This window comes from Amycolatopsis sp. NPDC049688, assembly GCF_040674975.1.
Lineage (GTDB): Bacteria > Actinomycetota > Actinomycetes > Mycobacteriales > Pseudonocardiaceae > Amycolatopsis.
The window spans coordinates 609,562-665,977 of the sequence record NZ_JBFANY010000002.1 but is presented as its reverse complement, the minus strand read 5'-3'; the positions used below and the strand labels follow the sequence as shown (position 1 = coordinate 665,977).

General features: G+C 71.8%; 54 protein-coding genes and 2 pseudogenes. 22 read left to right on the top strand and 34 right to left on the bottom strand.

Annotation, left to right across the window (positions count from 1 at the left end):
- The first annotated feature begins 43 nt into the window (after positions 1-43).
- Both AB0J55_RS09125 and AB0J55_RS09120 read left to right on the top strand, forming a co-directional pair.
- On the top strand, positions 44-1,303 hold the full coding sequence (locus AB0J55_RS09125) for an MFS transporter (RefSeq protein ID WP_364244960.1): 1,260 nt from the start codon (positions 44-46) through the stop codon (positions 1,301-1,303).
- A gap of 39 nt (positions 1,304-1,342) precedes the next feature.
- Positions 1,343-1,813: a hypothetical protein gene (locus AB0J55_RS09120; protein WP_364244957.1), complete on the top strand. Its 471-nt coding sequence runs from the start codon at positions 1,343-1,345 to the stop codon at positions 1,811-1,813.
- A gap of 51 nt (positions 1,814-1,864) precedes the next feature.
- Here AB0J55_RS09120 and AB0J55_RS09115 read toward each other — a convergent pair whose 3' ends face one another.
- From AB0J55_RS09115 to pheA, 3 genes are all read right to left on the bottom strand, one after another.
- Positions 1,865-2,512, bottom strand: a complete 648-nt coding sequence (locus AB0J55_RS09115) for a DUF4232 domain-containing protein (RefSeq protein WP_364245985.1) — start codon at positions 2,510-2,512, stop codon at positions 1,865-1,867.
- A 117-nt stretch (positions 2,513-2,629) separates the two neighbouring features.
- Positions 2,630-3,247 (bottom strand): histidine phosphatase family protein, encoded by a 618-nt coding sequence (locus AB0J55_RS09110; RefSeq protein WP_364244955.1) that lies wholly within the window; start codon positions 3,245-3,247, stop codon positions 2,630-2,632.
- Positions 3,244-4,155, bottom strand: coding sequence for a prephenate dehydratase (gene pheA / locus AB0J55_RS09105; protein WP_364244952.1), 912 nt, complete (start codon positions 4,153-4,155; stop codon positions 3,244-3,246). Before pheA ends, AB0J55_RS09110 begins: the two co-directional genes overlap by 4 nt.
- 98 nt (positions 4,156-4,253) lie before the next feature.
- On the opposite strand from pheA, the gene AB0J55_RS09100 reads away from it, so the two are divergent.
- The 3 genes from AB0J55_RS09100 to AB0J55_RS09090 all read left to right on the top strand — a co-directional run bounded on the left by AB0J55_RS09100 (position 4,254) and on the right by AB0J55_RS09090 (position 6,297).
- Complete coding sequence (locus tag AB0J55_RS09100) at positions 4,254-4,874, top strand: macro domain-containing protein (RefSeq protein ID WP_364244949.1); 621 nt, start codon at positions 4,254-4,256, stop codon at positions 4,872-4,874.
- 114 nt (positions 4,875-4,988) lie between these two features.
- The gene (gene coaA / locus AB0J55_RS09095; protein WP_206784074.1) at positions 4,989-5,921 is read left to right on the top strand and encodes a type I pantothenate kinase; all 933 of its coding nucleotides are present in this window, start codon (positions 4,989-4,991) and stop codon (positions 5,919-5,921) included.
- 220 nt (positions 5,922-6,141) lie between these two features.
- Positions 6,142-6,297, top strand: coding sequence for a hypothetical protein (locus AB0J55_RS09090; protein ID WP_285987652.1), 156 nt, complete (start codon positions 6,142-6,144; stop codon positions 6,295-6,297).
- 3 nt (positions 6,298-6,300) lie between these two features.
- Here the strand turns inward: AB0J55_RS09090 and AB0J55_RS09085 are convergent, their stop codons facing one another.
- The 3 genes from AB0J55_RS09085 to AB0J55_RS09075 form a co-directional block, all read right to left on the bottom strand.
- Positions 6,301-7,809 carry a hypothetical protein gene (locus AB0J55_RS09085; protein ID WP_364244945.1) on the bottom strand — a complete coding sequence of 503 codons (1,509 nt, stop codon included), beginning with the start codon at positions 7,807-7,809 and terminating at the stop codon, positions 6,301-6,303.
- Positions 7,810-7,974: 165 nt separating this feature from the next.
- On the bottom strand, positions 7,975-9,357 hold the full coding sequence (locus AB0J55_RS09080) for a hypothetical protein (RefSeq protein ID WP_364244942.1): 1,383 nt from the start codon (positions 9,355-9,357) through the stop codon (positions 7,975-7,977).
- An 88-nt stretch (positions 9,358-9,445) separates the two neighbouring features.
- Positions 9,446-10,366, bottom strand: coding sequence for a nitrate- and nitrite sensing domain-containing protein (locus AB0J55_RS09075; RefSeq protein ID WP_364244939.1), 921 nt, complete (start codon positions 10,364-10,366; stop codon positions 9,446-9,448).
- A 134-nt stretch (positions 10,367-10,500) separates the two neighbouring features.
- Here AB0J55_RS09075 and AB0J55_RS09070 point away from each other — a divergent pair, with 134 nt between their 5' ends.
- A complete protein-coding gene (locus AB0J55_RS09070; RefSeq protein ID WP_364244937.1) occupies positions 10,501-10,818 on the top strand; it encodes a nucleotide pyrophosphohydrolase in 318 nt (105 codons plus the stop codon).
- Here AB0J55_RS09070 and AB0J55_RS09065 read toward each other — a convergent pair.
- Entirely contained in the window at positions 10,815-11,150 is a 336-nt protein-coding gene (locus tag AB0J55_RS09065) for a DUF3024 domain-containing protein (protein ID WP_364244934.1), read from the bottom strand. The genes AB0J55_RS09070 and AB0J55_RS09065 overlap by 4 nt on opposite strands.
- Before the next feature lie 95 nt (positions 11,151-11,245).
- Positions 11,246-12,610, bottom strand: a complete 1,365-nt coding sequence (locus AB0J55_RS09060) for a 3'-5' exonuclease (RefSeq protein WP_364244931.1) — start codon at positions 12,608-12,610, stop codon at positions 11,246-11,248.
- A 194-nt stretch (positions 12,611-12,804) separates the two neighbouring features.
- Between AB0J55_RS09060 and AB0J55_RS09055 the strand changes: the two genes are divergently transcribed.
- Entirely contained in the window at positions 12,805-13,632 is an 828-nt protein-coding gene (locus AB0J55_RS09055; protein WP_364244929.1) for an excalibur calcium-binding domain-containing protein, read from the top strand.
- 14 nt (positions 13,633-13,646) lie between these two features.
- A complete protein-coding gene (locus tag AB0J55_RS09050) occupies positions 13,647-15,923 on the top strand; it encodes a helicase-associated domain-containing protein (RefSeq protein WP_364244926.1) in 2,277 nt (758 codons plus the stop codon).
- On the opposite strand, the gene AB0J55_RS09045 is transcribed toward AB0J55_RS09050, so the two are convergent.
- Positions 15,893-16,543: a class F sortase gene (locus tag AB0J55_RS09045; protein WP_364244924.1), complete on the bottom strand. Its 651-nt coding sequence runs from the start codon at positions 16,541-16,543 to the stop codon at positions 15,893-15,895. The genes AB0J55_RS09050 and AB0J55_RS09045 overlap by 31 nt on opposite strands.
- Positions 16,540-17,007 (bottom strand): excalibur calcium-binding domain-containing protein, encoded by a 468-nt coding sequence (locus tag AB0J55_RS09040; RefSeq protein ID WP_364244921.1) that lies wholly within the window; start codon positions 17,005-17,007, stop codon positions 16,540-16,542. Before AB0J55_RS09040 ends, AB0J55_RS09045 begins: the two co-directional genes overlap by 4 nt.
- 285 nt (positions 17,008-17,292) lie before the next feature.
- On the opposite strand from AB0J55_RS09040, the gene AB0J55_RS09035 reads away from it, so the two are divergent.
- Entirely contained in the window at positions 17,293-17,919 is a 627-nt protein-coding gene (locus AB0J55_RS09035; protein WP_364244919.1) for a response regulator transcription factor, read from the top strand.
- Positions 17,920-18,121: 202 nt separating this feature from the next.
- Here AB0J55_RS09035 and AB0J55_RS09030 read toward each other — a convergent pair whose 3' ends face one another.
- The 3 genes from AB0J55_RS09030 to cydB are packed head-to-tail and all read right to left on the bottom strand — an operon-like array spanning position 18,122 to position 23,774.
- Positions 18,122-19,426: a histidine kinase gene (locus AB0J55_RS09030; RefSeq protein ID WP_364244916.1), complete on the bottom strand. Its 1,305-nt coding sequence runs from the start codon at positions 19,424-19,426 to the stop codon at positions 18,122-18,124.
- A 59-nt stretch (positions 19,427-19,485) separates the two neighbouring features.
- Complete coding sequence (gene cydD, locus AB0J55_RS09025; RefSeq protein WP_364244913.1) at positions 19,486-22,707, bottom strand: thiol reductant ABC exporter subunit CydD; 3,222 nt, start codon at positions 22,705-22,707, stop codon at positions 19,486-19,488.
- 59 nt (positions 22,708-22,766) lie between these two features.
- On the bottom strand, positions 22,767-23,774 hold the full coding sequence (gene cydB / locus AB0J55_RS09020; protein ID WP_364244910.1) for a cytochrome d ubiquinol oxidase subunit II: 1,008 nt from the start codon (positions 23,772-23,774) through the stop codon (positions 22,767-22,769).
- Positions 23,775-24,046: 272 nt separating this feature from the next.
- On the opposite strand from cydB, the pseudogene AB0J55_RS09015 reads away from it, so the two are divergent.
- Positions 24,047-24,469 (top strand): annotated as a pseudogene (locus AB0J55_RS09015) (transposase); the annotation flags it as partial.
- 32 nt (positions 24,470-24,501) lie between these two features.
- Here the strand turns inward: AB0J55_RS09015 and AB0J55_RS09010 are convergent.
- Both AB0J55_RS09010 and AB0J55_RS09005 read right to left on the bottom strand, forming a co-directional pair.
- Complete coding sequence (locus tag AB0J55_RS09010; protein WP_364244907.1) at positions 24,502-25,977, bottom strand: cytochrome ubiquinol oxidase subunit I; 1,476 nt, start codon at positions 25,975-25,977, stop codon at positions 24,502-24,504.
- Positions 25,978-26,057: 80 nt separating this feature from the next.
- Positions 26,058-27,017, bottom strand: a complete 960-nt coding sequence (locus AB0J55_RS09005; protein ID WP_364244904.1) for a S41 family peptidase — start codon at positions 27,015-27,017, stop codon at positions 26,058-26,060.
- Positions 27,018-27,204: 187 nt separating this feature from the next.
- Between AB0J55_RS09005 and AB0J55_RS09000 the strand changes: the two genes are divergently transcribed.
- Positions 27,205-27,792 (top strand): TMEM165/GDT1 family protein, encoded by a 588-nt coding sequence (locus tag AB0J55_RS09000; protein ID WP_364245982.1) that lies wholly within the window; start codon positions 27,205-27,207, stop codon positions 27,790-27,792.
- A gap of 56 nt (positions 27,793-27,848) precedes the next feature.
- Positions 27,849-28,478, top strand: coding sequence for a DUF998 domain-containing protein (locus tag AB0J55_RS08995; RefSeq protein ID WP_364244902.1), 630 nt, complete (start codon positions 27,849-27,851; stop codon positions 28,476-28,478).
- On the opposite strand, the gene AB0J55_RS08990 is transcribed toward AB0J55_RS08995, so the two are convergent.
- Both AB0J55_RS08990 and AB0J55_RS08985 read right to left on the bottom strand, forming a co-directional pair.
- Positions 28,475-29,116: a helix-turn-helix domain-containing protein gene (locus AB0J55_RS08990; RefSeq protein WP_364244899.1), complete on the bottom strand. Its 642-nt coding sequence runs from the start codon at positions 29,114-29,116 to the stop codon at positions 28,475-28,477. The genes AB0J55_RS08995 and AB0J55_RS08990 overlap by 4 nt on opposite strands.
- The gene (locus AB0J55_RS08985) at positions 29,113-29,967 is read right to left on the bottom strand and encodes a hypothetical protein (protein ID WP_364245979.1); all 855 of its coding nucleotides are present in this window, start codon (positions 29,965-29,967) and stop codon (positions 29,113-29,115) included. Before AB0J55_RS08985 ends, AB0J55_RS08990 begins: the two co-directional genes overlap by 4 nt.
- 85 nt (positions 29,968-30,052) lie before the next feature.
- Between AB0J55_RS08985 and AB0J55_RS08980 the strand changes: the two genes are divergently transcribed.
- The 3 genes from AB0J55_RS08980 to AB0J55_RS08970 all read left to right on the top strand — a co-directional run bounded on the left by AB0J55_RS08980 (position 30,053) and on the right by AB0J55_RS08970 (position 33,853).
- Positions 30,053-31,225, top strand: a complete 1,173-nt coding sequence (locus AB0J55_RS08980) for a homogentisate 1,2-dioxygenase domain-containing protein (RefSeq protein WP_364244897.1) — start codon at positions 30,053-30,055, stop codon at positions 31,223-31,225.
- An 80-nt stretch (positions 31,226-31,305) separates the two neighbouring features.
- On the top strand, positions 31,306-33,114 hold the full coding sequence (locus AB0J55_RS08975; protein ID WP_364244895.1) for a substrate-binding and VWA domain-containing protein: 1,809 nt from the start codon (positions 31,306-31,308) through the stop codon (positions 33,112-33,114).
- Position 33,115: 1 nt separating this feature from the next.
- Positions 33,116-33,853: a hypothetical protein gene (locus AB0J55_RS08970; protein ID WP_364244892.1), complete on the top strand. Its 738-nt coding sequence runs from the start codon at positions 33,116-33,118 to the stop codon at positions 33,851-33,853.
- Here AB0J55_RS08970 and AB0J55_RS08965 read toward each other — a convergent pair.
- On the bottom strand, positions 33,850-34,746 hold the full coding sequence (locus AB0J55_RS08965) for a LysR family transcriptional regulator (protein ID WP_364244890.1): 897 nt from the start codon (positions 34,744-34,746) through the stop codon (positions 33,850-33,852). The two genes, AB0J55_RS08970 and AB0J55_RS08965, sit on opposite strands and share 4 nt — an antisense overlap.
- A gap of 92 nt (positions 34,747-34,838) precedes the next feature.
- On the opposite strand from AB0J55_RS08965, the pseudogene AB0J55_RS08960 reads away from it, so the two are divergent.
- A pseudogene (locus AB0J55_RS08960) lies at positions 34,839-36,078 on the top strand (MFS transporter).
- Here AB0J55_RS08960 and AB0J55_RS08955 read toward each other — a convergent pair.
- Positions 36,045-37,070 (bottom strand): hypothetical protein, encoded by a 1,026-nt coding sequence (locus tag AB0J55_RS08955; RefSeq protein ID WP_364244887.1) that lies wholly within the window; start codon positions 37,068-37,070, stop codon positions 36,045-36,047. The pseudogene AB0J55_RS08960 and the gene AB0J55_RS08955 sit on opposite strands and share 34 nt — an antisense overlap.
- A 151-nt stretch (positions 37,071-37,221) precedes the next feature.
- Between AB0J55_RS08955 and AB0J55_RS08950 the strand changes: the two genes are divergently transcribed.
- A complete protein-coding gene (locus tag AB0J55_RS08950; protein WP_364244884.1) occupies positions 37,222-38,016 on the top strand; it encodes a DUF2470 domain-containing protein in 795 nt (264 codons plus the stop codon).
- On the opposite strand, the gene AB0J55_RS08945 is transcribed toward AB0J55_RS08950, so the two are convergent.
- A complete protein-coding gene (locus AB0J55_RS08945; RefSeq protein ID WP_003076947.1) occupies positions 38,008-38,469 on the bottom strand; it encodes a PPOX class F420-dependent oxidoreductase in 462 nt (153 codons plus the stop codon). The genes AB0J55_RS08950 and AB0J55_RS08945 overlap by 9 nt on opposite strands.
- Positions 38,470-38,491: 22 nt before the next feature.
- On the opposite strand from AB0J55_RS08945, the gene AB0J55_RS08940 reads away from it, so the two are divergent.
- From AB0J55_RS08940 to AB0J55_RS08930, 3 genes are all read left to right on the top strand, one after another.
- Positions 38,492-39,304 (top strand): CPBP family intramembrane glutamic endopeptidase, encoded by an 813-nt coding sequence (locus AB0J55_RS08940; protein ID WP_364244881.1) that lies wholly within the window; start codon positions 38,492-38,494, stop codon positions 39,302-39,304.
- A gap of 96 nt (positions 39,305-39,400) precedes the next feature.
- The gene (locus AB0J55_RS08935) at positions 39,401-40,588 is read left to right on the top strand and encodes an arginine deiminase (protein ID WP_364245976.1); all 1,188 of its coding nucleotides are present in this window, start codon (positions 39,401-39,403) and stop codon (positions 40,586-40,588) included.
- Between the two features lie 145 nt (positions 40,589-40,733).
- Complete coding sequence (locus tag AB0J55_RS08930) at positions 40,734-41,288, top strand: ferritin (protein WP_364244879.1); 555 nt, start codon at positions 40,734-40,736, stop codon at positions 41,286-41,288.
- Between the two features lie 78 nt (positions 41,289-41,366).
- Here the strand turns inward: AB0J55_RS08930 and AB0J55_RS08925 are convergent, their stop codons facing one another.
- The 4 genes from AB0J55_RS08925 to AB0J55_RS08910 all read right to left on the bottom strand — a co-directional run bounded on the left by AB0J55_RS08925 (position 41,367) and on the right by AB0J55_RS08910 (position 44,372).
- On the bottom strand, positions 41,367-42,185 hold the full coding sequence (locus tag AB0J55_RS08925; RefSeq protein ID WP_364244876.1) for a hypothetical protein: 819 nt from the start codon (positions 42,183-42,185) through the stop codon (positions 41,367-41,369).
- A complete protein-coding gene (locus tag AB0J55_RS08920; RefSeq protein ID WP_364244873.1) occupies positions 42,182-42,694 on the bottom strand; it encodes a SigE family RNA polymerase sigma factor in 513 nt (170 codons plus the stop codon). Before AB0J55_RS08920 ends, AB0J55_RS08925 begins: the two co-directional genes overlap by 4 nt.
- A gap of 312 nt (positions 42,695-43,006) precedes the next feature.
- Positions 43,007-43,360: a DUF952 domain-containing protein gene (locus AB0J55_RS08915; RefSeq protein WP_364244870.1), complete on the bottom strand. Its 354-nt coding sequence runs from the start codon at positions 43,358-43,360 to the stop codon at positions 43,007-43,009.
- A 130-nt stretch (positions 43,361-43,490) separates the two neighbouring features.
- The gene (locus AB0J55_RS08910) at positions 43,491-44,372 is read right to left on the bottom strand and encodes a DUF5926 family protein (RefSeq protein ID WP_364244867.1); all 882 of its coding nucleotides are present in this window, start codon (positions 44,370-44,372) and stop codon (positions 43,491-43,493) included.
- Positions 44,373-44,425: 53 nt separating this feature from the next.
- Here AB0J55_RS08910 and AB0J55_RS08905 point away from each other — a divergent pair, with 53 nt between their 5' ends.
- Positions 44,426-45,592, top strand: a complete 1,167-nt coding sequence (locus AB0J55_RS08905; protein ID WP_364244864.1) for a cytochrome P450 — start codon at positions 44,426-44,428, stop codon at positions 45,590-45,592.
- A gap of 112 nt (positions 45,593-45,704) precedes the next feature.
- On the opposite strand, the gene mca is transcribed toward AB0J55_RS08905, so the two are convergent.
- Positions 45,705-46,547, bottom strand: coding sequence for a mycothiol conjugate amidase Mca (gene mca / locus AB0J55_RS08900; RefSeq protein WP_364244861.1), 843 nt, complete (start codon positions 46,545-46,547; stop codon positions 45,705-45,707).
- A complete protein-coding gene (locus tag AB0J55_RS08895; protein ID WP_364244858.1) occupies positions 46,544-47,893 on the bottom strand; it encodes a DHA2 family efflux MFS transporter permease subunit in 1,350 nt (449 codons plus the stop codon). The genes mca and AB0J55_RS08895 overlap by 4 nt, the downstream gene beginning before the upstream one ends.
- 94 nt (positions 47,894-47,987) lie before the next feature.
- Here AB0J55_RS08895 and AB0J55_RS08890 point away from each other — a divergent pair, with 94 nt between their 5' ends.
- Entirely contained in the window at positions 47,988-48,578 is a 591-nt protein-coding gene (locus AB0J55_RS08890; protein WP_364244856.1) for a TetR/AcrR family transcriptional regulator, read from the top strand.
- Here the strand turns inward: AB0J55_RS08890 and AB0J55_RS08885 are convergent.
- The 8 genes from AB0J55_RS08885 to AB0J55_RS08850 form a co-directional block, all read right to left on the bottom strand.
- On the bottom strand, positions 48,575-49,612 hold the full coding sequence (locus AB0J55_RS08885) for a DUF4328 domain-containing protein (RefSeq protein ID WP_364244854.1): 1,038 nt from the start codon (positions 49,610-49,612) through the stop codon (positions 48,575-48,577). The genes AB0J55_RS08890 and AB0J55_RS08885 overlap by 4 nt on opposite strands.
- A gap of 2 nt (positions 49,613-49,614) precedes the next feature.
- Positions 49,615-49,974, bottom strand: coding sequence for a rhodanese-like domain-containing protein (locus tag AB0J55_RS08880; RefSeq protein ID WP_364244851.1), 360 nt, complete (start codon positions 49,972-49,974; stop codon positions 49,615-49,617).
- A gap of 42 nt (positions 49,975-50,016) precedes the next feature.
- Positions 50,017-51,807 carry a cation acetate symporter gene (locus tag AB0J55_RS08875; protein ID WP_364244849.1) on the bottom strand — a complete coding sequence of 597 codons (1,791 nt, stop codon included), beginning with the start codon at positions 51,805-51,807 and terminating at the stop codon, positions 50,017-50,019.
- A gap of 31 nt (positions 51,808-51,838) precedes the next feature.
- Complete coding sequence (locus AB0J55_RS08870; RefSeq protein WP_364244846.1) at positions 51,839-52,369, bottom strand: hypothetical protein; 531 nt, start codon at positions 52,367-52,369, stop codon at positions 51,839-51,841.
- Positions 52,370-52,382: 13 nt separating this feature from the next.
- Positions 52,383-53,216, bottom strand: coding sequence for a LytTR family DNA-binding domain-containing protein (locus AB0J55_RS08865; protein WP_199199637.1), 834 nt, complete (start codon positions 53,214-53,216; stop codon positions 52,383-52,385).
- Positions 53,217-53,298: 82 nt separating this feature from the next.
- A complete protein-coding gene (locus tag AB0J55_RS08860) occupies positions 53,299-54,687 on the bottom strand; it encodes a glycoside hydrolase family 16 protein (protein ID WP_364244844.1) in 1,389 nt (462 codons plus the stop codon).
- Between the two features lie 157 nt (positions 54,688-54,844).
- Positions 54,845-55,690, bottom strand: a complete 846-nt coding sequence (locus AB0J55_RS08855; RefSeq protein WP_364244841.1) for a S49 family peptidase — start codon at positions 55,688-55,690, stop codon at positions 54,845-54,847.
- 19 nt (positions 55,691-55,709) lie between these two features.
- On the bottom strand, positions 55,710-56,416 hold a 707-nt coding region (locus AB0J55_RS08850; RefSeq protein ID WP_364244839.1), incomplete at its 5' end, for a sensor histidine kinase.

The window sequence follows — 56,416 nt, the reverse complement described above, 5'->3', positions numbered from 1 at the left end:
ATCGCCGGTTATCCTCGTAGCCGAGTCGCGCGGGGAGGCACCCATGGACGAGGCCCGGAACGACGGTGGCGGCCGAAGACTCAGGTGGCTGCTGACGTCGAGCGCGGCGTCCCACCTGGGGGACGGCATCGGCAAGGTGGCCCTGCCCCTGCTGGCGACCACCCTGACCCGCGACCCGGTGCTCATCGCCGGGCTGTCCGCCACCCAGTTCCTGCCCTGGCTGCTGTTCGCCGCCGTCGCCGGCGCGCTGGTCGACCGGATCGACCGGCGGCGCGCGATGATCGTCGCGAACACCGCCCGTGCCGTCGCGGTCGGCGTGCTGGCCGTGCTCGTCGCCGCCGGCGGCATGACGATCTGGCTGGTCTACCTGGTCGCGCTGATCATCGGGACGGCCGAGACCATCGCCGACAGCGCGGCGAACGCCCTGATCCCCGCCGTCGTCGGCGACGGCTCGCTCGACGCGGCCAACAGCAAGCTGCAGGCGTGCGAGATCGTCGGCCAGACGTTCCTCGGCGGCCCGGTCGGCAGCCTGACCTTCGCGCTCTTCGCCGCCTTCCCGTTCGTCCTCAACTCCGCCGGGTTCGCGATCGCGGCCGCGGTGCTCCTCGGCCTGGCGGGCACCTACCGGGGGCAGGCGGAGGCACCGGCCCGGCCGCTGCGCACCGAGCTGGGCGCGGGCCTGCGCTGGCTGCGCGGGCACCCCCTGCTGCTGCGGCTGGTCGTCGTCGCCGGGCTGCTCAGCCTGGTCAGCGAGCTCGCGCAGGCGCAGCTGGTGCTGTACGCGCTGCAGGACCTCCACCTGTCCGACGCGACCTTCGGGTTCTTCGCCTTCGCCGGCGGGATCGGCGGCCTGCTCGGCGCCGGCGTCGCCCCGCGGCTGGTGCGGGCGGCCGGCCGGCTCACCGTCGTCGTCGGCGGGGTCGTCTGCTGCGGCATCGGCTTCGGCGGGATGGGCCTGGTGCGCTCGCCGGTCGTGAGCGCGGCGCTGTTCGCCCTGTTCGCGGCCGCGGTGGTGGCGGTCAACGTCGTGCTCGCGACGGCCCGGCACACACTCGTGCCCGGCGAGCTGCTCGGCCGGGTGCTCGGGGTGTGGCGCACGGTCGTCTGGGGCGCGATCCCGCTGGGCGCGCTGCTCGGCGGCGTGCTGACCGAACGGCTCGGCACGGCCGCGCGGACGTTCGCCGTCTCCGGCGTGGCCATGCTGGCGATCGCCGCGTTCGCGTTCACGGCGCTGCGGCGGTTCTCCCTCGGTGACAAATCGGACTCAGCCGCGGCCTGGGCGCACCACGATCCGGGATTGTGAGCTGAAATATCTCCTCACCCAGGTGGTGAGGAGGCAGCCATGCACACCGTGGACCCGGGGACCGGCACCGACGCCGATCCCGACTTCGACGAGTCTGCCGCCGAGCCCTCGCCCCCGCCCCCGTCCCGCCGGCTGCTCGTGCTGTGCGCGGTGGCCGGGTTCGTGCTCGGCGGCAGCGTGCTCGGCCTGCTCTGGGGCCTGTCCGGCGTGCACGCCGGCGCGCTCGACGACGCCGTCGCGGCGTGCCAGGCGCTCGACCGGGTGGGCGAGCTGCCCGACACGAGCCAGGACCGGCAGCCGGCGCTGACGCCCGGCCTGACCTCGGAGCGGCTGCACCGGATGATGGCCGCGCGCGAGCTGTCCGCGGCCGCCGCCCAGGTCAACGCGAACTACCAGCCGCTGGCCGACCACATCGACGGCGTCAGCCGGATGGTGCTCAGCCTGCACTTCAACGACATCTCCGGCCAGCGGCACCTGGCTCAAGCTCAGGAGATCTGCGCCAGGATCTGAACAGCCGGGCGAAGCCCGTCCGTTGAGGGTGGTGGTGGGGCGGGGTCCGGGCTAGGCGGGGTGGACCGTCTTCACCGCGAGCTGGTTGCCCGGGATCTTCGTGCTGGCGCAGCCCGTGCCCTCGTCCGGCACGAAGTTCGACGCGGTCTCCTGCGGCAGGTAGATCCGCAGGCCCTTCACCGGCGTCGGCTGGCAGGTGCCCGGGTCGAAGTTGCCCACGTTGACGAACTGGATGTCCGCGGCCGCGGTCTGGCCGGGGTTCAGCTTGACGGCGTTGCCCTTGGTGCCTTCGCGGAAGGCGTCCTTGCCGACCTGGTGCCCGTCGGAGCCGGCCACGTAGGACACCCCGGGGAAGCCCTGGATGGTGCAGGGCTTGGAGCTGGAGTTCGTGATGAGCAGCGGCCGGTACACCGACCCGGCGCCGGCGTCGCCCTGGCCGAGCGACAGCTTGACGTCGCCGGCCTTGCAGAGCCCGTCGTCCGCGGGCTGGGCGACCGGCGGCGCGGCGGGGGCCGAGCTCGCCGGGCTCGAGGTGGCGGTGGTGACCGTCGTGGTCGCGGCCGGGGACGTCGAGGACGGCGTCGAGCTGCTCGCCGCGGGCGTGGTGCCGCCGCTGCCGCAGGCGGAGAGCGCGAGAACACCCGCCGAAGCCGCCACGACCGGCAGCAACCGAGTGAGCTTCGTCCGAACCATGTCAATCGCCTCCCTGATGTGGTGCTACGGGGTAGACGTGCGGATCGCGGGGCGGGTTGGTCGTCCTCGTAAATTCCCCACCAAACGTGTTCCAAACGTGACGGGATTACACTTTCGTGACGATCAGAGCGGGGTGTCAACCCAGGTCAGGCAGTGCCACTGGCCGTCGGGCCGGGCGTCCAGCTCCACCAGGCCGGTGTTCGGGATCAGCGCCGCGTTGGCCACGTCCGCGTGCACGTTCGAGGCCAGCCACTCACCGGCCAGCCGGATCGCGCCACCATGGCTGACCAGGGCGATCACTCCGTCCGGGTCGGCCTGCTCGTGCTTGGCGCGCAGCCGGCCGACGGCGTCCAGCATCCGCGTGCGCACGCTGGTGCCGCTCTCGCCGCCGGGCAGCGACGGCGTCAGTTCGCCGAGCGTCCAGCGCCGGACCGTCTCCATGTAGGTGCGGATCGACTCGTGGTCGGTCGCGCCCTCCAGGTCACCGGCGACGACTTCGTGGACGCCGTCGACGACCTGGACCTCCAGCGACAACCGCGCGGCCAGCGGCGACGCGGTCTGCTGCGCCCGGGTCGCCTGCGACGCGTAGACCGCGACGATCGGCTCCCCCGACAGCCGCGCCGCGAGGTCCTCGGCCTGCGCGCGGCCGAGGTCGGTCAGCGGCGGCCCGGGCAGCGCGGTGTCGAGCGCACCGCGGACGTTCCCGTCGGTCTGGCCGTGCCGGATGAGCAGCAGCCTCACGCCAGGTCTCCCTTGCGGACCGCGTCGGCCCACACGGCCGCTTCGACGAAGTCGTCGTTGCCGAAGCCGGGCTCGACCGTGGTGCGGGTCCCGTCGGCGCGCGGGTGCGAGCCGAGGAACCGCAGCTGGCGGCAGTGCCGGCGCAACGCCGTCAGCGCGTCGAGGACCCGCGGCTCGGCCACGTGCCCCTCGAAGTCGATGAAGAAGCGGTACTCGCCGAAGTTGTTGCGGGTCGGCCGGGCGTCGAGCCGGGTCAGGTTGATGCCGCGGCTGGCCAGCGCGGTGAGCAGCTCGGCGAGGGTGCCGGTGCGGTTCGCGGCCGCGGCGACCACGGACGTCCGGTCGGCGCCCGTCGGCTCCGGCAGCTCGCCCGGCGGCCGGACCAGCAGGAACCGCGTCGCCGCGTCGGTGACGTCGGCGACCTCGGTGGCCAGCACCTCGAGGCCGTAGTGCTCGTTCGCGACCGGCGCGCAGACCGCGGCGTCGAAGTCGCCCTCCAGCACGCCGACCGCGGCGGCGGACGTCGACGAAGACGCCACCGGGTGGGCGTCCGGCAGGTTCGCCTCGAGCCACTCGCGGACCTGGGCCAGCGCGTGCGGGTGGCTGGCGACGGTCCGGATCTCCGTCGTCCCGGGCCGGGTCAGCACGCTGAAGTGGATCGGCAGGATGGTCTCGGCCACGGCCACCAGCGGGGTCGACTCGCTGAGCGCGTCGAGCGTGGTGGGCACCACGCCTTCGACCGAGTTCTCGATGGGGACGCACGCCGCATCCGCCTTGCCTTCGCGGACGGCCGTCATCGCGAGCCGGACGGTCTCGACCGGGATCAGTTCCTCGCCGGCGACGGCGAGCACCCGCGCGGCCTGTTCGGTGAAGGTCCCTCGGGGGCCGAAGTATGCGATCCGTGACACAGCCCCCAGGCTACGGGGCCCGGCCGTGGCGACATTCACTCGGACAGCCGGTACGGGAACCGGTTACGCCGGGTGGCATTTTTTGCGATGCTGGGAGCGTGACCGCCGAATCGGGCACGCACACCGGACACGAGGGCGCGCAGCCGCCGATCGCCCCTCGCACCCCGGAACTGGTGCTGTGCGCCGTCGATGCACCGCTCGCCGAGGCCTGGACCGCCGCTGCGGAAAAACTGGCCGGGCGGGTCCGGGTGCACCGCGGCTCGGTGCTCGACGTCGTCGCGCAGGCGGTGGTCAGCCCGGCCAACTCCTACGGCTGGATGCGCGGCGGGATCGACGCTGTCTACGCGCGGGCGTTCCCCGGCGTGGAGCAGAGCGTCCGCAGCGCTGTCCTGGCCTTCCACGGCGGTGAGCTGCCGATCGGCGACGCCGTGGTGGTGCCGACCGGCGAGGCCGAGCCGGCCTGGCTGATCAGCGCGCCGACCATGCGGGAGCCCGGCGAACGGCTGCCGCGCGACACCGTCCACCCGTACCTGGCCGCCCGCGCGGTGTTCCTGACGTGGCGCGACGGCCGGCTCGACCACGGCCCGGTGCGGGAGTCCGTCGACACGATCGCGATGCCGGGCCTCGGCACCGGCGTCGGCGGCGTCGACCCGGCGATCTGCGCCCGGCAGGTCGCGGCGGCGTGGGACGAGGTCTTCGGAAACCGTCACCCTCGGTGATCAACCCCTGGTAGGGGGTGGACTACATCACAGCGCGTTCACCGGCCGTAAGCCCTACCGTTAATCACGCAGGTGAACGTCCGCCAGTGCAGGCGACGGCCGGAGGAGTGTGCGATGACCCGGGTCCGCGAACTCAGCCCGTATGTCGAGCTGCACCGGGAACAATGGAAAGAACTGCGAAGTTCGACGCCGTTGCCGCTGACCGCGGCCGAGCTGCTGCGGCTGCGCGGTCTCGGTGAGCAGGTCGACCTGGCCGAGGTGGCCGACGTCTACCTCCCGCTGTCCCGCCTGATCAACCTGCAGGTCGCCGCGCGCCAGCGGCTCTACGAAGCGACCACGACGTTCCTCGGTGACGACTCCCGCGGCACGAAGGTCCCGTTCGTGATCGGCATCGCCGGGAGCGTGGCGGTCGGCAAGTCGACCACCGCCCGCATCCTGCGCACGCTGCTCGCCCGCTGGCCGGACCACCCCCGCGTCGACCTGGTCACCACCGACGGCTTCCTGTACCCGCGCGCCGAGCTGATGCGCCGCGGGATCATGCACCGCAAGGGCTTCCCGGAGAGCTACGACCGGCGCGCGCTGCTGCGGTTCGTCACGGAGGTCAAGTCGGGCGCCGAGCGCGTGGCCGCGCCGGTGTACTCGCACCTGGCCTACGACATCCTGCCCGGCCAGGAGCAGGTGGTGCAGCAGCCGGACATCCTCATCCTCGAGGGCCTGAACGTGCTGCAGCCGGGGCCGCGGCTGATGGTGTCCGACCTGTTCGACTTCTCGATCTACGTCGACGCGCACACCGACGACATCCAGCGCTGGTACATCGAGCGGTTCCTGGAGCTGCGGCACACGGCGTTCGCGGATCCGGCGTCGCACTTCCACCACTTCGCCGGCCTGCCCGACGACGAGGCCCGCGCCGAGGCACGCCACCTGTGGCACTCGATCAACGAGCCGAACCTGATGGAGAACATCAAGCCGACCAGGCCGCGGGCGACCCTGGTGCTGCGCAAGGACTGCGACCACACCATCAACCGGGTGCGGCTGCGCAAGCTCTGACCCGGTCACCGGGCTTGTCACCCACATGCCGCGCTTTCCCACGCTGAGCGAGTGCGCGGGCACGATTCGTTGCGGCTCGGCGACGCTCCGCGCCGGAATCCGGCCGTTCGGCCGAGGCGGGGCGTTCAGGCGTAACCGGTTGGCCGATACCGGCGCACCGGCGGGAAAGCGACCCTGAAGGAGTCAGGAAAACGGCTCTGAGCTGGGGAGGAGGCCCACGATGTTCACGATGATCCTCACGTGGGTCGGTGCGGTGCTCGGTTTGGCCCTGCTGATCGCGATGGCGGCCGGGACCTTCGTCGTCGACTTCGACGACCGGCTGCAGGAACGCCGCCGCAAGGGGAAGCCCGCCGAACCGGCAGGCCCCCTCCCCTAGGCGTCAGAGTTCGGCCAGCGCCTCGACGTAGGCGTCGGCGTCGTATTCGAGGTTTTCCGCGTCCAGCAGGCTGTTTTCCAGCGCGTCGATCAGCTGCTCGAAGATCTCGTCGCGGTCCAGCTCGCCCTCCCGCAGGCGCTCGGCGGCCTGCCAGACGTCGGCGGGCTCGTTGTCCCACAACTGGTCGACGATGGTGGCGCGCAGGATCAGCCGCTGCTCTTCCTCGTCCTCGTCGGCCTCGGCGATGACCAGCGCCCGGCGCTGCTCCGGGTCGTTGGGGTCGAGGTCGACCTCTTCCTCGTCGATTTCCGTGGTCAGCGACGGCACGGCGAACATCCGCCGCTCCAGCGCGTCGGCCAGCTCGGTCGGCGACAGCTCGCTGGTGTCGGCGAAGTAGCGCTCCAGCGGCGAGTCGTCATCGTCGGCGTACTCGCTCAGGTAGTCCTGGACGGCCTCGTCGAGGGCGGCGATCGCGGTCTCGGTCAGGTGCGCCCGCTCGCCCGTCCACTGCACCCAGGCCAGCACGACCGGCTCGACGGCGTCCTCGTGGTCGGCGTCGAGCTCGTACTCCTCGCCCAGCAGGCCCTCGAGGAACCGCGCGATCTTCTCCGGCCCGACGCGCAGCGGGTTGCCGGGGTCGGTGCGCAGGCCGTGCTCCAGCAGCAGGGCACCGATCGCGCGGGCAGCGTCGGCGTCTTCACCGCTCGCCGTAACGAACTGCTCGACGACAGCGGCGCGCTCGGCGTCGGACCACTCGGCCACCTCGGGCACGAGCGCCGGCTCCGGCAGCGCGCGGCACCAGGTCAGCGCGACGGCGTGGAAGCGCGCGTAGTCCTCGCTGACGTCGGCCTCGTCGAGGTGGTCGGTGGCGGCGAGGCCGTCCGCGATCAGGCGGTGCGCCTCGGCGGGGTCGACGGCCTCGAAGACGACCAGCTCGGGGTCGGCGTCGGACTGCTCCCGCATCTCGGCGAGGACCTCGGCGGGCTGGTCGATCACGACGAGGTCCCGCACCCGGCCGCCCTCGGTGTAGTCGAGCAGCGCGAGCAGGCCGTACGCCTGGTCACCGTGGGAGAAGACGGTGAGCAGGGACGATTCGTCGCCGAAGACGTCCCCGGTGCGCCAGCACTCGCCGGCGGTGACCCGGCCCAGCGCGCCGGCCCAGGCGGGCTCGGGGATGCCGCGGCCGAGGACGACCTGCAGACCGGCGTCGGCGGCCTTGCGTTCGACGTCGGTTTCGGCGACGACCCGCAGCGCGGCCAGCAGCGCGGCGGCACCCGGGGTGATCTTGCGCTGCGCGAAGGCGATGAGTTCGAGGCCGAGCGGCTCTTCGCCGTCCTCGGCGGGCAGGTCGTGGAACTGGCCGAGCACCTCGGAGGCGAGCAGCTCGACGTCGACCGGCTCGGGGTCGGCGCCCAGCGCCGAAAAGTCGTTCAGGATGTCCTTGAACAAGCCGGTCACGCTGTGGGTGACGGGCTGCGGTGCCTTCTTGCGGGCGCGACTCACCGGGCTCATGCGTTCATGCTTTCACTTCACCGCGAGCGGGTCGCGGTGGCCCTGGCGCGGGTCCCGCCGGCTGCTCGACGGGGAGGCGCCGAGCCGGACGGCGGAACTGGGCCACCGCGACGCCTTGGCGCGCTCACGATGTCCCGGTGCACGTGTATCACCGGTTCTCTCGGGTCAACGAGGGGTGCGGGGGGAGGTTACGGGTCTTTCGGGGGTCCGGGTGGCGGAGCCCCCGGCCCGGGGTGAAGCCCCGGTTGTTGCAGCCTTCGGCAGGGCGATCCTGGCGGCCCGGATTTCCGTGATCAGCCGGGTTTTCCGCCGGTGGTTTTCCACCAGCGCGGCCAGGTAAGCGGTGAATTCGTCCGGCGTCTCGGCGCGCTTGTGCAAGGTGCGCAACACCTTCAGCCGGCGGGCGGCTTCCTGGTACGCCTGCGGGTCCTTGCGCTCGATGAGCTCGTCGACGTGTTCGCGGAGCACCGGGATCGCCTCCGCCGGGTGCTCGGCCGCGCGCTGCTCGGCCAGTTCGAGCTTGAGCTCCGCGGACGCCCCGAACCGGACGCAGGCCCGCCAGGCTTCGTCCGGACGGCCGTCGTCGAGCAGGACCCGGACGAGCTCGTCCGCCTGCTCGATACCCTCGGCAGCACGTTCGCGCAGGCAGGTGAGCGCTTCCCGGCGCTGCGCGGTCCACTTCCCCTCGGCCGTCGCGGCGGCGCGCAGGGCCGCGAACGTCTCGCGACTCGGCTGGGCGTCGAATTCCTTGCGACGGCGGGAGGTCTCGCTTTCCGGTTCCGGCAGGGGCTGCTTGTCGTGGGTGAGCGCGCGGGCGGCGTGCGCGATGGCCTCGCTGTGCCGCCCCGCGGCCCGCAGCACCCGGACGATCTTGAGGCTGACGTCCACCCGCGGCGGCTTGGCCGACAGGATCGCCACCAGCTCGTCGACGTCGCCGAGCACCTCGGCCAGCTGTTCCCGGAGCCGTTCGGCCACGTCACGGCGGTGGCCGGGGCTGTTCGCGGCCAGCACGTCGTCCACAGTGGACTTGATCCGCTTGAGGCCGGGCTCGCCCAGCGCCGCCGCGAACTCGGCGAGGTCGATCACCGGGCGGCCGGGGCCGTCGAACTCGACCTCGAGGATCCAGTCGGCGAGCTTCTCCGGGTCCGGCGGCCGGGCGGCGCACGCGCGGGCGTACAGCTCCACGGCCCGGTCCAGCCGGTCGGCGAGGTCGCCGGTGTAGTCGCCGGTCTGCTCCAGCACCTCGCTGATGTCGTCGACCGTGCGCCGGGCCAGCGGGGCCAGGTCGGCGCGGCTGCCGGCGTCGAGCATGCGCTGCAGCGTGTCCAGCACCGCGCCGATCTTCGCGGTGTACTCGGCGTTCCCGTCGGTGACCGCGGTGTCCAGCAGCCGGTGCGCCTCGCTGACGTCCCCGGATTGGGTGGCGGCGCGCAGTTCGAGTGAATGCCGCAGCTCCGGATCGCGCTCGGCTTGGGCGTGCAGCAGGTCCGCCAACGTCTCCGCGTCCAAGGTGCGCAGGTAGGGGCGAAGATCCGGGTGGGGACTCACGCGCACCAGTCTGCCCGACGGCCACGGCCACGCGTGTGGGCCAACCGCGTGCTCTTTTCGGAGTAATCCAGCACGCTGTGTGACCACCTCATGAACGGCGTAAGTCGTCGAGCACGGCTTTCAGCGGCCACGGTTCCGGCAGACCCGGCCGTCGTGACCGTGCGTGGCGGGGTCGCGGGATGGCCGCGCCGGCCGTCGGCACCATGATCGGGACGACCGGCACCGGCACCCGCGCCACCAGCCGCCGCACGACGACCAGCAGGAGGACGGCGAACAGCAGCAGCGCGGTGCCCGCGGCGAGCGCGCCGGCGAGGGTGCGACGGCCGTCGTCGAGAGTCAGCTGGACCGCGTACTGGCTCTGCTGCGCGTACAGCATGCACAGCTGCTCGGACACCGCGTACGCGGCGCTGCGCCACGTGGACTCGGGCACGGGCAGCGGTTCGGCAGCGGTGAAAGCGTTCTCGGCCGCGGCGAGCCTGCTCCAATCGGCGCTACGGGTGAGCGACTCGTACGCCATCCGGCCACTCTCGGTGAGCTGCGGGACGAGGCGGGCCAGTTCGGCCCGGTAGGCGGCGACGGCGGAGGTGAACGACCCGCGCGACACGTTGTCCAGGCCGGCCAGGGCGAGGGAATCGGAGCGGTCCATGCCTTCGGCAACGGAAAGCAGCTCGACGGCGGTCGTCTGCTGGTAGGCGGACTCGGCGTCCGGGGCGTGGCGCGCGTATTCGCGCAGTCCCGCGATGGCGGACTCGATCCGCAACGTGAAACTCGTGTACGCGGCGCTACGCCGTTCGGGCGAAGCCATCGCCGCGCTGCGCTGACCCTGCAGGGCGACCACCGCCCGGGCCGTCCGGTCCGCGGCGGACGCCGTCTCCATCGCCAGATCGCGGGTCCGAACCGCCTGGTGGACCAGGAAAACGGCGATCACGACGGCCACGAGGACGAGCGCGCCGCCGGGGACGAAGGCGATGCCCAGCATGCGGCCGCGGACGGATCGCAGGTACTTCAAGACATTCCTTTCCCGGCCTTGGGCCCCGCAAGCATCCCGACGAAGTTCAACCTATTGAGTGAGAGATTCACCGGTCAACGCCAGTCCGCCATACGGCCGTTAGCGCACGGTGACGACCGAGGACAATCGCGCCCGTGACTTTCGACGACGTGACCCAGCGGCTACGCGCCTTCGCGGCGGCGCGCGCCTGGGAGCCGTACCACACCCCCAAGAACCTCGTGATGGCGCTTTCCGGCGAGGTCGGCGAGCTGACGTCGCTGTTCCAGTGGCTGACCCCGGAGGAGTCCGACGCGTGGCGCGAGGACCCGTCACTGGAGGAGAAGGTGCTGGACGAGATCGCGGACGTGACCCTGTACCTGCTGCAGCTGGCAGACCGCCTCGGCGTCGACCTGCCCGCGGCGGCGCACGCGAAGATCGACCGGAACGAGGTGCGCTTCCCGCCGCCGGCCTAGCCCCAGAAGACGCCGCCGGGGTTCCGGTCGATCTCCTCAAGCAACGCCGGCGGCGTGCTGGCGACCGGCGCGTCCGGGTAGCTCAGCCACCGCCCGTTGCGGTCGGCCCACCACACGGACCAGATCCCGAACTCGTCGAGCCGCAGCTGCGCGATCTTCTGTTCGCTCCACTCGGGCCCGGCTTGCGGCGACCACGGCGCACGGCGTTCGACGATGGTCACCGCGCGACCCCGCGTCCGGCACTCGACGCGGATCCGGTCCTGCAGGTGCTCGGGGACGCGCTGCGTGCACCAGCGTTCGATCTGCCGCAGCGCGAGCTCCGGAATAGCCATGTGGTCCAGTGAACCGGACCGCCTCACCCGGCGCGCAGGTGGGCGAGCACGGCCGCGTAGGTGACGTCGGGGGCACAGCCGTCACCGCACGGACGTCAGCGCGGCGCAGGCTCGGCCAGCCACCACCCGCCGAGCAGCGCACCGACCCCGACGGCGCCCAGGAAGATCCCGGCCGCCAGCGGTGTCCCCCCGAACATCCCCACGACCACGACGAACATCACCAGCAGCCCGAAGCCCATCAAAACCCGCCCGCCGACGCGCTTCGACGCCGGTGCCGCGGGGGACGGCGCAGGCTCGAAGCCAAGGGCCACCGGTGCCGCACGGACGTCCAGCACGACGGCACCCAGCTCGGCGCCCCGGGCCAGTCGCGGCTCGGTCGCCGGCACCGACGCATCGGCCACCAGGTGGGTGACACTCCCGGTCAGCTTCTTCGCCAGCTGGACGCCCTCGGCGAGGACCCGTGCCCGGAGCCGGTCCGCCTCGACGGTCGTGCCCAGCACCAGGACCCGCGTCGCCTTGCCGCCCGCCGTCGGGCGCAGGTCGCCGGCCGGGCCGACGCCGAGGGCCGTGGCCACCTGGCGCAGCTCGCGTGCCTCCGCCGCGGTCACCACGCCGTCCCGTTCCGCGATCTCGCGCAATGCCGTCACGAGCTGCTCGTGCGTCGACCGCACGTGCGCCTCCGACAGCCCGGCCTCGGTCGCCAGCTCGGCCAGCGCCGCCACCTCGTCGTGCGCGAGGTGCTGGTCGGCGAGGGCGTCGGCGAGCAGGTCCAGGTAGGCGTCGTCCGCCGCGATGCGTTCGACGGCCTCGGCCATCCAGCCCGGCTCGGCGGGCCGCGCCTCGGCCCGCGGCAGCAGCCGGCCGTCGGGGAACCGCGGCAGGCCGGGCAGGACCGGCGGGGCCGCGAACGTCAAGCCGTACCGCCCGAACAATCCCGTCACCAGCTGCGCGACCGCCCGCGCGCCGGACAACGCCGACTGCCCCGGCCGGGCCGGCACGCCGAGCGCGTGCGCCACGGTGGCGAGCCGATAGTTCGGCAGCCGCACCACCGACTTCGCGGCCGCCAGCGTCGAGACGCCCGGCAGCGGGGGCAGCCGGACCCCGAGGAGACCGATTTCGCGGTCGAGGAACGCGCTCGCGAACGCCGGGTCGTGCGCCACGAGCACGCTGCCGTCGCACAGGTCGAGCAGCGGCCCGAGCACCTCGCCGAACGACGGCGCGCCGTCGAGCTCGTCGCTCGTGATGCCGTGCACGAGGGCGGGGCCGGGCGGAACGCCGGGACCGGGATTCACCAGCGTCGACAGCTCACCCGCGAACGATCCGTCGGCGTGGACGCGCACCGCGGCGAGCTCGACGACGCGCCCGGGGCGCAGGCCGGTGGTCCGGATGTCCACGGCGGTGAAGTCGAGGCCGTGCGCGGGGTGGCCGCCGGCGCCGAGCAGCGGGAGGGATTCGATCACGTCCGCAGGTCGTTCCCGGCCCGGGAGTTGTGACAGCTTTTCGGCGCGGAACGGTGGTTCGTGACGTGATCGTGACGGCAACAATCCGCCGGATAACGACTGGTGGCCGATCACGGCCCGGCGCGTAACAACGGCGGGAGATTTCCCGAGTACACCGTCGGCACGTCGCCATCGAGGAACGAGGAAAAACCCGCATGCAGCCGAAGAAGCGCTTTCCGAACTGGCTGAAGATCGTCCTGGCCGCCTTCACGGTCCTGTTCGTGCTCGGCGCGATCTTCGGCAAAGCTCCCGAGCCGAAGCTCACCACCGCCGCCGCGCCGGCGTCCTCGGCACCCCCGTCGACCAGCACATCCGCGACCCCGACGCCGACGCCGGTCGTCGTCACCTACACCGTCGCCAGTGTGACGGACGGGGCGACGGTCGTCGTCAACGGGAGCGACGGCAGCAGCAGGACGGTGCACGTCCTCGGCGTCACGGCGCCCGCCGCCGGCACCGGCTGCTACTGGACGGAATCGCTCGGCTGGGCGACCACGACGCTTTCCGGCAAAGCCGTCAAGCTCGGCGCGGAAACGGCGCAGGGCATCGCGCTGACGCTCGCCGACGGTCAGGACTACGCGGCACTCGCCATTCAGCAGGGATATCTCAAGTACGCGGCGAACGCGGCCCTGCCGGCGCTCGCCGCCACCGAAAGCGCGGCCAGGCAGGCCGTCAGCGGACTGTGGGGACCGCCGTGCAACGGGACGATCGACGCCCCGGCGCCCACGGTCGCCCCGGAACCGGCGATCCCCCCGGCACCGAAGCCCACCCAGGCACCGGCACCGGCCACGAAGGCGGCGCCCAAGCCGGCACCGCCCGTGGTGGAGACCACCGAGCCCGCGCCCGCCCCGGAACCGGACCACAACGTCTACTACGCGAACTGCTCCGCCGCGAAGGCCGCCGGTGCCGCACCGCTGTACCGCGGCGAACCGGGCTACCGGTCCGCGCTCGACCGCGACGGCGACGGCGTCGCCTGCGAAAGGTGATCTAACCTGGGCCGGTGACCACCGCCGACGAACTGCTCGGCCGGCTCGCGGGCCTCGACCGGGACGCGCTCGCGAAAATCCTCACCCACCGGCCGGACGTCCTCGAAGAACCGTGGCCGCGGCGGCTCGACGTCGTCGCGGCCCGGCTCGCGTCCGCCGGATCCCTCGATGCGGCGCTGCTCGCGTTGCCGACGCCGCTGATGCAGGTCCTGCGCGCCGTCCAGCTGTGTCACGCGCTCGGGCAGCGGCCGGCGCCGGTCGCCGAGGTCGCCCAGCTGCTCGGCACCGAGTCCGTCGAGTCCTTTGTGGACGAACTGGCCGAGCGCGCACTGCTGTGGCGCGACGACGGCGGCGTCGTCCTGCCGGAACTGCTGCACCGCACCAGCTTCGCGCCCGAGAGGCTCGGCCGGCCGGTCGCGGACCTGCTCGAGGAGGTCGGCGCGGCCCGGCTGGCGAAGCTGTCGCGGAACCTCGGGCTGCCCGGCACCGAGCGGAAAGCACAGCTCCTGCTCGGCCTCGTGCAGTTCTTCCGCGACGGCGACCGCGTCCGCGAGCTGTTCGCCACCGCGCCCGCCGAGAGCCGGAAGCTGCTGCGGGACATGGCCGACGGCGTTCCCGAGATCCAGGGCATGGCCCCGGCGGGCTGGGCGTTCGACCACGGGTTCCTGATCAGCACGTACTACGGCACCATCGCCATGCCGATCGAGGTGTCCCTCGCGCTGCGCGGCCCCGGCCACCAGCTGCCGTTCACCCCCGCCGAACCCGGGTACCCGGTCACCCACATCGGGGCGGACGCGGCGGAATCCGCGGCTTCGGCGGCCGCGCTGCGGCTGCTCGACCGCGTGTCGGCGATCCTCGACCTGGCCGCCGCGGAACCGTTGCCGCTGCTCAAGGACGGCACGATCGGGACCCGGCTGATCAACAAGGTCGCCAAGGACACCGGAGGCACGCCGCCGGAGATCGCGCTGGCCATCGACCTCGCGTCGCAGGCCGGGCTGCTGGTGGCCGACGAGCCGCCGGTGCCGCGCCGCGGGCGGAAGGCGCCGCCGGCCACGCTCGCGCCGGATCCGGACCTCGCCCGGCCCGCCCCCGCGCTGCTGTACCGCCTGCTGCTGGCGACCTGGTGGGACCCGGCGCCGCCGGAGTTCGAGGTCGACGTCGAGGCGCTGCTGCGGCGGCTGGCCGTGCGGGTGCTGGCGCGGCTCGCTCCCGGCGACGCGATCACCGACCTCGACGCGCTGACCGGGCTCGCCCGGTGGCACGCGCCCATGGTGCCGGTCGAGGACTTCGCGGACGACCTGCGGATCGCCGTGCAGCAGGCCGAACTGCTCGGCGTCGTCGCGCACGGCGCGGTGACTTCGGCCGGGCGTGCCCTGCTCGAACCGGAGCGGCTCGTCGAAGTCACCGACGAGCTCGTCTCCCGGGCGCGGACGACGGCGTTGTTCGGCACGGACCTGACCGCGATCGTGCCCGGCTCGCCCGACGCCCGGCTCGCCGCGCTGCTGGACCGCGCCGCCGACCGGGAAGCCCAGGGCACGGCGACCAGCTGGCGGTTCTCCCCGGCGTCCGTGCGGCGGGCGTTCGACCAGGGCGTGACGGCCGGCGAGCTGCTCGAGGACCTGCGTTCGAGCGCCGCGGGCGACCTGCCGCAGCCGCTGGTGTACCTGGTGAACGACGTCGCGCGGCGGCACGGCGAGGCGCAGGTGCTGGACGTCGCGAGCGTCGTCGTCGGCGAACCCGCCGTGCTGGCCGAGCTCGCCGCGCACCGCAAGCTCGCCAAACTCGGCCTGCGCGCGGTGGCCCCGACCGTGTTGACGTCCACTGTGGACGCTTCGGGCACGCTGCAGGCGTTGCGCGGAGCCGGTTACGCGCCGACGCACCACACCGCGGACGGCAGCATCGTGCTGCCCGCCCGCGACCAGGCCGAGCCGACGGCGGCCATCCGCGACCCGGAACCCGGCGACCGGGTGGCCGCCGACCCGGCCGGCCACGCCGAGCGGTTGCTGGCCGCCCCTTCCCACGGTCCGGCCCTGCTGCGCGGCCAGCTCGCCCGCGCGATGAGCGACCGCTACGCCGGCCGGCTCACGCCCAGGCAGCAACAGCTCTGCTGGCAGCTCGAAGCCGGGCTCCCGGTGGAGATCGCCTACGACGGCGAGCACCTCGTCGTCGCCTACCCCGAGCTCGACGGCGACGTCCTGGACGTCTGGTCGCCCGGCGAGCACACCTACCGCCGGCTCGAGCTGGCGAAGGTCGAACTGGCTCAGGTTTCGACGGCGGTCAACCGGGCGTAGACCACGACGTTGTCGAGGTAGTTCCCGCTCGCCCGGTCGAACACGCCGCCGCAGGTGATGAGCCGCAGCTCGGCGTCCGGCGTGTCGCCGTACACCTCGTCCGTCGGGAACGCGGTCTTCGGGTAGCGCTCGACGCGGTAGACGGTGAAGATCGCGATCCGGCCGTCCGCGCGGCCGACCTCGGCCCGTTCGCCCGGGCGCAGCTCCTTGAGGCGGGAGAAGGCGCCCGGCACGTGCCGGTAGTCGACGTGCGCGGCCAGCACGGCCGGCCCGGTCTCCCCCGGCGACGGCGCGCCGGTGAACCAGCCGACCGTCGTGGCGTCGCCCGGGACCTCCAGCGCGCCGTCCGGGGTCAGCCCGAGGTCGGCGATGCCGGTGGCCCGCACGCCGATCGCCGGGATGGTCAGTGACGCCGGTTTCGCCGCGGGGAGGCCGTCGGCGGCCGTTGCCGTGGGGTGCGCGATGCTCGCGGTGCCCGGCGGGTTCGCGGTGGCCGGGCTCGGCGGGGCGATCTCGTCCGGCGCCTTCGGTGCCAGGACGAGGACGAGGGCCACGGCCACGACCACGCCGAGAGCCGCGACGACCGCCGTGACCGCGGGCCACAGGCGCGGGTGCCTCAACTCGGGCGCCGGCGCAGGTAGAGCACCATGCCGCCGGACACCGTCGCGGCGAGCAGCGTGCCGCTGAGCACCAGGATGCCCGGGACGTCGTCGGCCGGCTCACCGCCGCCGGTGGCGACACCGCCGGCCGGCTTGACCTTCACCTGGCCGGTTTTCCTGGTGCCGGCGGGCTTTTTCGCCGGTGTGGTTCGCGTGGACGGTTCCGCCGTCGGCGTGGTCGTGCCCTGCTGCCGGTGCGGCAGCGTTTCGCAGGCGATGCCGTTCTTGTCGCGGTCCAGGCCGTTGGGGTCGCCGGGCGTGGCGTCGAGGACCGCCTGGGCTTCTTCCTGGTACTGGAAGTCCGAGCAGTCCTTGTCGCCGGTGAGCGGCGGCGCGAGCTGGGCGGAGGCGAAGGGAACGGGGCCGAGAAGAGCGAGCCCGGCGACGGCGACGGCCGTCGTCAGGGCACGGCGAAACAGGGACAACGGAATTCCTTCCGGACGGAATCGGGGGCGAATGTGTCGTTACTATCGCCGCATCGGCGAGGTCGTTACGGACGTTTCCGGAATTCCGGGAATGACAGCGGTCCACCAGGATCGACGCGTCCGGTGATTTCCTGCCGGTTCCGCCGCGACCTGCGGATTTGCCGTCCAGGAATGGGTACCTGCCGGAATGTTACGTGATTCGCGGTCACACTTTTGAGGTATTTCACGTGTGACGGCGCCGACCGGCCGCCACCGCGGGGTCCGGGCACCCCGTAACCTCGGGGTATGCCGATCCAGGTACTGCTCGTCGACGACCACGAACTGGTCCGCCGCGGGCTCCGCGACCTCCTCGGCGACGAGCCCGACATCGAGGTCGTCGCCGAGGCGAGCACCGTCGAAGAGGCCTTGGCGATGGCGATGCACGTCGAGCCGGAGGTGGCGGTGGTCGATGTCCGCCTCGGCGACGGCGACGGCATCACGCTCTGCCGCGAACTGCGGTCGAAGCCGAACCCGCCGGCCTGCCTGATGCTGACGGCGTTCGACGACGAGGAGGCGATGGTCGGCGCGATCATGGCCGGCGCGGCGGGCTACCTGCTGAAGCAGGTGCGGGGGCAGGACGTGGTGCACGCGGTCCGCGAGGTCGCGGCCGGCCGGTCGCTGCTGGACCCGGTGAGCACCGCGCGGGTGCTGGACAAGATGCGCCACCCGCCGACGGACGAGCTGGCGACGTTGACCGAACGCGAGCGCGACGTGCTCGAGCTGATCGGACAGGGGTTGTCGAACCGCGAGATCGCCGAGCGGCTGTTCCTGGCGGAGAAGACGGTCAAGAACTACGTGACGTCGGTGCTGGCGAAGCTCGGGATGCAGCGCCGGACGCAGGCGGCCGCCTGGATCGCGCGGCGCGAGAAGTAACCGTCCGCGCCGGGCACGTCCGCAATCCGCCGTTCGCTGCGATCTTTTCTGCGCCTCGTCACGGTCTGCCACGCCGATCGGCGTGTTTTCGGGTAGAGATTCACTCGAACGTGAGTCGAATATATGTTCGAGAACTCGGTAAGATCATTGACGAGGGCGTGGAAGGGAGGCTGGATGACCCGAGAAGGATGAGTCGCGCAGGTCAGTCGAGTGGGAGGTCGAACGCGACGAGGGTGCCGAGGCTGGGTGAGGAGTTCAGGAAGAACTTCCCGCCCGCGGCGTCCGCGCGTTCGGCGAGATGACGCAGACCACGGGTGGCGACGCCTTGGGGGACGCCGGAACCGTTGTCCCGGACGCGGAGTTTGACGCCGCCGGAGTCCCTGGTCAGCGTCACGCGCGTTTCGCTGGCGCCGGAGTGCCGGACGACGTTGGACAGCGCTTCGCGCAGAGCGGCCCGGATGTGGTCGGCGCGCTCCGCGGGGATGTCGGCGAATTCGCCGGACAGCTCCAACGTCGGCGGGTAGCCGAGCAGCTCGCCGGCAATGCGGACCTCGCCGCGCGCCGACTCGGCGAGGTCGGTGGGCGTGCCGGTGTCGTGGCGAGGCTCCGGCGACCGCAGCGCGCGCACGGTCCCGCGGATTTCCTCGATGGTCTGGTCGAGCTGGTCGATGGCATCGGACAGCCGGGCCCCGTCGGCTTGGGCGAACCGCTTGCGCATGTTCCGCCGAACCCGGTCCAGCTGCATCCCGGCACCGTAGAGCCGCTGGACGATGACGTCGTGCAGCTCACGGGCAATGCGCTCCCGCTCTTCGTAGAGAGCGACGCGGTGACGTGCGTTGGCGCCTTCGGCGAGCGCGAGCACAACCCCGGCTTGGGCGGCAAAGGCGACGAGCATTTCGACGGTCCCGGCGGAGAAGGGTTCCCGCCCCCGTTTCCGGTAGACGGTGAGCGACCCGAGTACCCGGCCTCCGGAGCCGAAAGGCGCAGCGGCGAAGGGCCCGTAGCCGTGGAGTTCGGCGGGCACGTAGGGCGCGGTCCGAGGATCGACGGTGAAGTCGTCACTGGCGACGGGTTCGCCGCCGCGAGCCACCCGGCCGGCCGCGGAGTCGGCAGGGAGGGCAAGGCCGCGAAGGGATTCGCCGGCCCCGGTGGTTCCGGCGCCCCCATCCGGGTCCGAACCACCTGATCCGTGGTCGGAGCCACCGAGAGGCTCGTTCGCTTCGCGTGGTTCAGCAAGGAGTCGACCAGCGTCAGCTTTCGCTTCCGAGCTACCCTCGCGCGCCTCGCCGGGCGCCGTCGTCGGGTGGGCCGTGGCGTAGTGGGCTGCCTCCACCACCACCCGGCCGTCCTCTGTGCTCACCATCGCCAGGCCGAGGTCGGCGTCCGCGAGCTCGGCCGCCCGGGCGACGACCGTGTCCAGCACCGCTCCCGGGTCGTCGCCGGACAGGGCGGTGCTCGTGATCTCGGTGGCTGCGGACAATGCCCGCGCGGCAAGCGTCGGATCCATGAGTCCCGTCATTATCGCGCGGCGCGGTGGTGGCGCGGCAAGGACACCGCAGGAATCGATCACTTGACCGGCACCCGCGTGACGACCCGGCCGTCGCGGACCTCGAGGACCACGTCCGCTCCGGCCGCTTCCTCCGCCCGGTGCGTCACGTGCACCACCGTGCGGCCAGCCAGCGCCTCCCGCAGGTGTGCCCCGAGCACCTGGGCCGTCGGCTCGTCGAGGTGCGCCGTGGGCTCGTCCAGCAGCACCAGACCCGCCGACGGCGCCGCGAGCAGCGCCCGCGCCAACGCCACCCGCTGCGCCTGGCCGCCCGACAGACCGCTGCCGCCGCTGCCGAGCAGCGTGGCCGGCGAGACGTCGGTCAAAGCCGCGCTGTCCAACACCGTGCGAAGGTCGTCCTCGGTCGCCGCCGGGTCGGCGAGGCGGAGGTTTTCCGCGACCGTCGTCGCGGCGAGCATCGGTTCCTGCGGCGCCCACGCCACCCGCTCCGGGACCGCGACCACCCCACTCCGAGGCGCGAGGAAGCCCAGCAGCGCGGCAACAAGCGTCGACTTGCCCGCCCCGCTCGGCCCCACCACCGCCGCGTACGTGCCCGGCGCCAGCTCCACGTCGACGTCGTGCAGGACCACCGGCCCGCCCGGCCAGCCGAGGTCCGCTCCCCGCAGCTCCACACCGGAAGCACACCCAGTCGACGGAGGCGGTTCCGGCACGTCGGCGAGACGACGGCGCGCGCGCTGCAGCGTGTCCCAATGCTGGGCCACCGGTGGCAGCAACGCCAGGACCTCCGCCAGCGCGAGCGGCACCAGCGCCAGCAGCGACGCCAGGACCGGGTCGAGCCGTCCGCCCGCGACCGCCTGGGCCGCCAGCGCCGTGCTGACCACCGCCGCCACTCCGCATACCAGCGTGACCAGCGCTTCCGCCGCGCCCGAACCGAAAGCTTGCCGGCGCGCTTGCGCCGAAAGGCGCGTGTCGGCGTCCGCGAGGGCGCGGCGGTGGTCGCCGGCCTTGCCGAACGCCAGCAGCTCGGCCGCCGCCTCGAACAGCACCAGGATCCGCGCCGCCACGTCACGGCGGCCAGCCGCCAGGGCCGACGTCGCCCGGCGTTCCGCGCGCAACGCCACCCACGGCGCGCACAGCCCCAGCGCCACCGCCGCCGCCAGCGTCAGCCCGGCCACGGGTAGCACCGCCGTCTGCACGGCGATCGCTCCGGCCGCGACCAGGCCCACCACCAGCGGCGGCGACACCACGCGCGGCAGCAGGTCGCGCACGGTGTCGACGTCGGCGACGAGCCGCCGTTGCCCCTCGCCCGCGCGCAGGCTCCGCGCCGGCCCGAGCCGGACCAGCGCATTCCACAGCCGCACGCGGACGCGGCCGGCGATGCGGAACGCGGCGTCGTGGGTGACCAGCCGTTCGACGTACCGGAGGCCCGCGCGGCCCAGGCCGAACGCCCGGACACCGACCACCGCGACCGTCAGGGTCAGGATCGGCGGCTGCTGGGACGCCTTGGCGATGAGCCAGCCCGACGTCGCCGTCAGCGCGACGCCGGCCAGCAGCGCGAGCGCGCCCAGCGCGGCGCCGCCGAACAGCCGCCCGTCGAGGAGCGCCCGCCACCCCAGCGGCGCCCCCTGGTCGTCCACCGTGGACACCTCGGTCGCAGCCGGCGCGTCGGTCGACATGTCGACCGCGGCCGTGCGCTCGTGGGCCGCGATGATCGCTGCGGCGCCGTTGCCGACGGCGCGCTGCACCGCGTCGAGGACCAGTCGCGCGCTGGCTTCGTCGAGGTGCGCCGTCGGCTCGTCGAGCAGCAGCAGCCAGGCGCCGCGCTGCACCCGGACCAGCGCCCGGGCGACGGCGACGCGCTGACGCTGCCCCAGCGACAGCCGGGAAACCGGCCGGTCCGCGAGCCCGGCGAGCCCGAGTTCGGCGAGCACCGCACCGGAGGAGCCGACCTCCTCGCGGACCGTCCCGCCGGTGAACACCGGTGCCTGCGGCACCCACGCGACCTGTTCGCGCCAGCGTTCGAGGTCGGTGTCGGCGAGGTTCGCCGAGCCGACGACGATCTCGCCGTCGTGCGCCGGGACGAAGCCGAGCAGCGCCGAAAGCGTCGTCGACTTGCCGCCGCCACTCGGCGCGCGGAGCCAGACGGTCTCGCCGGGCCGGACCGAGAACGACTCGCCGTCGGGCGCGAACCCGTCGCGCCGCGCGACGCGCAGGGATGTCACGCGCAGCTCGCCCCGCGCCGGGACCGCCGTTCCCGCAGCGGGCACGGGCAACGCCAGCAGGTCGGCGACGCGCCGGACCGCTTCGACGCCGTCCTCGCTGGCGTGGAACGCGGCGCCGACCGCACGCAGCGGCTGGTAGCACTCCGGCGCCAGGATCAGCACGCCGAGCCCGATGGCCAGCGGCAGGTGGCCGCCGGCGAGCCGGACGCCGATCACCACCGCGACCAGCGCCACCGACAGCGTCGCGACCAGTTCCAGCACGAACGCCGAGGAGAACGCGACCTTCAACGTCTTCAGCGTGGCGCGGCGGTGGCGTTCGGACAGCCGCCGGACCGTCTCCGCCTGCGCGGTGGCGCGCCGGAAGGCGGTCAGCACCGGCAGCACGCGCACGAGTTCCAGCAGCCGTCCGGACATCCGGTGCGTCGCGTCGGTCGCGCCGGCGACCCGGTCGGCCGTGTACTTGCCGACGAGGATGGCGAACATCGGCAGCAGCGGCACCGTCAGCGCGACGATCACGCCGGACGGCCAGTCGGCGAACAGGATGGCCGCGCCGGCGCCGAGCGGCACGACGGCCGCCGTCACCAGCGCCGGCAGGTACTCGCGGAAGTAGGCGTCCAGCGCGTCGAGCCCGCGGGTGGTGAGCGCGGTCAGCTCGCCGTGGCCGCGCCGGGCGATCCACTCCGGGCCCAGGCGCAGCGCGTGGTCGACGGCTTTCGCGCGCAGCTCGCGTTGGGCGGTCGACGCCGCGCGGGCGGAGACCGTGCGCACCGCCCAGCCGGTCAGCGCGCGCGTCGCGACGAGCGCGAGCAGCGCGGCCAGCTGGGCGGTGCGTCCCCCGGCACCTGCTCCGACGATCGCCGCGAGGACGTCGGCGAGCAGGAACGCCTGTGCGACCAGCGCGGCGGCGTTGAGGAAGGAGAGGAAGCCCACCAGGGCCAGCGCCCGGCGCACGGCCGGCACGAGGGCCGGCAGCGCGCCGAGCGGGCCCTTTCCCGGCCGCGCCGAGTCCACTGTGGACTCCGAGGCGGAAAGGGTTGCGCGCCCGGGAAGCTGTGACATCCGGGGCTCCGCCCCGGGCCGGGGGCTCCGCCACCCGGAACCCCCGAAAAACCGCTTTGTCATGGTGCGTGGACCGCCGGGATGTGCTGGGTGCCGATGCGCTTGCGGAACACCCAGTACGTCCAGCCCTGGTAGACCAGCACCGCGGGCGCGCCGAAGACGGCGACCCAGGTCATCACGGTCAGCGTGTACGGGCTCGACGCGGCGCCTTCGATGGTCAGCGTGTTGGCTGCGTCGAGGGTCGACGGCAGGACGTTCGGGAAGAGCGACCCGAACATGACCACCGCGGCCCCGGCGATGACGACGCCGAGCGCGGCGAACGCCTGCCCGTCGCGATCGGCGCGCAGCCGCAGCCAGGCGACGGCCGCCGCGAGAGCACTGATCCCGAACGCGAGCAGTGTCCACAACGTGCCCGCGCGCCACTGCACGACCGAGAGGAACGCGACCATCGGCACCATGGCGGCCGGCAGCAGCCTGAGCGCCAGAACGCGAGCGCGTTCCCGCAGGTCACCGCTGGTTTTCAGGGCCAGGAACGCGGCGCCGTGGGTGATCGAGAAGGCGGCGATGGCGACCGCGCCGAGCAGGGTGTCCCAGCGGAAGGCGGCGAAGGCCGAGCCGACGCGGTTGCCGTCGGCGTCCAGCGGCAGCCCGAGGACCGTCGTCGCGAGGATGAGCCCGACGCCGAGCGGCGGGATCCACGAGCCGGCCGTGATGACGCGGTCCCAGTTGCGCCGCCAGCGCTCGGAGTCGACCTTGCCGCGGTACTCGAACGCGACCCCGCGGCCGATGAGGGCGAGCAGCACGAGCAGCAGCGGCAGGTACGCGGCCGAAAACAGCCCGGCGTACCAGGCGGGGAAGGCAGCGAACATCGCCCCGCCGGCGACGATGAGCCAGACCTCGTTGCCGTCCCAGACGGGCCCGATGGTGTTGACCATGACGCGCCGCTCGGTGTTGTCCTTCGCGAGGACGGGCAGCAGCATGCCGACGCCGAAGTCGAAGCCCTCGAGGAAGAGGTAGCCGAGCCAGAAGAAGGCGATGACGACGAACCACGCGATTTCGAGAGTCATCGCGTCCCACCTTCCGCACGGTGGCCGTGAGTTATCCACATTGGGTCGAGTTGTCCACAGATTTGCTGTGGGTAACCCTGGAGAGTGACCGAGCCAATACACTGGGTTCGGGGACGCCCCTCACGTTCGCCGCCGCAGCCGTCGTCGCGGGAGCCCAGTCGTTCACCGCGATCGGCGAATAGGCCGCCGAAGCGCCCCCGCCGGTCCTGGCCGCCCTCGGCGCCCGATTCGATGCCCGCCGAGCCCGATATGCAGCACCCGATGAGGCCACCGTGCGGCGCGTGGCCGGCCGGCTCGACGGCGACACCCTCGACGACGTGATCAGCAGCTGGCTCACCGGCCACGACACCGCCACCACCGACCCAGCCGCGATCGCGGTGGACGGCCGTGCCCGCTACCTGCATCGACCCGGCGCGGACTACGTATTCACCGTCAAAGAGAACCAACACCGTCTCCATGGCCTGCTCAACACCCTGCTCTGGCACGAGATCCCCGCCCACATCACCAGCGGCAGCGGGCACGGCCGCAGCGAACGCCGGACACGTTCCGCCCACGCCGCCCTCGGTCTCACCGGCCGCCACGCCCACCCTGCCCAGATCGGCCAGTACGTCCGCAACCACTGGCACGTCGAAAACAAACTCCACTGGGTCCGCGACGTCACCTACAACGAAGACCAATCCCGAGCCCGCACCGGCGGGGGCTGTCTTGGAGTCCATTGCCTGGCTCCTCAGTAGGCGAAGGCGAGGGTGTCCTCGCCTGGTTTGTCGGCGTCCTTCGGCTTCTCGGGCGGCATCACCGCTTCGACGCCGCCGCGGATGTACTTGCGCATCAGGAACAGCTCCACCACGCCGAGGGCGGCATACACCGTGGTCAGGGCGATCAGCGACGTCCACACCTCGCCGGTCGTCACCTTCGAGACCGCCTGGGCCGTGAACATCCACACGCCGTCGACGCCCGTCGGGTTGGGAGCCACCACGAACGGCTGGCGGCCCATCTCCGTGAAGATCCAGCCCGCGCTGTTGCCCAGGAACGGCGTCGCGATGCCGCCCAGGACCAGCCAGGGGAACCAGCGGCTGCCCGGGATGCGGTCGCGACGGGTCAGCCACAGCGCCAGGAGGCCGATGCCCGCTGAGACCGCGCCGAAGCCGATCATCATGCGGAAGCCCCAGTACGTCACCGGCAGGTTCGGCACGTAGTCGATCGGCTTGCCCGCCAGCGAGCCCAGTGCCGGGTCGTCCGGGTAGTTCGTGCCGTACTTGGCCTGGTACTCCGTCACCAGGTTCTCCACGCCCTTGACCTCGGTCGAGAAGTCGTTGTGCGCCAGGAACGACAGCAGCGCGGGCACGTTGAAGGTCTTCACGTCTTCGCAGTTCGCGCCGGACACGTCGCCGATCGCGATGATCGAGAAGCTCGCCGGCTTCTCCGTGTGGCACAGCGCTTCCGCCGACGCCATCTTCATCGGCTGCTGCTCGAACATCAGCTTGCCCTGCGCGTCGCCGGTGATCGCGAGGACCGCGAACGCCGCCACGCCGACCCAGCCGCCGAGCCGCAGCGACGAGCGCCAGACATCCTCATGAGCACGCTTCCGCCAAAGGTGCCAGCCCGCGACACCGACCAGGAACGCCGCCGCCACCGAGAACGCGCCGGCGAGGGTGTGCGGGATCGCGGCCAGCGCCGTGTTGTTCGTCAGCACCGCCCAGATCGAGTTCATGGTCGGCTTGCCGTTCTCGAACGTCACGCCCACCGGGTGCTGCATCCACGAGTTCGCGGCCAGGATGAAGTACGCCGAGGCCATCGTGGCCAGTGAAAACGCCCACGCGCACGCCAGGTGGACCTTCTTCGGCAGCCGGTCCCAGCCGAAGATCCACAGGCCGAGGAACGTCGATTCGACGAAGAACGCGACGAGCCCTTCCATCGCCAGCGGCGCGCCGAAGACGTCGCCGACGAAGCGGGAGTACGCGCTCCAGTTCATCCCGAACTGGAACTCCTGCACGATCCCGGTCACCACGCCCATGGCGAAGTTGACCAGCAGCAGCTTGCCCCAGAACTTGGTCATCTTCAGGTGCCGCAGCTCGCCGGTGCGGACCCAGCGGGTCTGCATCGCCGCGACCAGGATCGACAGCCCGATGGTCAGCGGGACCATCAGGAAGTGGTAGACGGTGGTGATGCCGAACTGCCACCGCGCTAGCTCAAGGACCTCCACGTGGTCCAGCCTGCTCCGGGGCCCCAGCCGCAGCCAGATCAACTGGTCCCGTCCGGCCCGGGACCAACGTCCCGGGTGAACTACAGCTGGTCGAGGGCCTTCCGCGCCTCCTCGGCCACGACCCGCCGCGGACCCGAATCGCCCAGCTCCAGGACGTGCCGGAGGGCCAGCTCGTAGGCGGTGTCGAACGCCTGCTCCGCGGCGACCGCGATGTCCGGCGACACGCCGCAGCCCTCCCAGTTCTCCCCGGACTCCGGGTCGTAGGAGCGGGCGATCGGCACGGTCACGTCCAGGTGGGTGTCCACTTTGTACCGGTCGCAGGGGTGCGCGCCGCCGCGCGTCACCTCGCCGACGGTCTTCGCGCGGCCCTGCCGCTGCAGCGAGAAGGCGAGGTCCTCGCCGCCGGAGAACGTCACCGGGCCGGTGAGCACCCAGATCGGCTTGGTGCCGCCGAACTTCGGCCCCGGCACGTACGGCAGCGTCCACATCTGGGTGACGCGGTCGCCGTCGCGCTCGTAGAAGTCGAGGTAGTGGGTCCGTTCGTCGACGAGGTAGCTCTGCAGGAACGCGCTGGTCTCCGGGTCGCCGCCGCGGTTGCGCCGGACGTCGAGCAGCAGCGCGTCGGCCGGGGCGACCAGGGTCATCGCCGCCGTGAACGACGGCGCCGCGAGGTCGATCGGGTAGAGCATGGTCGTGTCGAGGTAGCCGACGTTGCCCGGCAGCCGCCGCACCGCCGCGATCCCGAAGTTCTCCAGCTCGCCCGCGCGCCGGAAGTCCGCGGAGGCGTGCTCCGCGTCACCGTCCTCGGCCACCGGGTCGGCGTGGTGGCGCAGCCGCAGGTGCTTGTCGTCGTTCACCGACTGGAGGTCGGCTGTGACGGCCGTCGCGAATTCCGCCTCGCCGAGGTCCGCGTACGCACCGTCATCGAGACGCGCGCGAAGCACCTTCGCCAGCTTCGCGGCGATGTCCGGGAAGACGTAGTGGGCTTCCACCCGGCGGATGACCTCTTCGACCTGCGCAGCACGCGCCTGTGACCCCATGCCGGTGAACCTACCGCAGGCCACAACCGAAAATTCGGCGTACCGAAAAAATTTGTGCGACACCCCTTGATGTCAAATTCATGGCCGCCGATCCGGCAATTTCGCGGAAGCCATCAGCTTGCCACTTTCCGACACTTCCCTTTATCGTTGCAGTGAAAGGGGCGAAAGAATACTCATGACTGCCGCTATGGTGGCGCTGATCAGCGCGTTCGGCCTGGTCCTCGCCGTGGAGCTGCCGGACAAGACGCTCGTCGCGACCCTGGTCCTGACCACCCGTTTCCGGGGCTGGCCGGTTTTCGCCGGGGTGTGCGCCGCGTTCGCCGTGCAATGTGTCATAGCGGTCGCATTCGGCAGCGTGTTGACGCTGCTACCGGACGTGGTCCTTTCCCTCGTCGTCGCCGCGATGTTCGGTCTCGGCTCTTTCATGCTCCTTCGCGAGGGATTCAGCGAAGCGGACGAAGCAGGCGAAGACGCTTCGCGCATCGGCCCGTCCCCGCTGTCCTTCACGCGCTCTGCGATGACGTCGTTCGGCGTGCTCTTCGCCGCCGAGTGGGGCGACGCCTCCCAGCTCGCGACGGCGAGCCTCGCCGCCCGCATCGGCAACCCGTTCGCTGTCGGTGTCGGCGCGTTCGCCGCGCTCGTCGTGGTCGCCGGGCTCGCCGTGTTCATCGGCGCGAAGATCCGCAGCCGGATCAAGCCGAAGCTGATCCAGCGCTGCGCCGGGTTCGCCTTCGCCGGGTTCGCCGCGTTCGCCCTGCTCCAGCTGGCCTTCTGACCGCTGCCTCACAGGTTCACCCGGTAACCTTTCGGAAACGAAAGGGAGAGCACCAGGTGAACTCGCACGCCGTCTCGCCGCTGCACGGCCGGGTCGCGCTCGGCGGCATCGGCGTTGCCGTGGCCATCTCGATCGACCTGCACCTGCGCCTGTCCGGCCAGGTCAGCCCCATCTGGCAGACGCTGTCGGAGTACGTCTACGGCAAGCTCGGCACGTCGTCGGCCGCTCCCCTGTTCAGCGTCATGTGCCTGGCCCTCTCGTTCGGCTCGGTCGCGCTCCTGGCCGGCATCGCCAAGGCCCACCGCCCGGGCACCACGGCGGTCTGCGTGCTGCTCGGCGTGTGGTCGGCCGGGCTGCTCGTGTGCGGCCTGGTGCCCGTCGACCCGGACGGCCAAGCGCGGTCGCTCGCCGGGCAGGTCCACAACATCGCCGCGTTGACGGCGTTCATCGCGCTGCCCGTGGCCGCCTTCGTGCTGACGAAGAAGGATCGCGAGCGCTGTCCATGGGAGCCTCGCCGGACGACGATCCGGCGCCTGGCGACGGCGAGCCTCGTGGCCGTCGGCGTGGTGCTCGGCGGGTTCGTCTTCACGCTGACGCTCGGCCTGTTCGAGCGCCTGCTGTTCACCGTCGACGTCGCCCTGCTGCTGACGATGGTCCGGCCGCTGGTGGCGGTCTCGCGGCGTTAGGCGTCCGTCTTCAGGATGTCGGCGAGCCGGGACGCGGCCGCGACGACCTGCGGCCCCACTTCGGCCGCCTTCAACGGCTCCATCGAGACGACCCCGACGCTCGCCCGCAGACCCTGCACCCCCCGGACCGGCGCCGCGACGCCGGACGCGCCCGCCTCGAGCTCGCCCGCCGACGTCACCCAGCCCTCGCGGCCGGGACGCAGCGTCATCGCCTTACCGGCCGCGCCGGCGCTCAGGGGGTGCCTGCTGCCCACCCGGTAGGCGACGTGAAAACTCGTCCACGACGGTTCGACGACGGCCACCGCAAGCGCTTGCGGCCCCTGGGCGACCGACAGGTGCGCGGTCGCGCCGACCTTCTCGGCCAGCTCGCGCAGCACCGGGCCGGCCGCGTCCCGCAGCTGCGGCAGCACCTGCCCGGCCAGCCGCAGCAGCCCGACGCCGAGCCGGACCTTCGTGCCGTCGCGCCAGACCAGGCCGCGCTCGGACAGCGGCACGAGCAGCCGGTAGACGGCCGCGCGGCTGGCCCCGATGGCCACGGCCAGCTCGGAGATGGTCGCCGCGTCACCGCCGGCGTCGGCCACCGCCTGCAGCAGCGCCAAGCCGCGGTCGAGCGTCAGCGACCCCTCCCGGCTGGTCACAGCAAGCCGAGTTCGCCCAGGTCGGCGACCGGCTCCTCGAACGACGCCGCCGCGTAGGACGCGAAGAGCGCCCGCACGGCCTTCGCCGCCGGCTCGGACAGCGCGCGGGCCTCGTCGGCCAGCGCCTGCGCGTCGGTCGACTCCAGCGCCCCGCGGACGTCGCCGCCGGAGAGGCTGCGCGCGGAGGCCACGAGCAGGTTCAGGAAGCCGTGGTGCCGGAACCCGGTGTCCGGGTCGGTGTGCCGGACCGCGCGGTGCAGGCTGTTCGTCGCCTTGAACGACGCCCCGGTGGACCCGCTGACGACGGCGAGGAAGTCCGCCACCTCGTCGACGCTGGGGAAGTTCTCGCCCGCCTGGCCGCCGCAGCGGATCTTCGGCCAGCTGCCGTGCTCGATCACCTTCCGGACGCCGTCGAGCCAGCCGACGCCCCGCCGCGGCTCGACCACCCGGATGACGTCCTCGGGCACGAACTCGGAGACGCGCTCCAGCCAGACCTCGTCGACGTCCGACGGCGCGGGCATCTCGACCATCCGCAGCGCGAGCAGCTCACTGCGCGACTCGACGATCGAGATGGCCTTCGGGACACCGCCCAGGCCGGTGTCGATGATCAGCGAAAGCGGCAGCGGCTGCTTCGGCTTGATCTTGATCAGCTCGGTGATGAGCTCGGGCAGCCGCGACGCCTGGCAGAGGAAAACCCCCAGTACACCGGCGTGTTCGGACTCCCGGCTGGCGAAGTGCGCACGCAGCGCTTCGGGCATGGCCGCACCGACCGGAGGGAACAGCGCCGAGTCGTCGACGAGCCTCGCGAACAGGGGAGGAATTCCACGGGGGCCGGGGGGCGTGAGTTCCACAGCGCTTGACACGACTGACACGCTAGTAGCGTACGACATCAGGACAAAATCGTTCGCACAACGGACACCTGCAGGAGGGACGGAGATGCCTTACTACCGGCGAGTAGGTGAGCTCCCGCACAAGCGGCACACCGCGTTCCGCAAGCCGGAAGGCGGCCTCTACGCCGAGGAGCTGATGGGCGTCGAGGGCTTCTCCGCGGACTCCGCGCTGCTCTACCACCGCGGCCTGCCGACGGCGATCGTCGACGCCGTCGCGGTCGAGGAGGACCGCGGGTCGCTCACCCCGAACCACCCGCTCAAGCCGCGCGCATACCGGACGCAGGACCTCAAGTTCGGCGGCGAGGCCGACGCGGTGACCGACCGGCGGCGGCTGTTCGGCAACAACGACGTCACCATCGGGTTCGTCACGGCGACCGCGCCCAGCCCGCTGTACCGCAACGCGGCCGGCGACGAGCTGTTCTACGTCCACGGCGGCTCGGCGACCTTCGAGACGATCTACGGCCGCCTCGAGGTCGGCGACGGCGACTACGTCGTGATCCCGACGTCGTGCACCTACCGGGTCGTCCCCCACGGCGAGGTCAACCTGTTCACGCTGGAGGCGCGCGGCCACATCGGGCCGCCGAAGCGCTACCTGTCGGCGAAGGGGCAGTTCCTGGAGCACGCGCCGTACTGCGAGCGCGACATCCGCGGGCCGGCTGAGCCGCTGCTGGAAGACGGCGAGGACGTCGAGGTGCTGGTGCGGCACCGGGCCGGCCTGACCCGCTACACGTACGCCACGCACCCGTTCGACGTCGTCGGCTGGGACGGCTGCCTCTACCCGTGGGTGTTCAACATCGACGACTTCGAGCCGATCACCGGCCGCGTGCACCAGCCGCCGCCCGTGCACCAGACGTTCGAGGGCCCGAACTTCGTGGTCTGCTCCTTCTGCCCGCGGAAGGTCGACTACCACGAAGACGCCATCCCCGTGCCGTACAACCACGCGAACGTCGACTCCGACGAGCTGATGTTCTACGTGCGCGGCAACTACGAGGCCCGGAAGGGCTCCGGCATCGGGATCGGCTCGCTGTCGCTGCACCCGTCCGGCTTCACGCACGGCCCGCAGCCGGGCGCGGCGGAGGCGTCGATCGGCGCGGAGTTCTTCGACGAGACCGCGGTCATGGTGGACACGTTCGCGCCGCTGGAGCTCGGCGAAGCCGCCGACGCGTCCGAAGACCCCGGTTACGCGTGGACGTGGTCACGCCGCGGCCCTAAGTCATAGTCAAGATTCGGAATTACCGTCCCCTTCCTTCTCCGCCGCCCGGATAATGAGCATCCGGGTGGCGGAACGGGGAGGCTACGATGATCAATTCCCAACCAACACGGCGCAAGAGAAAAGTTCTCCCGTTCCTGGCCGCGATCGTGGTCGCCATCGCCTTGATCATCGGAATCCGGTACTGGACCAGCGGTTCGGGTGACGACGCCGAAGCACCGAAATGTTCGGGGGCGGACGCGATCGCGCTTACCATCGCTTCTTCCCCGGAAAAGGCCGGCATCGTCCAAGAAGCGGCAAAAGCCTACTCCGGACGGACCGTCGCCGGGCATTGCGTCGACGTCGTCGTGCGGTCGAAATCGTCCGGCGTGGCGATGCAGGCGCTGGCGAACGGCTGGAACGAAGTCACCGACGGGCCGCGCCCGGACGTCTGGACGCCGGCCGCGAGCGGCTGGGTGAACCTGCTGCGCGTCAACGCCAAGGGCGACTCGGCGTCGATCGTCCCGGACGGCGACCCGCAGCCGGTCGCGAACTCGCCGCTGACCGTCGCCATGCCGAAGCCGATGGCCGAGGCGCTGGGCTGGCCGGCCAAGCCGATCGGCTGGCAGGACCTCGCCACGCTCGCGACGGACCCGGCGGGCTGGGCGAAGCACGGCCACCCGGAGTGGGGCCGGTTCCGGCTCGGCAAGACGAACCCGAACATCTCCACCGCGGGGCTGAACGCCACCATCAGCGCGTACTACGCGGCCACCGGGACGTCGTCCGACCTCACCGCCGCGGCCCTCGAGAAGCCCGAAGCCAAACAGTTCGTCTCGAACATCGAGCAGGCGATCGTGCACTACGGCGACAACACGCTGACGTTCCTGACGAACCTGCAGAAGGCCGACGACCGGGGCGCGGCGCTGTCCTACATCTCGGCGGTGACCGTCGAGGAGAGCTCGCTGATCGGCTACAACCAGGGCAACCCGACGAACGACCCGGCGAAGGTCGGGCAGCACGCGCCGCCGAAGGTGCCGATCGTCGCGATCTACCCGGCCGACGGGACGCTGAACTCCGACCACCCGTTCGTCACGCTGGACTGGGCGGACCCGGTGCGCAAGCAGATCGCCGCGGACTTCCTCGGTTACCTGCGCGGCCCGGAGACGCAGCAGAAGTTCGCCGCGCTCGGCTTCCGGTCGTTCGAAGGCAAGCCGGGCCCGCAGGCGACCGCCGCGAACGGCGTCCAGCCGGACGCGAAGATCAACTTCATCCGGCCGCCGTCGCCGACGGTGCTGTCGAAGCTCCTGGCCACCTGGGCCGACCTGCGCAAGAAGGCGAACGTGCTGCTGGTCGTGGACGTCTCGGGCTCGATGGGCGAGGAGGTGAAGGGCACCGGCAAGAGCAAGATCGACCTGGCCAAGCAGGCCGCGATCGACGCGCTCGGCCAGTTCGTGCCGCGCGACCAGGTCGGGCTCTGGCAGTTCTCGACCCACCTCGACGGCGACAAGGACTACCAGGAGCTGGTGCCGGTGCAGGCGCTCGGGAACAGCGGCAAGGAGACGCTGGCGATGCGGCTCAGCGGGCTGACGCCGCAGTCGGGCACGGGGTTGTACGACTCGTCGCTGGCCGCGTACCAGTACCTGAACGCCCACCTGGACCCGTCGGCGATCAACGCGGTGGTCGTGCTCACCGACGGCCGCAACGAGGACTCCGGCGGCGTCGACCTCGACCACCTCCTGCCCCAGCTGCGGCCGGAGGGCAACGCGGAGACGGTCCGGCTGTTCACGATCGCCTACGGTTCGGACGCCGACCAGAGCGTGCTGAAGCAGATCGCCGAAGCGACCGAGGGGTCGGAGTACGACTCGTCCAAACCGGACTCGATCAACCAGGTCTTCACGTCCGTGATCTCCAATTTCTGACATGAAGTTCGTCCGTGAACTCGCCGAACCGTGGGGGCTGCTGCTCGCGGCCACGTCGGCCGGGGTGGCCTGGGCCGTGCAGCTGCCGGTCGTCGCGTCGGCCGGGGTCGGCGTCGCCGTCCTCGCGGTGTGGGCGGGGGTGGCGGTCGCAACCCGCGAGAAGGAGCCTCCACCGCGCGAAGCACGTGTACTCGACGTCGCGCCCGGGACGACGGAGGAGGACTGGCTGCACCGGGCCGAGGGCGCGGCCGAGGGGTTCGTCTCGCTCAGCAGCTCCCTGAGCCCCGGCCCGCTCGCCGACCGCGTCGCGGACATGGAGCCGGTGGTCCAGGAGACGCTGTCGGCGCTGCGCCGCCTGGCCGGCCGGGCGTCGGCGACCGGGCAGGCTCTCGCCCGGGTCGATCCGGACGCCGTCGCGCGCGAACAGCGCCGGCTCCGGCGCGAGCTGCGCACGGCGAGGGCGGAAGTACGCGGCGATCTCGAACAGGCGCTGACGGCGGTCCAGGCCCAGGCGGACGTGCACGCGCGGCTGTCCGGTGCCCGCGACAAGCTGCTGGCTCAGCTGCAGTCGGGCGCGCTCGGCCTGGACAGCTTGGTGGCCCGGGTCGCGGAGCTGACGGCCGCGACGACGGACGTCGTCGTCGACACCGGCGCGGTCCGCGAGCTCAGCGACCAGCTGGAGGGGATCCGCCAGGGCGTGCTCGAGACGGAGCAGGCGACGCGGAAGTCGCTGGGTTAGGCGGCCCAGCCCGGCCGCCACGCATCGGCCGTGCGCTCGCTCTGCGCGAGGTGACGCCGCAGCGCGGCCAGGCCGGGGTGCGCGTTGCCCCGCCGCCACACCAGCGAATGCGGGTACACCGGCACCGGCGCTTCGATGGGCACGCGCCGCAGGTCGTGCCCGGGCGGCCACAGCACCCGGCTGCCCGCGCCGACCAGGGTCGCCACGTCCGGCGACTCCGCGATCGTGTCCAGCACCACCTCGGTGCCGAAGTTCGGCCCGGCCGCGTCGATCGACAGCCCGAACGCGGCCGCGAACTCGGCGTAGTAGGCGCCCCACTCGGTCCCCGGCACCACGCCGGGCATCCAGAGCCGATGCCCCGCCAGCTGCCTGGGCGTGACGGCGGCCGCGCCCGCCAGCGGGTGCGCGGGACCGCAGAGCAGGTGGAGCGGCTCGTCGTGCACCCACTGCGCTTCGAGGTCCTCCGGCAGCGCGACGACCGCGCGGAACGACGCATCGATCGAGCCGTCCCGGATCGCGGCGGCCGCGGTGTCGAAGAGCGTCGCGACCTCGAGGGCGACGTCCGGGTGAGCCTGGTGGAAGCCGCGCAGCAGCGTCGCGGGGCACAGCCGCCGTCCGATGACGTCGACCCGGAGCGGCCCGGTGCGCACCGACGCAAGGGCTCGCGACTCCGCCTGCAGCAGGTCACGAGCGTGCGGCAGGAACGCGTGCCCGTCGCCGGTGAGCACGGCGCCGCGGGCGGTGCGCGTGAACAGCCGCGCCCCGAGCGACTTTTCGAGCGCGGCGATGCGCTTCGAGACGGCCTGCTGCGTGATCCCCAGCTCGGCGGCGGCCTCCTGGAACCGCCCCGTCTCCACCACGGCGACGAAGGTCCGCACGGCATCGAAATCCACGACGGCCGACTCTAGATTCACAACGCCGCGTTGTGGCTCGCCGCCGCGCCGGTTGTTTGCCGCGCGTGGGTGTTCCCGGCTTTGATCTCCCCGTGGTGCGCGGGCGGTCCTTGGGGCCGCGGTTCAGGTGGCTCTGGTCGGCCTACGCCGTGAGTGCGTTCGGGACCTGGCTCGGCTTCGGGGCCTTCCCCCTGCTCGCCATCCTCGTCCTGCACGCCGGGCCGCCGGCCGTCTCCGCGCTCGCCGCTGCCGGGCCGGCCGTCGGGGCGCTCGTGGCCGTTCCGCTCGGGCCGTGGGTCGACCGGCGGCGGAAGCGGCCGGTCATGGTGGGCATGGATCTGGTGCGATTCGCCGCGCTCGTCAGCGTGCCCGCCGCCTACGCCCTCCGGTCTGCTGAGCTTCGCCCAGCTGCTGGTCGTCTCGGTGGTCGTCGCCGCCGCGGACATCACCTTCACCTCGGCCAGCGGTGCCTTCCTCAAAGGACTGGTGCCGCCTGAGGACCTCCTGCCGGCCAACGGCCGGTTCGAGGCGACGAACTGGACCGCCACCGCGCTCGGGCCGCCCCTCGGCGGGGCCGCTTTCGCCGTGCTCGGGCCGGTGACCTCCGTGGTCGCCAACGCCGTCAGCTTCCTGCTCTCCGCCCTCGGCATCCACGCCATCAAGAGCGACGAACCGCGCCCGCGGACGACCGCGCCGCTGCGGGCCCGGGACCTCGCCGACGGGTGGCGCCTCCTGTTGACGCATCCCGGCCTGCGGCCGCTGTTCTTCAACGTCCTGCTGTTCAACGGCCTGATCATGGGCACCGAGCCCCTGCTCGCCGTGCTGATGCTGAAGGACCTCGGGTTCGCGCCGTGGCAGTACGGGCTCGCGTTCGCCGTCCCGTGCCTCGGCGGGCTCGCCGGTTCGCGGCTAACCCCGCGGCTGGTCGGGCGGTTCGGGCGCCACCGCGTCCTGGTGACGGCCGGCGCCGCCAGGGCGTGCTGGCTGCTCGCGCTCGCCTTCCTGCCCGACGGCGCCGGCGGGCTGGGGTACGTCATGGTCGTGGAGCTCGGCATCATCGTCTGCTGCAGTGTGTTCAACCCGGTCCTCGCGACCTACCGGCTCGAACAGCTGCCGGCGGACCGGGTCGCGCGCACGCTGTCCGCGTGGTCGGTCAGCACCAAGGCGGCCATCGCCACGATGACCGCGCTCTGGGGCGTGCTGGCCGGCTTCACCGGGTCGCGCGTCGCGATCGGGATCGCCGGGGTCCTGGTGCTGGCGACGCCGTTCCTGCTGCCCCGCCGCGACCGGACGCCCGCTCAGCCGAGCCAGACCGTGCCGAGCACCGGGTAGCCGGGCACGCCCGCCGTCGCTCCCCCCGGCCTCGGGACGCCCGCGATCCACAGGCGTCCGGTGGCCGCGACGTTCGCCGCCATCGACGGGTCCGCCGTGGGCATGCGGAAGCCGATCACCGTGCCGTCCGCGAGCATGGTCAGGCCACTCAGGCGCGCGCCGCGAGGGCCCATGCGGATCGGGCCGTCCGGTACCGCGCGCAGCTCCGTCCAGTGGTCCGCCGCGAGCGGGCGGCGGTAGGCGACCGATCGGGCCGCCGCGACGAGGGCGGTCAGCAGGGCGCCGCCCGCGAACGTCCACGCGATCCAGCCCGTCGCCGGGAAGTCGAGCCGGACCCAAGCCGCGAAACCGGCCAGGGCCAGCAGGAAAGCTGCCAGCGCGCATTGGTCGCGGGCGATGCGGCGCCGGTGCGCCGTCAGTACCGGATCGAGCCGCGGCGAGTACGCGGCCGCGGCCGGTGGCAAGGTGACCGCGTCCGCCGGGGGCGCGTCGGAGATCCGGGCGCGGCGGACCCGCATCACCCCCGGGAACCCGACGAACACCTTCGGCCCCCGGCCGAGCAGCCACACCCGCCGGTGCGCGGCCAGCAGCAGCCGGTACGGCTCGTCGAGGCGGACGCGCAGCCACCGGCCGTCGGACAGCCGCACCCCGGCCGACCGGCCAGCGGCGACCAGGCCGTCGGCGGCGATGTCCACCTGCCGGAAGGCTTCGCGCTTCAGCCGCGTCTCGGGCACGCGGACGTACGCGCGGTACCGCCACCACGCCTCGACCGAGCCCACCAGCGCGAGGATGCCGATCGGCAGCACGACCCCCGCGCCGGTGAAGAACTGGGCGACCCCGAACGCCAGGAGGAACCAGGACAGCAGCCGCTGGTTCGCGACGTTGCGGCCGAGACGGTCGAGGTACTCGCCGAAGATCGGCAGGGCCCCGGACGGCATGGCGGGGTCGAGTTCGAACGCGCGGACGCGCTCGGGGACCGGGACGATCGGCACGCGGAACCCCCACGGGGTCGGGTAGTTACCCGCTTTTCGACAAACTGGGCACCGGCGTTACCGGATGCGCCGTTCAGCGGAAAGCACGTGATCGCCACGACTACCCAGACCGCTCGATTCAGGTTAGGCTCACCTAAGTAGGAGGTGAGCCGTGACCGAGGCACCCACAAGCGTCCGCCGCCCGCCGGCGCCGAATCCCGCCGAGCGCGCCAAGACGATCGCGACGCGCAACGGCCCCGCGTCGCTGCTGCCGACGTGCGAACGCGCGGACCTGGACGGCGAGCGGGTCCTGCCGCTCCTGCACCACGTGCACCACAGCGGCAGCGTCAGCGTGCTGCTGCCGGACGACCACCAGCTGGTCCGCGCGGCGAAGCAGACCCAGCGCGGCGAGCTGGCCGTGATGGTCGAGCTCGCCGACCAGGCGCCGGTCGACCTGCGCGAACCCATCCGCGGGCTGCTGTGGATCACCGGCTGGCTGCGGCCGCTGTCCCCGGTGTCGGCCCGCGCGCGGGCGGTGGCGATCGCCGAGACGCGGCCGGACGAGCGGCTCCTCGACGTCGGCCACGGCGTGACGCTGCTGCGGCTCACCCCGGCGTCGCTGGTGCTCGCCGACGCCGAAGGCACCCACTCGCTGCGCCCGCACATGTTCAGCGCGGCGCCGCCCGACCCGTTCCACGACTACGAAGCCCAGTGGCTGCGGCACCTGGAAGCCGACCACGCCGACGTCGTCGGGCAGCTGGCCAAGCACCTGCCGGCGGAGCTGCGCGGCGGCCGGATCCGCCCGCTCGGGCTCGACCGGTTCGGGCTGCGGCTGCGCGTCGAGGCCGACACCGGCGACCACGACGTCCGGCTGGCGTTCTCGCGATCGGTCGACAGCCCGGCGCAGCTCGCGTCGGAGCTGCGCCGGCTGGTCGGCTGCCCGTTCCTGCGCGGGCGGTCAGGCTAGCTCGGCGGGGAAGCCGCCCTTCGCGATCGGCCCCCAGCTTTCGATCGTGACGCGGATGATGCTCTTGCCCTGCTTGACCATGGCTTCGCGGTATTCGTCCCAGTCCGGGTGTTCGCCGGAAATGGCGCGGAAGTACTCCACGAGCGGCTCGACCGAGTCCGGGATGTCCAGCACCTCGGCGGTGCCGTTCAGCTGCACCCACTGGTCGTTCCACTCGTCGGACAGGATGCAGGCCGACACCTTCGGGTTGCGCTTGACGTTGACGACCTTCGCGCGCTTCGGGTAGGTCGAGACGACGAGCCGGCCCTCGGCGTCGACGCCGCACGTGACCGGCGAGAGCTGCGGGCCGCCGTCGGCCTTCGTGGTCAGCAGGATCGCGCGGTGGCGGGTGGACAGGAACTCGACCAGGGCGGCGCGGTCGACGGTTTCGTTGGTGGCGATGCTCCTCGGCATGCTCCGAAGGTAGCGTGCGGACATGACGTTCACCGCGCGATCGTGGCTGGCCCCGGCCCGCCCCGAGTTCCCCGGGACGATCGAGGACCCCGCCGAGCGCCGCGCGGTCAAGATCGAGCTGCTGATCGTCTTCGGGATCACGCTGGGCATGTCGGGTGTGCGAAGCTTGCTGTCCCTTGTGGACTCCCTGCTGCAGCCGGTGCCGCTGGCGCAGCAGCAGACCCAGCTGAACGTGCCGCAGGCCGCGGCGAGCCTGATCGACCTGCTCAAGCAGCTGCTGTCGGCGGCGCAGCTGGTCGGCTGGGGCGCGCTCGGGCTGTACCTGCTGTGGCGCGCGGGCGTGAAGATCGCGCAAATCGGGCTGGATCGCCGGTCACCGGGCCGCGACGCGCTGCTGACCGTCCTGCTCGCCGCGCTGATCGGCGTCCCCGGCCTGGCGCTCTACTTCGTCTCGTACCACCTGGGGTTCAGCCTGGCCGTGCAGCCGTCCACTTTGGGCGATACGTGGTGGCGGCCGATCTCGCTGACGCTGTCGGCGTTCGGCAATGCCTTCGCCGAGGAAGTCCTGGTCATCGGCTACCTGCTGACGCGGCTGCGGCAGCTCGGCGTCCGGGAGAACTCCGCCGTGTTCGGCGCCGCGGTGCTGCGCGGGTCGTACCACCTGTACCAGGGGTTCGGCGGCTTCGTCGGGAACTTCGTCATGGGGCTGGTCTTCGGGCGGCTGTGGCAGAAGACGAACCGGCTGTGGCCGCTGGTCGCCGCGCACACACTGTTCGACTTCGTGACGTTCGTCGGATACGCCCTGCTGAAAGGGCACGTTTCCTGGCTGCCGTAGAAAACACAGCGGCGCGAAGCGCCTTCCTTTGAGGGCGGCGGCGGGGGCATGGACGGATACGATCGGGGGGTGATCGACGAAACGGCACCTCCCCGGGTGGACAGCGAAGTCGGACCCCTGCGCGCGGTGCTGCTGCACCGGCCCGGCAACGAGCTCAAAAGGCTGACGCCCCGCAACAACGACCAGCTCCTCTTCGACTCGATCCCGTGGGTCGACCGGGCCCAGGCCGAGCACGACGCCTTCGCCGAGGTGCTGCGCAGCCGCGGCGTCGACGTCCTGCTGCTGGCCGACGCGCTCCGGACCGCCCTGGAGGACGACCGGGCCCACGCGGCGGGCGTGCACGCGGCGGTCGACGACCGGCGGCTCGGCGGCGACCTGGCCGACTCGCTGCGGTCGCACCTGTCCGGGGTCGACGCGGCCGGCCTCGCCGAGGTGCTGATGGCCGGGATGACGTTCGAGGAGCTGCCGTCGGCGGAGGGCGCGTCGCTGGTGCGGATGATGAACCACCCGCACGACTTCGCCGTCGATCCGCTGCCGAACCTGCTGTTCACCCGCGATTCCTCGGCGTGGATCGCCGACCGGGTGGCGATTTCGTCGCTGACCATGCCGGCGCGCCGCCGCGAAACCGCGGTGCTGGACCTGATCTACGCCTATCACCCGTACTTCCGGCACGCGGCCCGCGCGTACGGCGCCCATTCGGCGCCGATCGAAGGCGGCGACGTGATGCTGCTGGCCCCGGGCGTGCTCGCGATCGGCGTCGGCGAGCGGACGACGGCGGCGGGTGCGGAGTCGCTGGCGCGGTCGGTGTTCGCCGACGGCATCGCGCACACCGTGCTCGCGGTGCCGATCGAGCAGTCCCGCGCGACCATGCACCTGGACACGGTGTGCACGATGGTCGACGCCGACGCGGTGGTGATGTACCCGCTGGCGCGCGACTCGCTGACGGCGTTCACGCTGCGCCCGACCGGCGACGGGGGCGTGAAGGTCGCGGGGCCGGCGCCGTTCCTGGTGGCCGCGGCCGAGGCGATGGAAATCGACCGGCTGCGCGTCATCGACACCGGCCTCGACCCGGTGACGGCCGAACGCGAGCAGTGGGACGACGGCAACAACACGCTCGCCCTGGCCCCGGGCGTCGTCGTCGGCTACGAGCGGAACGTCGAAACGAACGAGCGGCTGGAGGCAGCGGGCATCGAGGTGCTGCCGATCGCGGGCTCCGAGCTGGGCTCCGGCCGCGGCGGCCCGCGGTGCATGTCCTGCCCGGTGCGGCGCGATCCGCTGAAGTGAATGAAGCCTTCCCTAAATTGCGGCATGCATTTAGGGAAGGCTTACTTAAATAAGGTTCGTCTTCTTTAGGAATGGTAACCCTAATAGGGGGCGGATCACCAGTGCCGAGTGGCAATTCGGCCAATCTTGATCTATTCTGGTCTGCATGGCCCTCATCACCAGGAAAGAACCGCGCTCCAAGTTCTACGAACTGCTGCAGGCGCAGATCCACAACGAGTTCAACGCGTCCCAGCAGTACATCGCGCTCGCGGTGTGGTTCGACGCCGAGGACCTGCCGCAGCTGGCGAAGCACTTCTACAAGCAGTCCGTCGAAGAGCGCAACCACGCGATGGCGCTGGTGCAGTACATGCTCGACCGCGACCACCACGTCGAGATCCCCGGCACCGGGGAGGTGCGCAACGACTTCTCCGGCGTCACCGAGGTCATCGAGCTGGCGCTCGCGCAGGAGAAGGAGGTCGCCGCCGACATCTCCGCGATGGCGAAGGCCGCGCGTGCCGAAGAGGACTACATCAGCGAGCAGTTCACGCAGTGGTTCCTCAAGGAGCAGGTCGAAGAGATCTCGCAGATGAGCACGCTGCTGAACGTGGTCAAGCGCGCGAACGGCAACCTGTTCGAGGTCGAAAACCACCTGTACCGCGAGTCCGTCGGCGACGGCGGCACCGACTCGCAGATGCCCCCGGTGGCCGGCGGCAAGCTCTGACGCTCCGGTAGCCCCGAAGACCGGAAAACCCGGGCCCTCCCCCTGTGGACGGCCCGGGTTTCCGCATGCGGCCGGCGCTCAGCCGGCGCAGTTCGCGTTGACCACCGAGAGGGTCATGTGCGCGACCACGGAGTCATCGAACGAAAACTGGAATTCGAACGTGGCGGCCGGGGCGACGATGAGACCGGGCTGTTCCTTCGCTCCGGGGTAGGCCGCGAGCACCTGCTCCTTCGTGGCTCCGGTGCCGATGCCCTCGGCTGTGTGCACCGCCTGTTCGGGGGTGATGGCCAGGAGCCCCGCCGACTTGGAGACCACGATGGTCGCGGGTGCGGGCACTCCGCCGCCGCTGGCGTTGTAGACGGTGCAGGCGGCGACGGGATTCGCGTTGCTGAGCGTGACCCCCTGCGCGGCGATCTGCGCGTCGGACATGCCCAGCTTGAGGGTGCCGAAGCCGTCCACGTCGAGCTGGGGCCCGGTCACCACGGGCGGCAGCTTCGACGGCGACGGGGCCGACGGCTGCGGCGTCTTCGACGGCGGCGAGCCGGGGGTCTGCGAAACCTGGATGTCGTGGGTGCTGGTCGGCCCGGGCGTCGACGGCTCCGGTGGCCGGCCCTGCGTGAGGTTTTCGGGCGGTTTGACGCTGCTTTCGGTTCCGTCGGCGGACATCACCGCGGTGCCGTCCTCGGTGTGGAGCCGGATCATGGTCAGCCCACCCGAGACGGCGACCACGGCCACCGCGACTGCGGCCACAGCCTGCACGGTGTGGCGACGGCGCCGACGCCGTCGCGCACCGGCGACGATGACCGTGCCGGCGTCGGGCGGCGGAGGCAGGTCCAGCCGCTCGTCAGCGAACAGGGCGCGCAGGCGCTGCTCCAGTTCGTCCTCGGAGATGTTCAACCCGCACCACTCCCTTCGCCTTCGCCGTCGGCCGCCTTCAGCTTCATCCGAAGGGACGCGATCGCCTTGCTGGCCTGGCTTTTCACGGTGCCCTGGGTGATGCCGAGAGCACCGGCGATCTCCGCTTCCGAGAGACCTTCGTAATAACGCAGCACCATGACGGCCCGTTGTCTCGGCGGCAGCGTTCGTAACGCACGCCACAGCGGCTCGTGCTCGAACGGGTCGTCCGGCACGTGCGGGCTGGTGTCCGGCAGGTCCGCGACGAGGTTCTCGCGGCGCGTGCGGCGCCAGCGGCTCACGTGCGCGTTCGCCATCGACCGGCGGACGTAGGCCAGCGGGTCGCCGGTCTTGTCGTGGACGTACGCCCAGCGTGAACCGATCTTCTCCAGCACGGTCTGCACCAGGTCCGCGGCGTCGTGCGGGTTGCCGGTGAGCGCGTGACCGTACCGCAGCAAGCCGGGCAAGGTGGCCTGCACGAAGTCGCCGAAGTCGGCGAACTCGACAGGCAACGTCGCGGCCCTCCCTCGGCCTGCGCTGGTCATCGAGGTGACGGTCCGGCCGAATGCAGGCGGACACGGCCCGGAGTCGATCAGCTCACCGGCACCGATCCCGCCGTGGTCGCCGGTCGGACCGGTACCGGTCGACAGAACATCTCCCCCGGTGAAGACGGGTGCCGCAGCGGTCACCGTATCGCCTCCCATCGGGGTCGGGTAGCCGGCAGCCGCGCTGCCTTCCTCCCCAACACGCATCACAGCCCCCTCAGGTTGCCCGCGTTCCCGGCCGGATTCGCGCTTCCCCGGCCGGGTCGTGATCTGCCCACGTCAGCGGTGGGCGAGCGAGTCGGGCAGGCGGAAACCGCCGCCTTCGGACTCACGGAATTCGTGCACGCCCACGACGGCCGCGTGCGGGATCGGGCCGTAGACGTGCGGGAACCAGATCCCCTCCGGGTGCGGCGGCACGCCGTCTTCCCAGCGGACCGGCGCATCGACCTTCGCCGGGTCGATTTCGAGCAGCACCAGGTCGGTGCGGCCCCGGTAACGGATGTTGGCCGGCAGGGTCGCCGTGCCGAAGTCGGAACAGTGGATGAACCCGGCTTCCCCCAGCGAAGACGGCCGGTACTCGCCGCCTTCGACCACTTCGGCCCACTCGGCCGCCCCGCAGATGTGAAGTATCACGCCGAGAATCGTCCCACCGGCGCGATCCGGCGGCGGTGTCTCGTGCGCCACATAATGCCTGGTTGAACGCTCATCGAGCGAGTGGAGGACCACCGGTTCGTACCGGCGGTCCGCCACCCGCCGACGAAGATCAGCGCAGGGTGAGCTGACGGCCGATGAGGCCGTCCCGCGCCCGGCGCTCGGTGGCGTTCAGCGGCTCGTCGTCGAGCGACTTCAGGGCCGTCTCGAGCCGGGCGCCGAGGGCGTCCTTGGCCTCGGCCCACTCGCGGGCGTGGGCCTCGGGGTCGAGGTCCCAGACCGGGACGAGCAGGCCGTGCGCCCGGAACGAACCCGCGTACCGCGAGCCCTCGCCGAGGCCGAGCTCGCCGGCCGCCGACAGCCGGGCCAGCGCCTGGAGCAGCAGGTTCTCCGGCTCCGGCCGGACCCAGCGCAGGTGCGCCTTCTCGCCGGCGAGCACCCAGTAGGCGCCCGAGCCGAGCCGCTCGGTGGGCATGATCGCGGCGTTCGCGCGTTCGAGGGAAACCGCGACGTCCCCGGTGGCGTCCGCGTCCTCGGGCAGCCACCAGGCGAAGTCCTGGTGCAGCGTGACGCCGAGTTCGGCACCGGGCGTCAGCAGGTCCTGGAGCCGCGCGTGCTCGTCGGCGGACGGCGGGGTGGTCGTGTCCGGCACGCCGAGGACGTCGCCTTCCTTGGCGTCCAGCAGCCACTTCAGCGACCGGCCGAGGTCACGGCTGATGTCGGAGGAGCGGGTCTGCACCTGGAGGCCGAGGTAGCGCCGGCCGTCGGAGCGGACGAACGCGGCCGCCGCCATCGGCAGCACGGTCCCGAGGGTGACCTCGCCACCGTCGGCGAGGGTGAGATCGGCCGTCGCGGACGGCACGAACTCGCGCAGCGCGATGAGTTCGGGCTCCGCCGCCAGCCCTTCGAACGGCTGGCCGACGAAGACGTCGCGCACCTTCGGCTTGCGGTCCGACGCCTGCTTGGGACCCTTCTTGCGCGCGCCCTTGCCCACTGCTGCCTCCTCTGGCTCGGCTTCAGACGCTATCGAAGGGTTAGTCTCGCGACGTGTTCGACCCCCGCGATCCTGTGTTCCTGGAAGACCCGTACCCGGCGTTCGCCGCGCTGCGTTCCCGCGGCGAAGTCCATTTCCACGAAGGTCTCGGCATCGCCATCGCGGTGTCGCACGCCGCGTCGTCGGCGGTGCTGCGCCATCGTGGTCTGGGCCGCATCTGGCAGGACGCCCAGCCGCTCGAGCGGTTCGCCTCGTTCAACCTGCTGCACCGCAACTCGCTCCTGGAGAACGAGCCACCGGCCCACACGCGCCTCAGGCGCCTGATCGCGGGCGCGTTCGGCCGCGGCCACGTCCAGCGGCTGCGCCCGATGGTCGCGGCCTTGGCGGCCGACATGGTCGACAACCTGGCGGCGGCCATCGCCGCCGACGGCAGCGCCGACCTCCTGGAGCACCTCGCCCAGCCACTGCCGGTGGCGGTGATCGCCGAGCTGCTGGGCGTCCCGGGCACTGACGGCCCGCGCATGGTCGAGCTGTCCAACGCGATCGTGAAGATGTACGAATACGGCCTCCCTCCGGAGGGACGCGACGCGGCCGAGCGAGCCGCGGCCGAGTTCGTCTCGTACATCCGCTCGGTGGCTTCGGCCCGCGCGGACGCGCTGGGCGACGACATCATCAGCGACCTGCTGCGCAGCGAGCTGACCCCGGACGAGCTGGTGGCCACCGCGGTGTTGCTGCTGATGGCCGGCCACGAGGCAACGGTGAACGTGCTCGGCAACGGCATCACGGCGTTGCTCACGCACCGCGACCAGTGGGAGCGGTTGCTGGCCTCACCTGCCCTTCTGGATTCGTGTGTCGAGGAGCTGATCCGGTTCGACGCGCCCCTGCAGCTGTTCGAGCGGACGGCGACCGAGGACGTGTCGATAGGGGGATATGTGGTTTCCCGCGGCCAGAAGATCGGCGCGCTGCTGGGAGCCGCGGCCCGCGACCCGGAGGTGTTCGACGAGCCGGACCGCCTGGACATCGGCCGGACACCCAACGCGCATCTGGGCTTCGGGCTCGGGATTCATTACTGCGTGGGTGCTCCTCTCGCTCGGGTGGAGATCGCTGCTGCGTTGAGTGCGTTGGCGGAGAAGTTGCCGGGGTTGCGCCTGGCGGAGGCTCCGCGGCGACGGCCGGAGTTCGTGATCCGGGGGTTGCGGGAGCTGCGGGTCACCGCCTGACGGGTTCGCCGACCCCGGTTCTCGCGTGATCCGGGGCGGAACTCGCGTGATTGGAGGGCCATCTCGCGTGATTGGGGAGGCATCATGCGTGATTGGGGGGACGACACGGGGGTCATGGGGTTACTCCGGTGAAGAGGTTGTCTTCGATCGCGGGGACGGAGGTCGGGTGGGCCAGGTGGTAGTCCTCGTAGGGCCAGACCTGGCGCTCGATTTCGCGGGAGTGGGCGAAAAACGGGTGGGACGGGTCCACCTGGGTTTTGTGGGCGAGGAGGGCTCGGTCTCGGGTGGCGAAGAACGACTCGCAGCGGATTCGGGTCGTGACCGGGAGCTTGTCCGGGGGTAGCTCGTTCAGGACGTCGGTCATCGCGGACTCCTGGCCCGCCGCCAGGGTTGCTTCGTGCAAGGCTTCGAACCACGCGCGGCTCAGGACTGCCTGGTAGTACAGCTTCTGGGGGCGCCATGGGGAGCCGGTGCCCGGGTAGCGGGCCGGGTCGGCGGCGGCTGAGAAGGCTTCGAGCGTGGCCTCGTGGGTGCGGATGTGGTCCGGGTGGGGGTAGCCGCCCGTTTCGTCGTACGTGATCACCACGTGCGGGCGGAACTCGCGGATCAAGGCCACCAGCGGGGCCGCCGCCTCCGGGAGCGGGAGGGCCGCGAAGCTGCCGTCGGGGAGGGGCTCGCCGTCGGCGGGGAGGCCGGAATCGACCAGGCCGAGGAACCGGTGGCGGACGCCGAGGATCGCCGCCGCCTCGGCCATCTCGCGGCGGCGGATCGCCGGCAGGTTCGCCCACGTCTCTTCGGTGTCGAGGGCCGGGTTCAGGACGTCGCCGCGTTCGCCGCCCGTGCACGTGGCGACCAGGACGTCGACGCCTTCGGCCGCGTAGCGCGCCAGGGTGGCCGCGCCCTTGCTGGACTCGTCGTCCGGGTGGGCGTGGACGCTCAGGAGACGGAGGGTCATCGTGTGCCTTTCGCAGGGAAGAAGAGAGCGGGGACCAACGTCAGCGCCGACAGGGCCAGCGCCCACGTGAACGTCGCGCCGAACGCCGCCGGCGGGGATGCGGCAGCCGTGAGCCGGTCGTGGAGGATGGCAGCCAGCAGGGCCGTGCCCAGCGAGCCGCCGATGCGGTTGACCACGTTGAACGCGCTCGCCGCCCGGGGAATGCGGGACCGCTCCAGCGAGCCGTACAGCGTTGTCATGCCGGGAGCCGTCGCCGCGCCCAGGCCGGCGCCGCGGACCAGGAGGGACAGGGTCAGCAGGACCCCGCCGGGCGCCGAGCCGAGCTGGGTGAAGGCGATCGTGCCCAGCAGGGACAGCCCGATGCCCGCCAGCATCGTCCGGCGGGGGCCGAACCGGGCCAGCAGCGGGCCGCTCGCCAGCAGGACCGCCGCCGAGCCGAGCGCTTGCGGCGCCAGCAGCAGCCCCGCCTGCCACGCGCTCGCGTGCTCCACCTGCTGGTAGTACAGCGGAAGCAGCAGCATCGAGCTGTACAGCGACGCCCCGAGCAGGAACGTGCTCGCGCTCGCGACCGCGAACCCCTTGTTCCGGAACAGCTTCAGGTCGAGCACCGGCGAAGCTGTCCGGGATGCGTGGACGCCGTACGCCAGCAGCAACGCAGCTCCGGCGAACCAGGCGACGGCCACCCCCTCGGCCAAGCCGTAGACGAACACGCCAAGCCCGGGCGAGAGCAACGCGATCCCCCGGACGTCCAAAGCCGTGTGCACGCCGTCCGGCGAAGGCGCCGGGAGCAGCCGGCGGGCGAAGAGGAACGTCGCCACGCCCAGCGGGACGATCCCGAAGAACATCCAGCGCCATCCCAGGTCCGCCACCAGCGCGCCACCGAGCATCGGGCCGAGCACCGGGGCCACCGTCGCCGGCAGGGTGATCACCCCGATCATCCGGCCCAGAGCCGGCCCCGCCGCCTGTGCGAAGACCGCCTGCCCGACCGGCTGCATCAGGCCGCCGCCCAGGCCGTGCAGCACCCGGAACGCGATCAACGCCGGCGCCGACCACGCGAAGCCGCACAGCAGCGTGCCCGCGGTGAAGATCGCCACCGCCGTCAGCCACACCGCGCGGCCGCCGAACCGGTCGGTCAGCCAGCCCGACAGCGGGATGGCCGCCGACGCCGCCAGCAGGTACGCGCTCGCCACCCACTGCACCGTGGTCAGCGGGCTGTCCAGGTCACGGGCGATCGAGTCGATCCCGACGGTCACGATCGTCGCGTCGAGGATCGACAGCACCGCTCCCATGATCAGGACGCCGCCGAGCCGCCACAGCGCCGCATCCGGCCGGACTGCCGTCGTCATGCTCACCCCAAGTGATTAGGTCGAACCTCAGATTAGGTCGGACCCATTCATTGGGTCAAGCCCAATCTTGGGTCCGACCCAGTAGAGTGACGCCATGAGCGAGGGACTCCGGGACCGGAAGAAGCACGAGACCAGGAAGACCATCTCCGACGTGGCCACCCGGCTGTTCATCCGGAACGGCTTCGAGGACGTGACGATCGCGGACATCGCCGCCGAGGCGCGGGTCGCCAAGATGACCGTGACGAACCACTTCCCGCGCAAGGAGGACCTGGTCTTCGACATCCGCGCCGACTTCGCGGCCTGGCCGGCCGCCCTGATCCGCGACAGCGCCTTCCACGACACGCGCGAGCTCTACTTCGAGGCGCTGGGCGCCGAACACGCGCTGGTCGGCTTCTCCGGCCCCGGGTTCGTGCGGATGATCAAGGAAAGCCCGGTCCTGACGAACGCGCTGCACGAGATGCACCGCGAGCGCGAAGCGGCGCTCGTCGACCTGCTGGTCCGCCGTCACCCCGAAGAGGACGTCACCCCGGTGCTGGCCGCCGCGCACCTGGCCACGGTCCTGCGGGTGCTCTTCCAGGAGGTCTTCGACCGGACCCTCGAAGCCGAAGGAACCGTCGTCGACCAGGTCTGGCCGATCGCGGAACAAGCCTTCGAGCAGCTCGAACCGGCCTACGGGAGGTACTAGCGCGCGGCGCCGGCCGGCCGCGAAGTCCGCAGCTCCGGTTCCGGCGCACCCTGCACCTTCAGCACGCGCATCTCACGCACGTCCAGGGCGTCCGAGGGCACCAGCAGCGCCGAGAACCGCCGGACGACCAGGGCCGTCATCACCGCCAGCGCGACCGCGGAAAGGTCGGTCAGCGCGACCAGGACGACGCTGTCGGCCATCGACTGCACGTCGTCGCGGAAGCGCCAGCCGATCGACACGCCGAGCAGCACCCAGTTCAGCAGCCAGGTGCCCCACCACACGAGCACCCGGCGCGACGGCTTCGGCCGGGCGTCACGCGAGCGGCCCAGCACGGCGTGCTCGAGCTCGCCGACGATCGAAAGGGCCATCGGCAGGTTCGCCACCGGCACGAGGACGCCGACCAGCACCTGCCACAGCGGCCGCGGCGGGTCGTCGCCCGACACGTCCGCCGCCGCCTGGCGGGCGAGCAGCAGCCACCACAGCGACAGCCCGGCCGGGAACAGCGCGAGGATCGACGCCAGCAGCCCCGCGGTGACCACGAACCCGTCGGAGAACGCCACCACCGAGCGGGACAGCGCGGAGTCGCGACCCTGGGCGAGCAGCACGTACCGCCAGATCTCCGCGCCGGCCGCGACCGCGCAGAGCACGGCGAACGCGAACAGGACGACGACCAGGCTGCGGCTTAGCACCGGCACCCGGTCGATCGGGCGGGTCTCGTCGGACGCCGTGCCGGGCACCGACGTCGGGCGCCGCCAGACCAGGTTCGGGAAGCCCCAGCGCGGCGGGACCGGGTACGACGGCGGGCCGAGGTACGGCTCGGGCGCCACCACGCGGCGGCGCGGCCACGCGCCGGGCGGCGGGGTCGCCACCCAGCGCAGCTTCGGCCGGTGCACCGGGCGGCGGTGGTACGGGTACGGCTCCGGCTGGGCAGCCAGCGTCCGGCCCTGCAGCTGCTGGGCGGACGGCGGCGGCGCCTGGCGCGGCCAGTACCCGGGCGGGTACGGCCGGCCCTGCGGAGGCTGCCCCGGGTGCAACGCTAGATCACTTCGGGTTCGATGCCGGGGTGCTCGCCGACCATCGGACGGCCTTCGCGCTGCCACGCGCCCATGCCGCCGGCGACGTTCACCGCGTCCCAGCCGCTCTGGTTGAGCCACGCGGCCGCCCGCGCGGACCGGCCGCCGCTGCGGCAGATCACGTGGATCGGCTGGTCGTCGGGCAGGTCACCGAGTTCTCCGACGCGTGCGGGCAGCTCGCCCATCGGGATGTGCACGGCGTCGGGCGCATGTCCGGCGGCCCACTCGTCGTCTTCGCGGACGTCGAGCAGCACGAGGCCGTCCTTGGGCAGGTCGCGGACCTCGGCGGTCGGCAGTTCAGCAGGGCTCACCACGATTCCCATGCTGCCATGCGGACGCGTTGCCCGCGCGTGAGGTCGGCGCACTTACTTCCGGTGGCGGCCGCGGCCGGGCAGCCGGGTCTTCTCTTCGGCCTGGCCGAACCGTGCGACGGCCCGGTCCCGCATGAAGCCGAGCGGATCGGGCGCGTGCAGCCGCAGCATGATGTCGTGGACGTGCTCGGGGCGGCCGTACCCCGTCACCCGGCTGACCAGGTACGTCGTCACGAAGGCCGCCGGGACGGTGATCAGCGCGGGCTGGTTGACGAACCAGGGCGCCCAGCCGCCGGTGTAGCCGCTCACGACGTTGACCACCAGCGCGGCCAGCACCAGCCCGCCGCCGACGAACATCCCCGCCAGCGCGCCGGGCCAGGACAGCTTGCGCCACCAGATGCCCAGCAGCAGCAGCGGGCTGAACGTCGACGCGGCGAGCGCGAACGTCAGCCCGATCGACAGCGAGATGTCCTCCGGGCGCAGCCCCACCGCCAGCGCGATCGGCAGCAGGGCGACCAGCGCGGTCGCCACCCGGAAGTCGCGCACCCGGCCGGGCAGCAGGTCGGTCGACACCACCCCGGCCACGCTCACCAGCAGCCCGGACGTGCTGGACAGGAACGCGGCGAACGCGCCCGCGGCGGTGACCGCGCCGAGGAGCTGCCCGCCGACTCCCGGCAGCATCGCCGACGGCAGCTGCAGGATCGCCGCGTCGGTCTTGCCGGTCACCAGCAGCTCCGGGACGTACATCCGGGACAGGGCGCCCAGCAGCGTCGGGAACAGGTAGAACAGGCCGAGCAGCAGCAGGACGTGCACGGTCGTGCGGCGCGCGGCCTTGCCGTCGGGGTTGGTGTAGAAGCGGACCAGCACGTGCGGCAGGCCCATCGTGCCGAGGAACGTCGCGAACATCAGCGAGTACGTCTGGAGCAGGTCGGTGAGGCTGCCCGAGCCCGGGTGCAGCCAGTTCGAGTTGTCGGCGACGGAATCGCTGACCACCGGGACCGGCGTGCCGGCCAGGAACTTCAGCTTGGTGCCTTCGGACACCGTGTGCGGCGCCAGCGGCGTCCAGTGCGTCGGGCCGGCCGCCGGGCCGTTGTCGGTGCGGCCGTAGGCGTAGAGGAACGTGTCGGTGGTGACGTGCAGGGTGACGTCGGTCTGCACGTCGACCGTGGTGTCGCTGGTGAACACCGGCGGCGCGGCGGCGCCGAGCGGGCGGAAGCCGTCCGGGCCGCCTCCGGCGAAGAAGACCATGCACAGCACGAACGCGGGCACCGAGATGGCGAACAGCTTGAGCCAGTACTGGAAGGCCTGGATGACGGTGATCGCGCGCATGCCGCCGGCGATCACGTTGAACGCGACCACGACCATCACCGCGATCGCGCCCGCCCACGCCGGCACCGGCAGCACCGTCGCCAGCGTCAGGCCCGCGCCCTGCAGCTGCGGGGCCATGTACAGGATCCCGATGAACACGACGAACGCCGTGGAGAACCGGCGGAGGCCCTTGGAGCCGAGCCGCATCTCGACGAAGTCGGGCAGCGTGTACGCGCCGGACCGGCGCAGCGGCGCCGCCACGAACAGCATCAGCGCCAGGTAGCCCGCGGTGAAGCCGATCGGGAACCACAGCGCGTCGGCACCGTCCTTGAGCACGATCCCGGCGATGCCGAGGAAGGACGCCGCGGACAGGTACTCACCGGAAATCGCGGCGGCGTTGCGGCGCGACCGCACGGTGCGCCGCGCGACCAGGAAGTCGTGCGTGCTCGTCGCCGACCGCGAGGAGCGGTGACCGAGGTAGGGCGTCACCACGGCGACCAGCACGATGCCGGTCAAGGCCCACGGGTTCAACTGCACGGGGGGAATCCTCGCACGAGTCAGTGCGAAACTAGTTTTCGATCATGTCCACGAACGCGCGTTCGTTGCGTTCGGCCAGCCGGTTGTACCAGATGCCGACCCCGAACAGGAACGGGAACGGGAACACACCGAGGATCAGCCAGGCCACCGGGATGCCCAGGAAGCTCGCGCGGGAGAACCCCGGCACCGCGTAGAACAGCACCGGCAGCGAACCGAACACGACGATGACGAGCAGCGCGAGCAGCAACCCCGTCCGCAGCTGCACCTTCACCAGGTGGTCGCGGACGAGCAGCTTCCCCCAGCTGGTCTGTTCCTCCAGCTCGACGCGGGCGCGCAGGGTGCCGGCCCCGCGGCGGGGATCGTTGAGGATCACCCGCTCCCGCTTGGGTTTCGCGTGGTGCTCCGGCTTCGGCGGCGGCTCGTTCTCCGGCGCCGGCGGCAGCGATTCGACGACGGCCCGGTCCGTCGGCTGGGGCAGCGGCCGGTGGCGGGCGCGCCTGCCGAGCGTCGGATCCGGTTCGCGGACGCCGTTGGCGCGGCGCTCGTAGAAGTCGTCGGTCATGGCCGCGCCCGGCTCAGCCGTTCCGGCCCGAACCGACCAGCCGGTCCTTCAGCGCGCGGGTGTGCCGCCGGCTCACCGGCAGCACCTTCTCCTCGTTGCCGATGACGACCTGGTAGCCGCCCTGGCCCATGCGCAGCTCGGTGATCAGCGGCAGCGCGACCAGGAACGACCGGTGGATCCGGACGAACCCGGCCTTCTCCCAGCGTTCCTCCAGCTGGGCCAGCGGGATGCGGACCAGGTGGCTGCCTTCGGTGGTGAACAGCCGCGCGTAGTCGCCCTGCGCCTCGACCCACCGGACCGAGGAGCGCGGGATGAGCTTGGTGGTGCCGGCCAGCTCGACCGGGATGACCTCGTCGTCGTTCTTCACCGGCTCGCCGCCCAGCGCACCGGGCGGGGGCGCCGCGGCGGCCGCGAGCTTGTCGATCACGCGCGAGATCGCGCGGTCCAGGCGGTCCTGCTGGTACGGCTTGAGCACGTAGTCGAGGGCGCCGAGGTCGAAGGCGTTGACCGCCTCTTCGGCGTGGCCGGTGACGAACACCAGCGCGGGCGAGGGCCGCAGCGCGGCGAACACCCGGGACATCTCCATCCCGGACAGGCCCGGCATGTCGATGTCGGCGAAGACGGCGTCGACGATCGGCAGGCCGCGGTCCTTGCGCTCGCGCAGCCGCGGGTCGTCGGTGGACAGCAACCGCAGCGCCTCGGAGGCGTCGATCGCCGGGAACACCTTGGCCACGTGCGGGCTGTTGCGCAGGCAGTGGACGAGTTCGTCAAGACCGTTCGGCTCGTCGTCCACGGCCAGGACCACGAGCTTCCGGGTGTCATCGTGAGCACTCACAGTGAAACGCATCCTGCCCATTGCCGAGTGCAATGTCCAGCCCCCGTCCGCATTGAGTGAGGGAACCCGCGACCGGGGCCGCGGGCCCCTCGTCTCAGTGCACGAAGGTGAACCAGTTGAGGTTCACGAAATCGGCAGGCTGGCCGCTGGTGAACGTCAGATACACGTTGTGCACGCCGGTCACGGCGCTGATGTTCGCCGGGACGGTCCGCCAGCTCTGCCAGCCGCCCGTGTTGCCGACGGCGAAGCTGCCGACGGGCGCGTTGGACCGGCTGTCGAGCCGCACCTCGACCAGCCCGCTGACCCCGCCTGCCGCGCCGGACGCCACCCGCGCCTGGAAGTTCGTCGCCGCGCTGCTGCCGAAGTCGACGTTCGGGTAGAGGGTCCAGTCGCCGTTGGCCACCGCGCCGATGTCCTGCCCGCCGCCGGTGTCCGAGGTGGCCTCGGTGATCACGCCGGACTGCTGGCCGAACGACTCGGCCTGGATGGTGCGGTAGGCGCTGGTGCCACCGGACGGCGGCGTGGTCGTGGTCGGCGGGGTCGTCGTGCCGCCACCGCCGCCGCGGGTGGACACCGTGACGTAGTCGACGACCATCGGGCGGCCCGGCACGATGCCCGGCCCCGGCGTCGTCGTGCCGGAGTTGTTGTTCGGGAACGCGCCGCCGATGGCGACGTTCAGCAGCACGAAGTAGCCCTGGTGGGTGGTCATGTTCGCCCAGGTCGTCGCGTCGACCTGGTTCTGGCTGACCGAGTGGAACTGCTGGCCGTCGACGAACCAGCGGAAGACCTGCGGGCTGGTGCTCGCGTCCCATTCGAAGCGGTAGGTGTGGAAGGCGGACTGGCAGCTGCTGCCGGGGCACGCGCGGTTGGCGGGCAGGCCGGTGGTCTCGTTGCACGGGCCGCCCGGGTTGACGCCGCAGTGCAGGACGCCCCAGACCGAGTTGATCCCGTTGACGTTCTCCATGATGTCGAACTCGCCGATGGCGGGCCAGTTCCAGTAGTTGCCGCGGTACGGGCCGCCGAGCGCCCAGAACGCGGGCCAGTAGCCGAGCGCGGCGGCGCCGGTGACGTCCGGCATCTGGATCCGGCTTTCGATCCGCATGACCCCGCCGGCGGGTGGCTTGAAGTCGGTGCGCTGGGTCTCGATCCGCGCCGAGGTCCAGTTGCCCGAGCCGTCGCGCAACGGCGTGATCCGGAGGTTGCCGGCGCCGTCTTGCGAGAGGTTGCCGGTGCTGGCGGTGTAGTTCTGGATCTCGCCGGTGCCCCAGTTGGCTGGGCCACCCGGGTAGGCGTGGCCGGTGTCGATGATCCAGTTCGCGCTCGACGGGAGCGAGCCGGAGCCGCCGGTGAAGTCGTCGGCGAAGACGGTGGTCCACCCCGATTCGGGCGGCGGGATGGAGGCGGCGGCGGGGAGGGTGAGGGGGACGGCGATGAGCGCGGCGCCGAGCACCGCGCCGATGGCGAGTCTGCGGGAGTGGGGCATCGGGGACGACCTCCTTGTCGACCGGATTTGTTGCCGTTCACAACAAAGCCCGTCGACAAGGAGACCTGAGGCCCGACCGTGTTTCCAGAGGCGTTACGCGGCTTGAGTGATCCAGGTCACAAAGTCTGCCCGGAAGTACTCGAACCGGACATCCACGTCAGAGGCCGAAGCGGGACCAGGCGGCCTTCTGCGTCACCGCGTCCAGCACCGCCGACGCCGCCGCCGGGGCGCCCAGGCCCAGGCGCGCCAGCAGGGGTTTCTTCGGCTCGGCCACCGAAATCTCCGCCTCCGGGTAGCGCTCGGTGATGATCTGGCGCAGGCTGCCGAGGCCGTCGACCAGGCCCAGTTCGGCCGCCTTCGCGCCGAGCCAGACGTCACCGGTGAACAGGTCCTCCGAAGACGTCAGGCGATCGCCGCGACGCTCCTTGACCCAGTTCACGAACAGCTCGTGGAGCTGGCTGTGCATCTTCTTCAGCCACTCGACGTCTTCGGGCTTCTCCGGCGAGAACGGGTCCAGGCGCGACTTGTTCGCGCCCGCCGTGTGCAGCCGGCGCTCGATGCCGAAGCGCTCCAGCAGGCCCGTGAAGCCGAAGCCGCCGCTGATCACGCCGATCGAGCCGACCATCGACGTCCGGTGGACGTAGATCTCGTCGGCCGCGCACGCCAGCCAGTAGCCGCCCGAGGCGGCGACGTCCTCGCAGAACGCCAGGACCGGGACGCCCTTCTCGTCGGCGAGCTGCCGGATCCGCTCGGCGACCAGGCCCGACTGCGTCGGCGCGCCACCCGGCGAGTTGATCAGCAGTGCGACCGCCTTCAGCCGGTCGTGCCCGAACGCCCTGGTCAGCGCCGACTCCACCGCGGCCAGGTTGATCGCGCCCCTGGCCAGGGGGGACGGCGACGGCGTGATCACGCCGTGCAGCTTCACCACGGCCACGACGTCCTTGCGCTCGACGCGGTCGGCGAGGACCGGGATCCGCGAAGCCAGTTTGTCCGTAACGCTCATACAGCCAGGCTAGCCGGAGTCAGCCCATGGGGAGGATGCCGGAGCGCGTGCCGTTGACGCCGTTCACCTCGGCGCCGTTCAGCTGGGCCGGACCGCCCTGGACCGGGACGTCGGCCTCGTCCGGGTGGCTTTCGGAGCTGTAGTCCGGCATGTTCGGCCGGACACCCGGGACGAACTTCGGCACCCGCAGCGTCACCTTCATGCCGGCGCCCGGCGCGGTCTCCACCATCACCGCGTAGTCGCTGCCGAACACCTGCTGCATGCGCTGGTTGATGTTGCCGAGCCCGACGTGGGCGCCGGTGCGGTGGGCGCTCTTGAGCTCGTTGAGCCGCCGCGGGTCCATGCCGATGCCGTCGTCCTCGACGCTGATCAGCGCTTCGGTGCCGTAGTCCTGCGCGATCACCGTGACGCAGCCGCCGCTGGGCTTGCTGGCCAGCCCGTGCTTGACCGCGTTCTCCACCAGCGGCTGGATGATCAGGAACGGCACGACGACGCTGAGCACCTCGGGCGCGATCTTCATCCGCACCTCGAGCCGGCCGCCGAAGCGGGCGTTCTCGATCGTCAGGTAGCGGTCGATGTTGCGCAGCTCCTCGGCCAGCGAGGTGAACATGCCCGACGTCCGGAACGAGTAGCGCGTGAAGTCGGCGAAGTCCTGAAGCAGCTCTCGCGCCTCTTCGGGATCCGTGCGGATCAGCGCGGAGATCGTGTTGAGCGCGTTGTAGACGA

Coding starts and splice junctions, on each gene's coding strand:
- AB0J55_RS08855 (WP_364244841.1), bottom strand. CDS start 55,690: ATGAGCGTTACGGACAAACTGGCTTCGCGGATCCCGGTCCTCGCCGAC.
- AB0J55_RS09000 (WP_364245982.1), top strand. CDS start 27,205: ATGGTGGCGCTGATCAGCGCGTTCGGCCTGGTCCTCGCCGTGGAGCTG.
- AB0J55_RS08940 (WP_364244881.1), top strand. CDS start 38,492: ATGACGTTCACCGCGCGATCGTGGCTGGCCCCGGCCCGCCCCGAGTTC.
- AB0J55_RS08945 (WP_003076947.1), bottom strand. CDS start 38,469: ATGCCGAGGAGCATCGCCACCAACGAAACCGTCGACCGCGCCGCCCTG.
- AB0J55_RS08880 (WP_364244851.1), bottom strand. CDS start 49,974: ATGGGAATCGTGGTGAGCCCTGCTGAACTGCCGACCGCCGAGGTCCGC.
- AB0J55_RS08865 (WP_199199637.1), bottom strand. CDS start 53,216: ATGCGTTTCACTGTGAGTGCTCACGATGACACCCGGAAGCTCGTGGTC.
- AB0J55_RS08970 (WP_364244892.1), top strand. CDS start 33,116: ATGAAGTTCGTCCGTGAACTCGCCGAACCGTGGGGGCTGCTGCTCGCG.
- AB0J55_RS08980 (WP_364244897.1), top strand. CDS start 30,053: ATGCCTTACTACCGGCGAGTAGGTGAGCTCCCGCACAAGCGGCACACC.
- AB0J55_RS08890 (WP_364244856.1), top strand. CDS start 47,988: ATGAGCGAGGGACTCCGGGACCGGAAGAAGCACGAGACCAGGAAGACC.
- AB0J55_RS09090 (WP_285987652.1), top strand. CDS start 6,142: ATGTTCACGATGATCCTCACGTGGGTCGGTGCGGTGCTCGGTTTGGCC.
- coaA (WP_206784074.1), top strand. CDS start 4,989: ATGACCCGGGTCCGCGAACTCAGCCCGTATGTCGAGCTGCACCGGGAA.
- AB0J55_RS09005 (WP_364244904.1), bottom strand. CDS start 27,017: ATGGGGTCACAGGCGCGTGCTGCGCAGGTCGAAGAGGTCATCCGCCGG.
- AB0J55_RS09030 (WP_364244916.1), bottom strand. CDS start 19,426: ATGGATCCGACGCTTGCCGCGCGGGCATTGTCCGCAGCCACCGAGATC.
- mca (WP_364244861.1), bottom strand. CDS start 46,547: ATGACCCTCCGTCTCCTGAGCGTCCACGCCCACCCGGACGACGAGTCC.
- AB0J55_RS09055 (WP_364244929.1), top strand. CDS start 12,805: ATGCAGCCGAAGAAGCGCTTTCCGAACTGGCTGAAGATCGTCCTGGCC.
- AB0J55_RS09120 (WP_364244957.1), top strand. CDS start 1,343: ATGCACACCGTGGACCCGGGGACCGGCACCGACGCCGATCCCGACTTC.
- AB0J55_RS08895 (WP_364244858.1), bottom strand. CDS start 47,893: ATGACGACGGCAGTCCGGCCGGATGCGGCGCTGTGGCGGCTCGGCGGC.
- cydD (WP_364244913.1), bottom strand. CDS start 22,707: ATGTCACAGCTTCCCGGGCGCGCAACCCTTTCCGCCTCGGAGTCCACA.
- AB0J55_RS09085 (WP_364244945.1), bottom strand. CDS start 7,809: ATGAGCCCGGTGAGTCGCGCCCGCAAGAAGGCACCGCAGCCCGTCACC.
- AB0J55_RS09035 (WP_364244919.1), top strand. CDS start 17,293: ATGCCGATCCAGGTACTGCTCGTCGACGACCACGAACTGGTCCGCCGC.
- AB0J55_RS08860 (WP_364244844.1), bottom strand. CDS start 54,687: ATGCCCCACTCCCGCAGACTCGCCATCGGCGCGGTGCTCGGCGCCGCG.
- AB0J55_RS08870 (WP_364244846.1), bottom strand. CDS start 52,369: ATGACCGACGACTTCTACGAGCGCCGCGCCAACGGCGTCCGCGAACCG.
- cydB (WP_364244910.1), bottom strand. CDS start 23,774: ATGACTCTCGAAATCGCGTGGTTCGTCGTCATCGCCTTCTTCTGGCTC.
- AB0J55_RS08975 (WP_364244895.1), top strand. CDS start 31,306: ATGATCAATTCCCAACCAACACGGCGCAAGAGAAAAGTTCTCCCGTTC.
- AB0J55_RS09065 (WP_364244934.1), bottom strand. CDS start 11,150: ATGGCTATTCCGGAGCTCGCGCTGCGGCAGATCGAACGCTGGTGCACG.
- AB0J55_RS09125 (WP_364244960.1), top strand. CDS start 44: ATGGACGAGGCCCGGAACGACGGTGGCGGCCGAAGACTCAGGTGGCTG.
- AB0J55_RS08930 (WP_364244879.1), top strand. CDS start 40,734: ATGGCCCTCATCACCAGGAAAGAACCGCGCTCCAAGTTCTACGAACTG.